The following is a 57,446-nucleotide window of genomic DNA, read 5'->3' as shown; positions in this document are numbered from 1 at the left end:
GCACGCGATTTTCTACATTTTAATGGTAATGGGCATTGTCTGTTGCTGTTTGGTCGCACTCAAAATTCCTGAAACTTTAGCTACTGAAAATCGAATGCCGTTGAGCTTTCGCAAAGTATTGCAGAATTTCATCGCCCTACTCTCCCACAAAGCCACACTCGGCTATGTATTAGTCGGCGGAATGTCGTTTGCTGGAATGTTCTGCTTCTTGACTTCAGGCTCATTAGTTTATATCGGGCTATACGGCGTTTCGTCTGAGCATTTCGGCTATTTCTTTATGTTGAACATTGTGGTGATGATTGTGATGACCGCAATCAACGGGCGTTTGGTGACGAAAATCGGTTCAGAAAAAATGTTGCGATTAGGAATGATCTTGCAACTTACCGCAGGAATTTGGCTGATTATTTCGGCAACTTTGCAATTAGGCTTATGGTCAATGGCAATCGGTGTGGCTGTATTTGTCGGAATGGTTTCAACCGTTGGCAGTAATGCTTCTGCAGCAATTTTGGATCGCTATCCGCAAATGGCTGGCACGGCTAATGCTGTGGCAGGTACAGCTCGTTTTGGGATCGGCTCACTCATTGGGGCAGGTTTATCGCACATTCCTTTAACTAGCGAACGCCCAATGCTTTACACAATGGCAGCCTGTACGATTGCAGGGTTTGTGGCGTATTATTTCCTTTCTTGTCGAAATACAGAGCATTAATTTGCTCTTCTCTCTATCAGTAGTGGGGCAAACGCCCCCTACTTTAATTCATTATCTGATATTTTCTTTCTCTTTGATAAAAATCCTTATAAATTCCAAGCATTAAGAATTAATACCATAAAAACAAACATCTCCAGGATAATATCCTAATAAATCATCGAATTTACTGTTTTTTAGACTTTATCACAGAATAAAAAAACAAAAATTTTCAAAAAATAGCATTTTACTTTTGTTTTAAGTAGCGATATATTCCGATACATTCATTTGGTAAGCGGTTGCATTGACGATATGTTTTGCAATTTCCGTTACCTAAGAACGAATATGGGGGGCTTGACCTACAAGTGTTCGAAACCTATACCCCTATGATTTTAATCTAATTTTCCGTTCGCTCTCCCTGCTTGCGGGGGGAGCTGCCGAAGGCTGAGGGGGAGATAAACCATATAAGTGCAAGATCGTGTTGCAACTTCGTTGCAATCCCCCCTTCCGCCTTCGGCACCTTCCCCCGTAAACGGGGGAAGGGAATGATTTAAAATCAATTAACTATATGTTTCGAACAGTTGTGGGTCTTGCACCACCACTTACGAATGCGATTTTTTTAATGATGGGTTAAGACCCACCCTACAAATTAAAGAGTTGGAAACGATGAAAAAGACTTTATACGAAAAATTATTTGATGCTCACGTTGTTCACGAAGCCGAAGGCGAAACGCCGTTACTTTATATCAACCGCCATTTAGTCCACGAAGTGACTTCACCACAGGCGTTTGACGGCTTGCGTGCAATGGGACGTGAAGTGCGTCAGCCAGCCAAAACGGTGGCGACAATGGATCATAATGTTCCAACAGATAGCCGTGATTTAGGTGGTTCTGGGGAAATGGGACGTATTCAAATGGTCGAGCTGGCAAAAAATACCGAGCAGTTCGGTGTAAAACTTTATGATATTAACCATATCAATCAGGGGATCGTTCACGTGATGGGGCCAGAGCAAGGTTTGACATTGCCTGGTATGACGATTGTTTGTGGCGACTCGCACACTGCAACACACGGGGCTTTTGGGGCTTTGGCTTTTGGTATCGGTACTTCTGAAGTAGAACACGTTCTTGCGACCCAAACGGTAAAACAAGCCCGTGCGAAGAAGATGAAAATCGAAGTGCGTGGCAAGGTGCGTGAGGGTATTACCGCAAAAGATATTGTGTTGGCGATTATCGGCAAAACCACAATGGCGGGCGGTACTGGTCACGTTGTGGAGTTCTGTGGCGAAGCAATTCGTGATTTATCAATGGAAGGTCGTATGACCGTCTGCAATATGGCGATTGAACTCGGTGCAAAATCAGGCTTAATTGCCCCTGATGAAACCACCTTTGCCTATTTGAAAGGTCGTCCGTCTGCCCCAACGGGTAAGGATTGGGACGATGCGGTGGCTTATTGGAAAACCCTACATACTGACGAAGGTGCTGAATTTGATACAGTTGTAACCTTAGAAGCGTCAGAGATTGAGCCACAAGTCACTTGGGGAACAAACCCTGGTCACGTTATCGGCATCAACGAATTAATCCCAAATCCAGCAGATATGGCAGATCCGATTGAACGTCAATCGGCAGAAAAAGCCTTAGCCTATATGGGCTTACCGCACAGCATCAAATTGACCGATGTCGCTATCGACAAAGTCTTTATCGGCTCTTGCACCAACTCTCGTATTGAAGATTTACGTGCCGCAGCAGCTGTGGCAAAAGGTCGCAAAGTGGCAAATGGCGTGCAGGCGTTGGTTGTGCCAGGTTCGGGTTTAGTGCGTGAACAGGCGGAAAAAGAGGGCTTGGATAAGATTTTTATCGAAGCTGGTTTTGAGTGGCGACAACCGGGTTGCTCAATGTGTTTGGCGATGAATAACGACCGTTTAGAACCTGGTGAGCGTTGTGCTTCAACCAGTAACCGTAACTTTGAAGGTCGTCAAGGTCGTGGCGGACGTACTCACCTTGTTAGCCCAGCAATGGCGGCTGCAGCAGCGGTTCACGGTAAATTTGTCGATATTCGTCACGTGGAATTACATTAAGGAAAAAGAAAATGGCAAAAGAATTTAAACAACACACCGGCTTAGCCGTTCCACTTGATGCTTCTCATGTGGACACTGATGCGATTATTCCAAAACAGTTCTTACAAAAAGTCACCCGTGTTGGCTTTGGCGCTCATTTGTTTCACGAATGGCGTTTTTTAGATGATGAAGGCAAACAGCCAAACCCTGATTTCGTACTAAATTTCCCCCGCTATCAAGGGGCAAGTATTTTGCTTGCTCGTGAAAATTTCGGCTGCGGATCTTCCCGTGAACACGCCCCTTGGGCATTAGACGATTACGGCATTCGTGCCATTATCGCCCCAAGTTTTGCCGACATTTTCTACGGTAACAGCTTAAACAACCAAATGTTGCCAGTACGTTTAAGCGAAGAAGAAGTGGACGAATTATTTAAATATGTGGAAGCGAATGAAGGGGCAATGATCACCGTCGATCTAGAAGCTCAAACCGTATCAGCCAACGGTAAAAGCTACCACTTTGAAATCGATAGCTTCCGCCGTCACTGCCTGTTAAACGGCTTAGATAATATCGGTTTAACTCTACAGCATGAAGCAAAAATCGCAGAATACGAAAGCAAGATTCCAGCGTTCTTACGCTAATTCCCAAAAACGCATACAATATGTATGCGTTTTTTATCTATCATTAGAGCTTCCATGCTAAAAAATCTCTTCAGACAGCACATAATTATTATCAGAAAATGATATAAAATGGACTTTACACGCCTAAGGATAAGAAATAAAAAAACCGCTAAAGAGCGGTTGATTTTATGAATGGTGCCAGTGGTCGGACTCGAACCGACACGCTTTATGGGCGGCAGATTTTGAATCTGCTGTGTAATCATCTTCTTTACACAAAAAACTCAAAGAATAAAGGAATAAATCCTGCCCTCAACAACAGTATAACGGGCAAGATTTATTCTACTTCTTTCTGTTTTCTTGTAAAGTCTAGAAATGGATTTTTGTGGAAAATTTACAGTAGATCACATTTTTATAAGGAATCTACACAATTTCGGATCATTTCACAGTTATACTCTATATAGCTTAATGTTACCTTTATGTCACTGTGTCCTAGTAACTGTTTAACATTGTATACATTGTCCACATTTTTCATTAGCTGGGTCGCTATTGTATGTCTGAAACGATGGCTAGAAATAGGGAAGCCAACATTCTTTGAAATGACTTTGGTTAAGTGGCTGATTTGATCCCTTGTTGTTTTTTTATCCCTACTTCTTGTGTGAGATGATACGAGATTCAGGTTAAATAATTGATCTGCCTGTATCGCATTTCTTTGGCGTAATTCGAAAATTAGCTTATGTAAATATGGCATTAGCTTTTTCGAAATAGGAATCTCATGGTAATTATGATTTTTATTGATGTGAGATGAAATCTTTATGATCTTATTTTCTAAATCAACGTCCCCAATAGTAAGCTGAATGAGTTGACTTCGTCTCATACCTGTATATCTTAAAGTTTGAATTAATGCCAAGCTGAACCAGTTAGGTCGCAATATGTCTGGAAGGTCTTTGTTGTTGGATAAAAAATCAACTACACGGTCGATTTGGGCATCCGTTAATGTTTTCTTTTTCACTTTGTCCTCAGTGATAAACACTTTGGAAAACGGGTTCTTTTCTATAGATAAAAATCCATTTTCGATACCGAAGTTATAAACACTTCTGAGATGTCGTGCATACCCATTCCAAGTTATTGGTTTAGCTGTTTGTAAAACCTTGTTTCTCCATTTAATGACGAAATCTATTGTGATGTCGTTTGGATTCATTCCAGGGTAGGTTTTTTCTAGTAGGCTGAATATCTTACGATATCCTACTTCAGTATACGGGCGTAATTTTTTGTACAAAAAATTTTTCTAACAATTGATGGAAAGTCATTGTAAATCTCCTTGTAACTTTAACCACTGGTTATTTAGCAATATTTTATCCCCAATAAACAATTTCATATCTTCAATCAGATACCCATTTAAGAGTGATTGTTTATTTGGACCGACAATAGAGCAAGTCCAAATGTTTCGGCTATCGTCATCTGTGTGTTGACGTTTATGTATGCCTAAATTTTGGAATTGCTTTTGTAGCAACTCCCAAGATTCTTTGTCTGTAGAGTTAGCTACCTCCTTTAAATATAGCTGAAATATGCTTGGTGTAACAAGAAAGAGATGCTTTTCTACAATATGTAATTTAGCATTTGGTCTATTGATGACAAGCTTTCCAGAAATAACTCCCGCTTTAACCCAACTTATAAATTTTCGAGCATCTATGAGACTGCTGTTATCCACTGCGAGATTATCTTTAGCTTGTTGAGAGATGTTTCCTAAGTGTTTTTGTTCTGATTCAGTAGGTTGTAGAACATTGCCCAGTGAAGTTTTTACTGGATCATTTAAATTTATTTCCTCAATCCCAGAATCTTGAGACACTGTTTCAGTCATTGGAGAAAACATATTGAGAACATAATCTATTTCCATGGACTCATTAGATTTCTGCGGTCCCTCATCCTTTAACATTCTCTCACTTTGGATAGTATTTTTTTCAGTTGTGAGCTGCTCTTGTTCACTCTTTTCTGCGAATCTCTTGAGTGTTTCCGTTTCTAACGTCTCGGCTGGCTTAGGTGGTAGATATGTAGTGGTTGTTATTCCACCATTATCATTAACAATATCAATTCGCCCATCAAATATTTCGGGTCTATCATCTAGGTTCTCCCAAATGATTTCTGGAGATATTTTCAATAAAGTAAAAGGTTTCGGTGGAGCCCATCCTACATTAGATATGACTTTTCCATTCCAAATAGCCGTATCACTACTTGTTTTTTGAATCAATCCATGTGCTTGTAACTCATCAAATATTTTTCCATTTTGTGCAGGAACAGGCACGCCTTGTAGCATTAAATATGAACGAATATTATCAGCGGTACTTTTGCTCATTAGCCATAAAGCATCCTCTGTTAGCCAGCCATCACATCCACCTTTAGGGGCATTAAGTTTGAATTTTTCCACCACATTTCTTAATGCAATGTGTAACTGTTTTGCAAAAGATAGTTTTGGTTTTTCAGATAATTTTGAAGGGTCACCGCCCAATGCCATGGTGACACTGATTTGATCTGCTCTTTGTATAATTTCTGACAAAATTCCAGATTTATCAGGATGGCCCGAAATGAAATACATTAAACTTGAAAAAGCTTGTGGAAAAGGAGCGATCCAGTCAAATGCTTCTTTAGGAATAAGATTATTTGCAAAAAAGCAACCTAAAACAGGGTGCAATGAATAATCTCTATTTTTAATGTATCGGAAATTATATGGTTGTTCAGGTTTACCTTGCCAAGGAAACCATCTTGTGCCATTTTGCAAAACAATCTCAATATCTACAGCAATTTTACCGATGTCGTGCAATAATGCAGCATAAATCACAACAGCTGTCCACACGTCTCTTTGTTTCGCTTGTTCTTCGGGAGCTGAATTCTGCGGTAAAACATAGCTTTGCCTTAATTTAGCTGCAATAGATATGACTTCAAGTCCGTGATCAAGCATTCCACCTACATGGGAGTGATGGTGAGACTCTGAAGCTGGAAGATGCTGAACTATCTCGGCGAATTTTTCTATAGGAGCCTTATACAACACATTGAACATTTGTGGTTCCATAGATACATTCTGCCAAATCGTTTTTAGATATTGTTGACGTAAAGGAGATGAGAGCAATTTATCAGCAGATAAAGGCTCATGCCATCCTACAGATAGCTGTTCTGTTGAAGTCTCTGTTACTACTGAGTTTGTTTTTTTTATAAGTGATCTTAGAATCTTTATCATATCTTAACTTCTTTGGAGATTTTAGGTTATTAGAGCAAGTTTCTAGAAGTGAAAAAAGTATAAATTGATGAAACTAATTTATCATTTCTTGTGATACATATATGTCTAACGATAAGGGAAAATACTATGATTAATTCTTCACAATTAGAGTCTAATTTTCTTAGTATTCTGAAATTCTTTAAGTGTCGATACGCTGAGAAGAAGGAGTTGGAAAAACTGCTTCAATCTCCGTCTTTCATGGTGAATATAAGAACGATAGGTTTAGGATATAGACGTTTTTTTTGGAAACATCTAAGTGAGCACTGTATCGAGTGGCGTTTCCGTAAAAGTGAAGGGATGAGCAGTTCGTCTAAAGGGGATGAACTTGCGCAATTATTTAGTAAATTAAGCTATACACACATATATCATAACCAAAAGATAGACTTACAGAGTATTACCAACATTTCGTCATCAAAGTCTGATTTATTAGCAATGAATAGCTTAGATAAACTTGTCATTGTAGACAGCCAGGATTTAATCCCCGAAATTACTGAAAAGCAACTCAACAAAAACTTATCTCATTTTGATAGTAAAATTTTCCATCGTAATAACGAAACAGTAACTTGTGATTTATGGACCGGTGAATTTACTTGGCATAATGAATGTGGTGGTAGTCATCATTTTTGTGCAGCTCGATATATTGCTAGACACCTAGAAAAGCAGGTTTCACTTACAGTCAACTTAGAAGTTAACGCCATAGATGAAGCTGTTTATAACGAATTATTCGACAAATATGATATTTTTATCATTTCTACATCTGATAGTGAAAAAAACAATTTATTGAATGAGACATTATTTAACTTAAGAGCAACATTTATATCTATTCCACTTAATTTTGATTATTTTTCAGTTGATAAAACATTAAGAAAATCAAAGTTAATCGCTTTTTATAGAGATGATGTTAGAGTTAGAGATATTGTTGATATCTTTAAACGATATAAAATGTTAAATTGCTCAGAATATTTTTCAACTTTATTGAAACAACAAAGATTGAATATAGAAAAGCCAATATATTGAATCTCACTAAAAATAATGGGGAGTTATCTCCCCTAAATTAGATATTTAAATGATTAGTTTGTTTTATTTAATCTATCAGAAATTTCCCTAATTTTTTCAATAATATATTCAAAGGTAAATTTGCTATTATCATAAATCATTCCTGCATTATTCATTTCTGTATAATCCTTTCGTAATTCAGATAGATCATTATTATCTGGAAGTAGCTTAAATTTATGGTTCAAGCAATCAGAATAATTAGCATAGCTAGCATTAAAGAAAATAGATTTATGGTTTACTACATCTTCTAGTAGCTGATGATTATCCATAGCCAATTGACCAATATCTTGTTCATATAATTTTACCAAATCATACCAATGTCTTGAGAGTCGCTCCGCATTTTGCCTTAACCCTCGATGGCACTCAACGTGAATAAGTGTTGCTTTTTCCCAAAAAGTTCGCTGTGGAGATAGCACAGTAATATTTGGCTCAGGCAATTTAAACTCAAGATTATCTTGTGCTACATATGGTCTAACGATATGCATTTCATTTGGATCAATAACATTTCTACCACCTAATTCTATTAGAACAGACTCCTTTATATACTGCTCAGAGTTAGATAATACAGAAGGATAACTCAGCCAAATTTTTTCACCTGAATCATCAACAGTTATATTACAAGATTGAGACAAATCTTTTAATGCTAATTCTAAAGCTGGAACTATAATTGCATCTCTATATTTTTTAACACTTTCTTTAAGTTGTTCACTAAATAATTTAGCTTTAGTTTTACTCATTTTCGGATCGAATGAATGAGATATATCAAAAAATCGATAATCTAATGTGATATCAACATCCTCTGAAAATCTGTTAATTGCATTAAAAACTTTAGATAATGAAGTTCCACCTTTAAATGCCATAGGATGTCTATTTGGTATATTAAAAATAACATCAAGAACCCAACATAGCCAAATATCCTTTTCAAGAATAGTATCTCTCATTGATAATTTATTACTATAATATTGAAGTATTTCTACTTGGGTCTCATTATCTATTTCAAAATACGATTCGTTATTCATATTTTATGCCTTTAACTCTATTTCATTGATTACATTGTACATCCAACCAGCTAAATTTGCATTTTTTAATGTAGCAAATTCCTCATCAGTAAGAGATGTTTTTAAAGCAATTATTACTGAAGGTGTGACAAGTTTACGACCAAGATACCATAAGGCAGATATCGCCAAACCGATCTTTGTTCCTGCGTACTGGAGCTTTCTCTGGTTAGATGTATGAATCATGTGTACTTCTTTATTACCAACTTTGATTTTACGGCTTGCCCCATTCGTATAAAACACAGCCTTTGTAGGTACTTGAGTGCTAAGTTTAAACTGTCTCGCCGCTTCTGCCCCATGTACTTGAATCGTTTCTCCATTTTGTTGCGAGATTATCTCTAACACACTTTCAACTTTTACTGGCACATTTCCTACAAATCTATTTTTTATAGGACGAAAGAAAAGTCCTCTAGCAGCTCTTTCAATTTCACCTTTTTGGACCATTCGAGACAAGGCTTTATCTACAGTTGCTCGGTTACCTAATTCTAAAAAGTCTCTAGATGAGAACACAACACCTTTCTCAATGTGTTGAATTTTATGCTTAATTCGTTGAGCAACAGGCATAGCCCCCCCTAAATGTCAAAAAAACTAAGATAATTTCTGACATGTTAGCATTTTAAAAAATGAAATTAAAGCCTTTTAGCCCTTTAGCCTTTTCATAAGCTAAATAGTACCTTTTGGGGTAAGCCCGCTCCACTTCAGTGGAGCGGATTGCCCTTGAAAAATTTACCCTTATTATCCCTTAGCCTTTTCCTTTTTGCCACTATTCTTCATATATATAAATTTCAAGCTCATAGTCAGTTTCATCATCTATGTTATTGTCATAAGAATCTTTATTATCTAACCGTGATCCAAAACGTAACTCAAGAGCCTCCTTTTTTTGCTCGTCTGATAAAAACTGCCAATAGTTACACTGTAGTTTTCCGTCATCTCCAAGTTCCCAAAGCCCCGCATAATTATAATTAGAGTACTCTGGTTCAGCATGACATATTTTTCCAATTCTTGGTTCAATATTTTGAGCATGAGAAAAATTTCCTAAACAGCACAGTACGGGAAATATGAGTAAATATTTCATAATAGAAAGATATGTTGTAATTTTGTTGTGACAGTCTAAAAGTTTGTCATTCTGTTTAAGAGAGAAAAGTAATCATGGATTTGGAATGATTCTTGGGGAAAACTATAAAATTTGTGTGAAGAGTTTATGCTGGTTCATCATGTTTAAAAATATCAAAATTAATACTGTCATTTGAGTATAGTTCAAAGCTACTAGCATAAATAACTTAAATACTACCACCATATAGCAATTAAATAGAGTTAAATGGTACAGGCATAATTTATAGATCTAAATGAAGGTACATAAATGTTAACCGCACGAATTTATATGAGAGTATCCACTGATCATCAAGATTTACAACGACAAGAAAAACTTATCAAAGATACACAAGAAAAAGGATTCTATGTTGCCGCAGTTTATAGAGAAAAGATATCTGGCGTAACAGAATGGGAGCAACGCCCTGAATTATTTCGTTTGATTAATGATTTACAGCAAAATGATATTGTAGTTGCAGAAAGTATTGATCGGTTAACACGGCTGGAGCCGAAGAAAGCACTTGAGCTTATTGAGGCGATTAGGTCTAAAGGAGCGAAAATTCAAGTGCCTGAAGTCTTTGACTTCGACACTATATCAAAGGAACTCGGCTCTCCAACGGAGAGTTTCGATCCTAGCTTTCTGATGTCTGATTTATTTACGGCAATGCAGAATATGTTTTTCAAACTAGCTGTCAGTGTAGCGTACGATGACTACCGAAAACGGAAAGAGCGGCAAAGACAAGGTATTGAATTAGCCAAAAAGCAGAGACGGTATCGGGGGCGACAACCAAACATAGAATTGCACAAGTCAATTGTTACAAGCCGTCAAAATGGCAACTCAATCACGAAGACTGCCAAGGTATTAAATACAAGTGAAAGTACGGTTCAACGTGTTTGGCGTAAGTTTCAACTTAATCATAACTCTTAACTTTTCAATGAGATAAAAAAAATGAAACGATCCATTTTAGACTTTATACAAAATAGAGGATTACAAATCCCTCTAATCTATTCCGACTACGAAGAAGACGTGACTGGTTATATTCGCTTCTATATTCCCAATACAAAATGGGAGTTTTATATTTATGAAATAGACGAACCTTGTGATTTTGCAAATGCTCTAGTTTATTCCCCACATACACACGGCATACCTGATCACGGTTTAATTCCATTACAGAATTTCGTAGCTGAATATGCAGAAGCATTCTCAGGTGAAGTTGATTTCTCTTTAGCTATAATTGATGAGACGTTCACACCAACTAAGCTATCCGAAATCCGAAGTAACAAGCCAGCATTAAATGGCTAAGGTGGTGGCATTATGAATATTGAGGCTGAATTCCTTCAGTATGCGTTTGATAAATACAAATATAATCCAATTCAGTTAAAGGCTTTTTGTAAAATTATGCTACGTCAAGCTGGGGGCTATGATAGATCCTTAACTGAAGAGCAAAAAATAAATTTGCTTAATCAAGTTAAGTTAGATTTGGATTTTTGTATGCAAGAAATTAATTGAATAATAAAGCCACTTTATTTCTAAAGTGGCTTTATATTATCAGTAAAATATAACCTCATTTTCACCAATATCGTCAGATACGATTAATAGTGGTAACTGACCTTGAGGAATTGGCTGCTCACTATTCTCTGAGTCAATGTTAACTGAATCAATCATATCCGCTGCCGACGGCATTTTCTGCTCCAGTTTATGAAACCAGTTTCCCATTAAATGAGCCAGTGTATACATCTGAATTTTGGTTTCATTCAGAAGCGTGTCACCAACTACAATACAAGCTGGGATATGAAGTAATGAGAGCTGAATGTAGCACATCATTGCAGCGATGAAATCAATATCCTGACAGTGTACCCATAGGCATTGCTGTGGATTGTATCCAGCATCAATAAGGTGATTAATACAACCAATAACCATTACGCCTGATCCGCAAGATGGTTCAGAAAGCGTGATAAATCCACGTCGCTGAATTACTTTCTGGCAATCAGATAGTGTCACTTTAGCCATAAAATCCGCAATATGTGACGGCGTAAAGTATTGTCCTTTGTAACCGTCACCGAGATCCAGACTCATAAATACACTACCAAGAAAGTCGTATCGCTGCTGGGTGAGTGCATCCACTGTAATTGCTAATAACTGTGCCAACGCAGTAAATTCTTCTTCAGAATAACGGGCTCTGGCGTGGTTAAAGCGTTCCAGTAAGGCGGGGGCAGTTTCACTACGGTAAGTCACCTGATACATATCTAACGCCGATAGCGTGATGAAGTCATAAAAGACCTCAGAGCGGCGGTAGTGTGGAGCTATACGCTGAAACAGTTGAATAAATTGCTGTTCAAAATTTTCCATTGGATTACTCCTAAACGTTTATGGAGTAATCCCCCTAGGGAATTACCCCTAGGGTGGAAATTACATTGTAAAAACCTACTTAATCATCGTCACAGATGAACTCTTCATCAAAGACATCCTCAGCAAATTGTCGAATTTCATCGTCATCTTTGTATACCTGATAGAAAGAACCATCCATATCAGCGACAAATTCCCCTGCGAACCACATTCCAGACTCAAAAAACGATAGTGTAAATTCAATCTCAGGAAAAGCTGCACAAAGTGCACCAAACCAGCGGTCAGGTGGCCCCCACGGTGTATCAAATAGGCAGTAGATGCTATCTTCTTCGAAAACAACTTGGCAGTTATCTGGATGAACATTCCATTTACAGCCCCAATTTGCAATAGACCAGTCATACCAATCTTTGTAGCCATATTGGTTTAGATTTGATAAATACTGCTCACCAAGTGTTAAATCTAGCCATAGCATTTTCTGTTCATCAGGGCGAGCTTTCAACCAGTGAATAAAATCCCCTACTTTCCAGCGGTGATGTTTGGCTTTAGCATAAATACGATCAACCTGTGATGTATTAATGTACTGTTGAAGTAACGCCCGATTTATTCGCTTCGTTTTCGGTAGGGTGAGAAAACGCATCGCTTTATCACCACTACTACCACTCTCTATATAAAGAGATTCTGACATAGGAACCATAAGATTAAAATCCAATAACCATTGCCCATTATCGTTCTGGGTAAAGAGCTTGGTTTTAACTTGTTCCATCTGCTCAGAATGACAAGTAACGTGTAGTTTATTTTGGCACCAATTTGGCATAGTGTACTCCTTAATTTTGTAGAAAAATGAAGGGATACACCATGCCCAAGGGGATAATGTATCCCCTAATGGGTAAATTTCAGTTAGTATGCTAACTTGTGAGGTTCATATGTTCGGATTATCACTTGCAGTGTTTTCTACCTAATGATACCCAGAAAGCTAGCCAGCCAGCAAGGTTATCATTATATGATACTCCGAATTTCTTCTCGTAGAGTGCTTGTAACGATTGCTCACATGTAATAATTTGTTCTCGGATATGTGGTATCCAATCACCATTTTGATCATATGCTTGCTCGTACAATATGCAATATTTTAGGTAAATGGTATCAATTTCTTGATCCAAATTTTCCATAGCTATTCTCCTATGCTTCATAGTTAAAACGTTCATATTGTTGAACAACTTGCAATGTCTCAAACATATATTGACAGGCTTCGCGAGCTTTTCCTGCTGCCTTAAAAATCGCTTTCTTATCTTCCTTCAGAAGTTTAATCCAGCTCGCAATATAACTTGCATTTTTTGGAACAGTATTAAACCCAAGATGGCTACATAAAAAGGCGGCGCCCATTTCTGCAACAAGCTCTTCAAATACGTAGACTTTGTTACCAAACTTGGACTTACCAGAAGCTATCCCTTCTCTATTTAATCGAGTTTTATGCCCCGTCGAATGTATCATTTCGTGTAATAACACTTCATAAAAGCCCTGTTCATTTGTGAACTGCTTCATTTCTGGCATTACAATGATATCTTCATTAGGATTATAGAAAGCTCTATTACTCGGTTTCATATTTACCTGTACTTCAATCCCTTCCATTATTTGACGAATTTCTGCAAATTCTTGGTAAGGCATAGAATTACTCTCGGGCTTAGAATCTGACACAGCTTCATAGAGAATTTTTGGTAATGACTCACATTGTTCTATGTTAAATACACAATGCTTTTTGAGATAAGCAAAATGCTCCATCTCAATATTTCCATCATCATCTACGATCTGATTACCATCTTCATCTAATTTCTCTCGCTCAACAGGACAATAATTGACAATCACAGTTGCTTTTTCACCTTTTCTGATACGTCCGCCTAATTTGTTAGCTGCTTCAGCTGTTATCCATTTTGACTGTTTATAGCCATTCTCTTCGTTCGCCATCCATAACAACAGAATATTAACTCCATTATAGTAGCGATCCGATACTGCATTACGTGGTAAGCTCAGATTACAATCAGGACTAGACCAAGGTTTTAACCAAGGAGCTGTACCAGCTTCTAAGGCTTTTACAATACGATCTGTCACATTTTGATAAATGTCGAATTTAGGTTGTTGAGTCTTTGTGTTCATAATATGTTCTCCTATAAAATAAAATGGAGAACATATCCTTTGGAGAATATATTCCCCAAAGGGTTAAAATTGTTTATATAGCAAGCGGTTTGATTTGAGAAAATTGTTGCGATAATTCAACTATTTTCTGACGAGCTTGCTGAATTGCTTCTTTAAGCAATGTTCGTTTATATCCAGAAAACGTTTTATCATTTTCTGAATATGTAAGTTCACCGATATAATCATCTCCTAATGAAATGCCTGTATTACGATCAATAACTTGAGCATATACATTGGCATATTTTGTGTCACCTTTGATTAAAGATTCACAAAACTGCTTAATATCTTCAGGATCATCATAGGGTGAGAAAGCAAAATCAGCAGGTTCTGCGATAAGCTCAATACGGTAATTCGATGTATTAAATTGATATGCTACCTGTTTATCACTGGGTGTAGCTTCAATGATACGATAACCTTCTCGTGCTAATCGCTTAGAGAGTTCTCTGATATATTCACTGAGATCTGCCACAAAATCATCCCATAAAGCTTTGTACTGGTGTACCTTACTTTGAGGGAAATACCATTTTTTATATGTATCTACATTGTGGAAAAAATAGAGATCTTCTGCACAAGGAGCCTCCAAATCCATTGTGTTTGAATGAGAATAATGATAACCAAACTTATTTCTAATAATGGTTAAATAATCATAATAATTTTCCCATTCTAAAATGGATTTAACGAGTCTTTCAAACATACGGTGTTTACGTTTTTGATTTGGGTAGACTTTTTTAAATAAATCAACCCAGTCTCTAGACCAAATTTCACCGTAAAATGCGACTCCGTCACCCTGGCAATAATTGAGCGAATATTCAATTTGTAAATTGTCAGGGAGTCCCGCTTCAAATAGCTTCTGATTAAAATAAGATGTCAAAATATTCATAGTGTGTTTCTCCAAAATATAAGGGGAAACACTTCCCTAAGGAAATGATTTCCCCAAGGAATTGAATAGACTCCTTTATCCAAGGAGTCCGATTTGTTAATTACCTATTCATCGTCTATTCTTTCGAAATGATCAATGAGCCATCATCCTTTTCTTTTACCGTAAAAAATCTAAATAATGCGCCATACTTAGTTGGCAATTTATATAAAAATCTTACTGTTTTTTCAGATGGTTGACGGTTTATCCAAGCATCATATGCTTGTTTTTTTAAGTCATCTGTAAAATTCGCCTGCTCTTTCCAATTTTTGGAAAGCTGATATCCTACTGCAGATAATAGAATGTGAATTTTAGGTTTGGATTCCAGCATATTTATCTCCTAGAATGTAGGGGAAAATACTGTTTCCAAAGGGGAAGCGATTTTCCCCTATGGGTGGATAACTACTTAATCATATAGAAGAATGTACTTACTGCACCTCCAATAAATGAAAGTACAATAAGTAAACTAGAAACAAAGAACCAACGCTTTTTGAGTTGGCGAGTTTCTTGTTCAAACTCTTCTGCTTGTTCTTCAAGGTGAGCAAAAATTTCAGCCTGAATTCGTTCATCTTCAGCTTCAATACGCTCATTGATACCTTTGGTCACTTCAATGTATTTTTTGGTCGCTGCTTTTTTAGCAGAAACAAAAACACTACCTAATTTGTTACCAAATTTATTGAAGATCGAAGTAGATTTAGGCGTAAAAGAATCGAACGCACCGATGTCGTGTGAATTGTTCATAGAGATTTCTCCAAGGTAATGTCCAAGGAGAACCTTATCCCTAGGAATAAAGTTTTCCTGGGACAGGTTAATGAAAAGTATAAGATGCATTCCTAACAACACTAGATATCGAAGAACAGTATGTTAGAGTCCTTTTCAGAATGCTGAGAACATTTGGGATATGAACCATTTTACCGCAGTAAAACGTGGCCTTATAGGTTCTAGCCACCTAACTTAGTTATCAACGATAACAAAGATAGCTTTATTATGATAACTGCTACACATCTTTCAATTTAAAACTATATTTTTCTTTTTTATAGTTTAAAAACTATCACAAATCTAAACATACTTTTTCATTTCATTTATATCGCTAACTTCTTAATGTTACGTTGATTAAATCTTTGTGAGGATAATTATGCGTAGAATTTTACTCAGCACAGTACTGTTATTTCTATCTTATTATGGCTACACCAAAGAAAATTCTAGTGTAATGGTAACAGTATATACCACCCAAAACTACCCTATAAAAAATGCTAATTTGGCCGATTACATATATCAGCTTGATGCTGTGGAGATTATTGAAGAGCAAATTAGTCAATCCTTAGGGCAAGATCCACTAATTGCAGAAAAACAAGCCAAACGTTTGATGCAAGATAAATCATGGATGAATTTTCAAAATCAACTGATACAAGCATACCATGGGGTAACAAAAGGTTGGAAAAATGGGATCATGAAAGTTCCTGCGATTGTTTTCAATGAAGATTCACCTAATCCGTCTGTTATATATGGTGAGCAAGATGTAGCCAAAGCAATCAGTCTTTATAAGTCACATCAGTAAGGTACCTATATGAAAGCTAAAATCTTACAAACATATTTAAAACCGCTTTTAATATCTTGTTCCATAGCGACTTACTATACTCCTGCTGTACAAGCAATAGAAGCTAACACGCTGAATACCGCATCAATAATGGCATCAGGAGCATCAACGGGTTGTGCTGATTATAAAATAGTAGGGATATGCTACTGGCTACATTGTACCTACTGGAAATGTAGCGTTCGAACATCAATGAAGGTTCACCACTTTATTCCTGAAATGGTTGTATCTGTGTATAACCATAACAATCAAAGTCCTTGGAAAGAGGTTAATTTCATGAATACGGGTGTGATGGGTGGACAACATCAAACGCCAAGTAAAATGTATACTCAGTTTACTTTCAAAAATGGAGAGGCTATCGGTCATCCAGGTGGGATTGGATTGCAGATGATCAGTAGTATGGGATATTCCTGCCAAAGTCAAACAAATGCATTTCAACCATATTTTTTAAGTAGTTTAGATTTTTTTGCATGGCGTTTTGGTATGCCAGAAATGTTTTACCCTGAAGCTATCACTCCTGGAATGAGAGAGGTTAGTCAAAATGGTGATTTATGGGGAAATATTTATCCACGTGGAGGAAGCATTACACAAACCCATGATTATAAAGCCTCAGCAGTTATTGCTCAGAGAATTGGGGATATTGTTAGCCGTACTGGACAACTACATGTTTACATTCCTGCGGCTAAGCGTGGTGGAGAGGGAAAATGGTATCCAAAAGAAGTCAAAGAGGGTGATAAAAAAACACATCGTTGGCAAATGTTAAGCCCTAAAACTGAGCGTAGCTGCTCAGTGTTCCCAAATGGGAGTTCTGTTGCTGCACATGGAGATAAAGTATCAAATACAGAAAACTACAGTTGGGCGTTATGGAGACCTTATGCTTGTTGCAAAAAGAGAGGTCAAAAATTTTTAGGTAACAGTGATTGGATAAATACACATACACAATAGGTGATGATATGAAAACAAAGCAAAAACTTAGCGTTTTAGCACTCGCTATTTCGATTGGTATTGTATCGGAAAGTAGCCAAGCTAACACAGAATATGTGCAAGGTACTGTTTTATCCGATAAAGTTTTTTATCAAATTGGAGGCGGCTCCGCTGTTATGCCACCACCATCAAGAAAAAGACCAAATGAACTAAGCATTGGAATCGGTTGGAAATCCAATTTAACTTGCGGTAACTTTGATATTAAAACCACAATCAAAAATCAGCTAAATGGTATCACTGAAGGCTTTAAAGATTTGTATGGCAATGTTATTGAATCTGCAACAGGAGCTGTTGCAAGCTTACCCGCAATGATTATTCAACGAGCCAATCCTCAACTTTATGACATACTTAGTAATGGTATGTATCAAGCTAAATTAGATTTTGACTCCTTAAAAACAAGTTGTGAAGAAATGTCCAATCATTTGGCTGATTACGTTATGGATAGTAAATGGGCTAAAATGGCAGGATTGGAAAATTACAAAGAGATTGCCTCTACAGAAACAGATGCCAAAAAAGCCAAGAAAAAATCTGAACAAGAGCAAGGTAGTAAAGGTATAACTTGGATTGGTGGTGTGAAAAAAGGTGGTATGGGGCAACAAGCCATAGATGTTATTAAAGATGTTGTTGGGGCAGGGTTTAATATGTCTCTTGGTCGAGCTCCAACGGCTAAAGGAGCTATTCCAAAGACTCAGTGTGATGGTATGTTATGTACGGAATGGCAATCTCCCGAGGATATGGCTGAATATGCGAAACGTATTTTAGGTGAGAAAACGATGACCACATGTGATAATTGTGGAAATAAAAAAACAAAAGCAGGTACGGGCTTAGCTCCTGAGATAGAAAATCAGACAAAAATAAAAGCAACTCAACTGGAAGAGTTACTTAATGCTGAAGCTATTTCGGCAGAAAAGTTGAATCAACTTAGCACATCAACTGTAGCGGTAACTAGGGGACTAATCGAATCTTTAAAAGAAGATCCTGATGCATCTATTCTTGGCTTTAGATTAGCTCAAGAATTAGCAATATCCAAGGAATTGGAAAAGGCTTTAGTTCTACGCCGAGTTATTCTAACTGGAATGAAAGAGCCTAATGTTTCTAATAATGAAGGAGCTCAAGAAGAACTAGAAAAATCATTAAAAATGCTTGATAGAGAAATCGAGCAGGTTAAACTGGAAATGGAGTTGCAAAGATCAATTAGTAATAATACAGCAATTGCTATACTAAATAATAGAATGGTGGAGCAACAGAGAGCTCTTGATAGTAATACCCCTGATGACAATAAGAAATTACATAATTTATCTAAAGATTCTGGAGCAAATATACTAGATACGAGCAATAGTAATTTATTTACTTCTCTTGATAGATATATTCCAATTCCAAGTAGTGATTCTAGTGGTCTAGGAAACATCTATGCAAGCTATACTTCAAGTATCAATGGTAATGCACCATATTCACCTATAGGGGTTATTGCTGGTAGCGCCAAAGATCAAGCAATGGGGTTATTGAGACAATTTGAAGGTTTTATCTCAACGGCTAAATATGATGTTAATGCTCCTAGGGTTGGATATGGTTCTGATACTATTACTAGGGCAGATGGAACAGTTGTAAAAGTAACCTCAAATACAACTACAACAAGAGAAGATGCAGAAAGAGATTTAGCTAGAAGAACCCATGAATATTCTACTCAAATACAAAGAGAAATTGGAAGTTCTACATGGAATAATCTAACTCCGAGTGCTCAAGCAGCTTTAATTTCTTACACATATAACTACGGAACTCTAAATAAAACTAAAAGTGTTATAGCAGCTGCGCAGGCCGCAGCTGAGTCTGGAGATATGGCAAAACTAGCTATTGCAATTAGAAATAGATCTGTAGACAATAATGGTGTAAATTCAAGACGTCGTAATCAAGAAGCAGATTATATTTCTAACAATTAATGATTACTAAGGAGTATTCATATGCGTAAAATTACAATCTCATTGATTTCAATGATACTTTTTTCTGGTAATGCACTAGCTAGTGATTCTAGTACTAATATTATCTACTCTTGTACAACCACTGAAAATAAACAACTTACAATTAAAAAATCTCAGTCAGATTATATTTTTTCCTATGACAGCCTAATATTCAGTAACTCTATCAACGATGTAATGAAACATGAAGGAACATCTATTGATATCGGGTCGGGCTTTACATCAATTGGTATTGAATTGCATAATCAAGGTAGTTCGTATATTATTGGACATGCGTACCCTAATAATAAACCTAAGGAATTAATAGAGCCTGGATTATTAATTCAAAACGCAAAAGATAAGGCTGTAAAAGGAATTTTTGAGTGTAATCCTAAAAAACAGATCAAACATAATTTCGATACTAAAATTATGAGAAAAACTGGAGTTTCTCCATAAGTTTATAGTTCTATGGGAGATAAATAATGAAAAATTACTTATTAAAGTCTAGAATGGGTAAATTACTATACTATGGCGTTAGAATTTTATTTGTCGGTAGTATATTTGGAGTTGTTATGTTGTTTAGTTATTTATATATACTAGTATTTAGTATGTTAAATCGTGAACTAGGGTATCCATCTGATAATTTCTCTAAGAAAAATTAAAAAGTAGGCATCATATAGATGCCTACTTTTATCAAATTATTTTGGTACTGGAAATTTATTGGAAGATGAGTTTGTTCCTCTCGTTACTGAATTAGCAATAACAGTTCCAAAACTAAACCCTGCCCAACTTAACATTCCAAACCATAATGTCGGTAATACAATAAACATTGTCCCTAATACAAATTGTAAAATCAAATCATCTTGGGTATTTTGTATTCCTGCTAGGTTCCATCTTGAGTGTGTATCACTATCATACATTGCTGATAGTATCCAACTATCAAGCCATCTAGCTAACTCCCACCAAAATGACAAAAAGAACAATCCTACTAACATCGTAGATATTGTCATTATAGTTTTAATACTATACCCACTGAATATAGTAATAATAGGTATAGATACAATTAGAGCTAATATTATTAAGCCTTGAACCATAGGCAAAGATTGTCTAATAGAGTCAAATGCTGGAAACATTGCTACACTAGCGATAGAATTTGCTGCCGTTCCTGCAGTTCTCGCAATAGCATTAGACCAACTAGGATCGGTATTACCACCATATCCTCCATAAGCATAGCCTGATGAAACAGTAATATTCTGCGGACTAACTAATCGTCTAATTATGGAATCCTCATATTCACTAGGATTTCCCCATATTTTTTGCATCCGATTCAATAAGCTTGGCTCAAATTGAGTTAATAATCTTGCTCTTAATCCTATTCTACTATCCGCCCACCATTCTTTACATGTAGGAAATCCCCCGTTTCCTGTATTAGGTAAACCAGAATCTCTAGGTAAAGAGTAACTCCATTGAGAACGAGGCAACTTAGAACGATAATTATCGTAAAATCCAGATATATTTATAAATAAACTAGAGCCAATCCAATCTATATCACGAGCCTGTGCCTCATTTAAGAATGTTTGCTCTCGCTTTATTTTAGTTCTAGATGGAATAAAACATTGTTCTACAAAATCTTGGACTTCTTGTCTGAGTACGGGATTTGCAATCTGAGTATTTTGTACCTCGAATCTAATTTGTCTCAAATCAGCCTTACATGGAATAATAGACACGGCTCCATGAGTTAAGCCTTTCCCTACTGAATAGGTAAATGCCCACCACAATGGCAATGTCGCACTTTTACCATTCAACTCACTTGATAAACTGGATAATCCTGTATCACTCGGTTTGTATATTGAGTGACCACAAGACTTCATTCTTTCAGTATTAAACTGTAGCGTTGTGTAGGACACATTAAACAAGGGAAGACAAGTTAAAACCATAATGGTTATTGCAATATATATCTTCGTTTCAATCCAGCTTGCGAGTAAACGCCCTTTTTCTCCTTCATCATCTCCTTGCTCTCTCACTTTCAAAAAGAGCCCTATCACATGGAATAAGATTGGTGCAGCAAATAAACCTGATTGAACAAGCAGATCCCAAATTCCATTATTAATAATCCAGCCAAGTAATGTTAGGAAATATTCAAAATAACTATCTACTGTTAATGATATGTTCATTGGCTTACCCCTGTAATAATTGAATTAAGCTGGTTAATTCGATAATTGCAACAGCAACTCCTAAAGGTCTAAATAATGATTTATATTGCTCAGATATTTTTACCAGTTTATTGATGAAGATAATAATGATGCCATAAATAACTATCCGAAAAGCTAACCATATATACCAAGTTTTTTGTATAAAATTCGTAATTTTGTCAAACTCTACACCATAGTTTACGGCCAAATGCGCAATAGCAAGAAGCGTCAAAATGATGAATACAAACACAAAGATAAATTTCAGTAATGACCAAAACTTACTATGTGGCACGGTGTCATTATTGATGTTTTTATCTTCAGTTTGAGCCTTCATAAAAATACCCTTGTAAAATCAAATTGTTAACTTTCCGCATCTGATATTGTTATATGATTATCCACAGTTTGTGTGGATAACTCATGTTTAAGTAACTCAACTAACCAAAAAGCATCTGTTGTATCAGTCACATTGATATTTAAACGATAGGTGTTTGGCTGTTCGAGCGTAGGTAATTCCGTATAGCCTGCGAGCACCATCATTAAATCAAAAGATTCTTCCTGATTATTTTTAATTCCTATTAATCGTAGACGAATATAATTCATATTCGTTACACGGTATGGATGCGTTTTAATATATTTAAGTGTCCCTACTCTTTGTTTAATATAAGTAATCAATGCTTCGACCTGTTTTTGTTGTTGTTCGGATAGCATTTTTTTCAATTCCACAATACTGGGTTCATGTGGTGAGATAGAAAATAGTGTTTTTCTTTTCATTTTGTGATTCCTCTTGCTTTGTCAATGTTTTCTGCGACTTTAATTGCTGCATCAAGTTCACAAATACCATATTTTTGCATCAACGTAGCACGTTCGGCTTTTTCTTCTGGTTCAGTCATCGCCAGCGCAAGGTATAAACTTGGTGGCACGACTCGGAATAAGGCTTCCATCTTACTTGATAACACGACACCTTCTGTATATTTTCGGTTTTCTTTTTTAACTGATGTAACTAAGAAAATTTGTTCTGGAGTTAGTTGCTTAAATCGCCCAACTTGTTCTACTTCATCTTTCTCAAGACACAATAATTCCCACCACTCTAGCATTGAGAGTAGTTTAGACGCATCGCCAGGGAAGTCTTTCAGGTTTTGTGTGGCAAGCCATAGCCAAATACCTAGCTTACGCCACATTTTACCTGCTTTCGTCAAAAAGCGAGCTAACATTGCATTTACTGTAATGATGTGAGCTTCGTCCGTAATATTGACAATAGGGCGACCTGAAAATTGATATTTTTCTCCTAATGAATTGATATGATTAATCAAAGAGATATAAGCAATAGCTAATTGAGCTTCATAGCCTTCTCTTGCCAACGTAGCTAAATCAACAAGCGTAATATCTGCATCGGGCCAGATTTCACCTTCTCTGTTGAAAAGTTCTGCTTCAAAACTACCAGGTAAACAAAACATCCCAATAGCTTCGCCCATTTCATAAGCACGTGTTCGACGTGCTTCAGGGAGAGATTCATCTTGGCTTAATTCATAAAAAGCGTCTCTAATATCCTGAGTTAATGTTGTTCGCCCATGTGAATATGTTTTTTGAGCAGCCAATAGAATTGCTTTGCGAATCATCGCTTTATCAGGTCGGGTTAGTTTTTCATCTTCCTTAACCTCTCCACCAGTAATCATTAGACGAGCGGCAATTTCCATCTCTCCTAATATATCTCGCTGATCATCTCCCTCTTCTTCATCAGCAGTTTCAATAGAGGACGAATCCTCCACATGATTTCCTTGGATTTCTTTCAATAATTCGCTTTGGGTTTTCGATAATTCAGGATCTGCCACAAGTCGATGACAGTCGGCAAATAATGGTAGTGAAACACCCCCACCAGGCTTCAAAGTTACACGATTGACAGTTAATCCATAGCGTTCTGCATATTCAGACATTAATCCAAATGAATTTCCCGCTTCAATGACAAATAATCGAGGACGATGAATTGCCATCAACTGTGCAATCTTTCCGTTTAAGGTAGCTGATTTACCTGCTCCAGTCGGACCAAGAATAAGTGCATGTCCACTTTTTGCTCGGTCATCTTTATTTAAGGGATCAAAATCTAAGGGGGCACCACCACGGTTAAAGTAGGTAATGCCAGGGTGACGAGTACCAATACCTCGTCCAAATACAGGTAATAAGTTAGCAATATGCTGTACAAAATTGAATTTAGTATAGAGTGCATGACGATCGTCTGCGGGATTGAAACACATAGGTAACCATCGAATATAGCTACTTAGTGGTGCAATTTCCATACCTTCTTTAACTGCAACTAATCCTGTTGACTGTAAGGTTGTTCGTAGACGGCGTGAGCGTTTTCGTAATTCATCAGTGGTATTAGCTCGCAGATAAAATGCCAGTGAAGATCGATACATTTTGTGTTTGTCTTTCAAAATATCTTTAACTCGATCACAATCTTTTTTGGCATAAATAGATTCTGTATTTTCTCCTAGAGCACTATCTTTAATACTCTGTATATGGTTTTCTAGTAGGTCTTGTGGATAAACGACAACAGTTAAAACCATAATGGTATTTTCTGGTAATAGGTCAAATAAACTATTAACATTATCTCCACGTTTGACTTCCCCTGTAAGATGACCAACTTCTGGAGCTCTTCGTAAGGAATCAACCACAACTACTTCATGTGGACAATTATCAAAATACCAATAACTTCCTTCTGTTCTTGGTGTATTGACGAGTAACGTTTCTGCAAAATCATTCACTAAATACAGATCATCAGGATTATTGTTCTGTTTAATAGTGTAATGACAGGCCTTATAGAATTCTTCAGGATTATCATAGTCTTCAGGTACAGGGTTGAACCAACGTAAAAGCCACTGATGAATTGCGTTTCCGTTCAGACGCTGAGCTCGAATGCCAGCCCCCAAAAGTGCATTCGTTACACTATCACAGGTTGCATTTAAGTCTTCTAGTGCTTGATCTAGTGTAATGTGTTTTTCAACGTAGCGATAAATGACCATTCGAGTACGACGTTGTTGCCCTCGCCATTGTGTACCTGTGACCGCTTTGTCTTCGAATAGACCACCTGGTTTGGATACATCACGTAAATGTTTTCCCATAATGTTAAGCCATTGCTCTGTAAATTGAGTTCCCTGAGCATTAGGTTTTACATAGTTACGTAAAATATCTTCATATTCCATGGACATCTCATCATCTTGGCAATAAAACTGCACAACCCAAGGCGACATATCTAATTCAGGAAAACTATCTTGAATTGCATGGCAGACTTGGGTTCTTGCATTAGCCAAAAATTCCGCAGAACGACCTTCAGTACCAATCACAGTAAGCTCAAAAATAGCACCGACAGAACGACCATCTTCAAGAAGTAATGTTTTATCTTCATCTAAGAACTCGACCCAAGGAAGCCTATCCACAAAGGATAGCGATGGCTTGTATTGTTCTAAATGTTCTTTTTGAGTGTAATTACCTTGTCGTCGAATGAATTCAACATGTTGAGAGACTGGTGCTTCAGGTGCATTTTCTGTACTTTCTGAAACTTGTTGTTTACGACCAAATAATCTATTTAACATGGTTTTTATCCTTTACGACTAGTATTCACGTGTTCGCTCACCTGGTTGGGCATATTGAACTCGTCCGTAAAATGGAAATACAGTTGTATAGCCTGGGATGGGAACTGGTTCTGCAGTTTGAGATAAATGCGGGAATACATACATTACAAGATCAGGATTAGGCAATCTCGGAAATAAATTTGTTGCTTCATTTGCAGCTGTGCGAGTGTAATGGGTGTATTCAGCAGCATTTGAAAAGCTACTATTAATGGGTCTTACAAACTGAAGTGCATTTCTGGCTTCTTGTAGACCACTTTGTGTTCCCCCACCATTTTGTTGCCAAATGTCTTGCATTGTTTCACTACCTGTTGGTAATAATTCATCTTGTGATGTAGAACATCCAGCTAAAATAAATGAGCTAACTAACAGTAAAACTGGGAATTTCATCTGTATCTCCTTAATCTATTTGGCTAGTTCCAGAATTTTTTTGGTATTTCACTTTACGAGCTGCAGAATCGTAATCAATATTAATTGATTGAGAAATATGAACCGCAACAGCTTGTCCTGGTGGGACATAAATAGCATCAAACATTTGCCCATAGCGTTGTCTAAACCAATTTTCCATTTCTTTTAAACCGCCTCCGAGCGCTTGCCCTAATATATATTTACCTTGACTACCTGTGACGGCACCAACAACGGAATTACCATCAACCACTGTTGTAGTTTGGCTTTGAGCCATGCTTTGAGCAGTTGCTCCTGCTGCGGATAATAAAAATTGAGATGATAAATATTCTGGTGCATTTGTTTTTCTTTCACCTGGTATACATGGTAATCCATTTGGATTAGATAACCATCCTAGAGATTTTCCATTGTTACTCCCTTGGTTCTCCTGCGTGGCAATACGTCCATCACTAAATACGAATGTAATACTATCGACATTTCCTTTTACGCAAGACAATGTCCAATCTCCACTTGCAGTTCCTGAAACAATGGCACCTTCAACATCAGGAAGCTGAATACCATTTGCCATAAGGTTTTCCCGACCGATTACAACTTTAAAAGGGTAAGGATCTGTAACATTTCCATCAATAGGCACTCGTCCCAATAATGCAGTCATTGCGACAGAACCCATCAGCGTAGAATTTGCGGGTAAAGTATAAAAAGGTTTTTTTGTCTGTTTTTCACGAGAATTGGGTTGTCCGTGGAGCTCTACAGCCGCCTGACCGAGAGTTGAGTCATCTAATGCTTTAAATGGATTTGGGAAGTTTGCAACAGTTTCTCCAGTAAAGTTTGAGGATACAGGTTTACCATTACGATCCGTCAATGTTACATCTGATGGCTGAATCCATTTTACTGCAGATTGGCTTCCTTCATCTTGATAAGCATTACCCGTATTAGAATGAGAACTATTAAATTGAGATTCCCCTTCCATTCCTAAACCAATAGGAATATCGTTTGAGCTTGGGTTGTCATTAGAGAGATTTGAGAATCTATCTGTTACTTCACGAAATCTACGTTCAAAATCAGCCATTAATTCTTGTTGTTTTGTTTGAATAGCATCATCAATTTGACGAGATACATCGTAAGACTGAATTTTCAATGCCTGATTTTCTTTTTTAAGACGCTCATTCTCTTCGTTTGTTCGTTGTACTTCTGCTTTGGTTTCTTTAACTGCACCCAATAATGTTTTCAGGGTATCATGTGGCGTATCTCCCGCAGTAAGACCAAGCTCTTTCTGCTCAGTTTCAGTGAGATCGTAAACGACATCAGAGACTTCATTTTGAGATACCTGATTATTTTGGTTGTTTTTATAGGTAACAAATAAGATAAAAGCGAAAGCAAAAACAACAATAGGGACGATAATTTTCAGTAACCCATTTGATTTAACTGTACTCATATCTATCTCCTATTTAGTTTTGGTAGATGTTGAGGATGCTTTTTTCACAATAACATTAGGTACAAAGGCTTGATTTGGAGCACCTTCAGTGACTAAATAAACTACAGTAGTATCTTCTGGCGTACCTTTTTTCCCTAACCAATTATGCTGAAAAGTGGCTGAGTAGAAATATCCCTGTAAATACCGTGGGTCTAGATTAACTTGGTAAGGAGCTAAATTCTTTAGTCTTACTGCGGTGACAACGTATCCATCAAGCCCCCAACTATCTAATGGTGTAGCTAAAATACTTAAATTTGGCATCAATGTAGGCAGGCTTTTTGGTAGTTTTGCCGCTATTCTACGTACACCAGGGAGAGGTTCTACCGTTCTTAATGGGGCATACAAGGATTGAGCTGCATATCTAGTGAGTGCTGCTGGGGGAGGTAATTGACTTTTTACTGGATTTTCCATGCTTACATCTGGGTCAGATATATCTGTTTGAGCAATACCAGTCTTATTATTAGAAACAGATTCATCGAAAATAATTCTGACGGATTCTAATTTACCTGTATTTGCTTTACTACGCACATCAAGTAGGACAATTTGCCCTGTTTCCATATCTCTTAATTGGATACGGTTTAAATCGAAAGTTTCGTTAGCTTTCAGATAGACTGCACCACCTGTACTTTGTACTCGTAATTTACCATCTAATTCTGACGGTAAACCTACTTGAACATTTTTATCGACAAAAACGATGCGTTCTTGATTGACATTCAGATCGATAGGGAGTGGAACTCGATTCCATTGCATAAGAATTTCACTTTGTGCAGGAAGTGACAGTAACGTAGTTAGTAGTAATGTTGATTTATTGATTGTCATAAAATTACTCCCATTATTTTTTCTCTTCTTCAACCTTGATTTCAATACGTTTAGGTGTTGAGCGATAGCAATTAAGAGCAAGCCCCCAAGGGTTGGCTTCAGGATTCAGATCGTAACGAACAATATGTAATGGATAGCGAACAAGTACTCGTTTAACAGGGTTATCTAAATAATATTCATCGGTACTTAAGTCTAATGTAACATCCCAATCATCTTGGCTATTAATCGTTACTCTTGATTGACTGAATCCCCGTCCTGGAATCTCATATACACCACGAACACGATTTCGTAGTTCACCTAATAAGTTACGATTTTCATAATCTCTCAATAAAAATTGGTAGCAGTGTGGTGTCAAATAGGCTTGAAGTGCCTCAATATTTTTCTTATAGTCCACTTCGCCATCTTGGGGCCAACGGTTTAACTGCTGGAAAATATAGAATGAAAATGCGTACACCGTGGATGGTGGTACCTCCCACCATGCTCTTACAGAGCCAGAGCGTAAATCAGGTGGATTATGAATGGTTAAATATTTAGGAGATGAATACCACCCATAAGCAAAAATACCTGAAATAATTGTAAGAATGAGAATAACTAACCGTAAACTTTGAATATGAAATCTTTCGCTTGTAAGTGCATGTTTATATTTACTCATTTTTTACCCCGTTGTTTAGGTGTACGTTTGATAGACCAGTATGTATTCGTTGTAATAAATCGTGACGGACTCTTTTTGAGTTCTACATAGCGTTCCAACCAAGTATCAGGTTTTCCACGTTTAAGGCGAGAAATATAAGCACCGCCGAATCGCATTGATAAGTAGCCAATTGCTAACATCCCCATGGGAATTGCATACCAATCAACTGGGAAAATAAGGATCACCAACAGTCCCAATAAAGCACCAATTACTGCACCAATAAACATCACTAAAATTAATTCAATAAATGTCATCCCCCTAAATACTGCAGGGCGACGATTTAGGCGCTCTGGAATGAATGTAACTGTGTCTGTTGATGATCCTTCTTTCATACAGGTGTCCCTTATAGAATTTTACTTGCTTCTGTAATTAGCCAAATGATAACCACGAGTAAAATGGCACCAACAAGCGCAAGCATCCCTAAGTCTCCCCATTTCTTACGGCCAGCCTGGACTTCACCAAACTCAGAGATTAGAGAGCCTGCTACTTTCATAAATGCAAAAGCACCAAGCAAGAGCCCGCCGAGAATCAACGCATCATAAGCATGATTTTTGATCGTTTGCATGATGCCTGTACCTTCACCTCGAGAAGGTGCTTGCATTTTTGGTAAGTCCGCAAGTGCTTCATTAACACTTAGGATAGCTAAAGCTACAGAGGCAGTGGCTTGATTTCTAAATGATTTAAGAGATTTAGATGCTCTTTTGATAAATTTTTTCATAATGGATCCTTAATGAAAAATTGACCTAACTAACGCAGTAAGAAATAGGTGAGAATTACAATGACTATGGCAAATCTCACAATTAATTTTAGGAACTTGGGAATGGTTGTTTTACCTTTCACAAGTGCGTCATAATTCTTCAAGATGATGTAAGCAAAAATGAGAAATAGGGCCGAAAAAATCAAACCTAAGAGAAGATAGTTGAGTTCACCTACAGGGCTATTTGCTCCAATCTTAAAAGCTTCTACAGCAGTATTACTCATTTTTGATTCACTCTAACTTTGTCATACTCTCCCGATAATGTTCGGATTTGTCTTGGGTCACGTGGTTGAGCTCGATTACTATTTATGTAACGATCAATACCATCACGAACAATAGCAATATCTTGTTTAGCCTTTGTATAGTCAAAATACACTCTATCTTTAACTCGGATGTTACTAGCATGTTTTTGTGCTCGATACAAAGCTTGTTGAGCTGACTCTAATTGACGAATAGCCTGCTCAAGCTCGGCTTTTTCATTGGCATAAACAGGGAAAGAGAAAAATGTAGATATCAGAAGAAAAATGGTTAATTGCTTTTGCATTATGAACTCCCATCTGTTAGTTACTGCGAGAAGATAATGCAAAAAATAGGTGAATAATGTAATGTGAAACTGTACAAGGAAATCAAACAATTTCTATAAAAAAACCATCTCGGTTATGGTTTTAACGGAGATGGTTTTATGATGATAAGTCTAGTGTCAATTAGAGATATTTTTTGAAATTTGATGCAGTTAAAGCAATCATAATACCGAATAGAATAGCTGCGGGTATGAGAATTAAATTTGGATGAATAGATATAGGTATAGCAAGATAAATGATCCATGCCATAAACATAACGGGGGCTACTGATTTTTTTGCATGGTGATACTTGAATGCCGATTCTCTACCAACCCCGAAGCGGCGTAAATCTCGTTGAACAAGTCCATCAGTTAAGCCGACAATTGCGACTAATATAAATAATGGGCTAGTAAGAATAATAATTAAGAGTCGAATAATAAAAATAATAATGACATATAAAGTTGACTCAATGTATGATCTTGCATAGAACCAAATATAGGCACTAACGCCAGCGTCTTGCGGGGTATTATGTAACCAAGTCTGTAAACCTGTTTTAATAAATAACCATTCATGAATAAATACGATGGTTTGTTCAGCAAGTATGACTGGATAGCTATAAAGTAAACTTTGTTGAAATTGGGCAGAAAACCAGCCAAATTCTTCTTTCATAACATTTTTACTGTGCATAGCACCTTGTTCTGGCCACACAAAAGTAATACATAGCCATTCTATGATAATACTTAAGATGAGTGAGGCTATTAATGTTTTGGTGATCGTACAGAGAAAATTAGGTTGTTTCTGAACCACCTGTTGAGGGGTTGATTGTTGATTTTCTGTCATTAGTGCACCTTACTTTGAGACAAAATTTCACATTGAACTAAAATCTCACCTGGATATTTCTTATTAAATCGAAGCCAAAAACAGAATTCGTTATTAGAATTGGTTGCTTTACCTACATCAGGAGCTGTCCACATTTCAATATCAAATGAATTCAAATAATCAGATAGTCGATGCAAAGAGCATTGATTGTCATGCCAATATGGAAAAATGGTTTTGGCAAAAAAATCTAAACGCTCTTGATCAAACTTCCCTGCACTAGAACAAAGAAAATTAGGGCTCTCTAAATCAATAAAGCGATCAGGAATATCAGTTATCAATACTTCTAAATGTGTTTTCATTGTTTTTCTCTTCTGGGAATAAAGTTTTACTAAGGTTTTCAAACGCTGCGACAGCATCAGAATTAGGTTGGTAGCTATTCACACCTTCCCACCATGTTTCAGTGGTTTGGTAATTGTCTTGCATATATTTTGCTAATTGCTGAAGATCTTTAGGCATTAGATCATCTTTATCTTCTACGGGTAACGGCATACGTATTTTCCATAGTTGGCTACCTTCAATTAAAGCAAAAGCTTGTCCTTTAGGTAGATTCGTAATATCTGCTGCAGATAACATTGGCTTCTGTTTCTGTGTAACACGATCGCCTGTATTCGAACCAAAATGTTTATCTGAGCCAGGATCTGAACTATCCGTAGTACTAGATAATGCCATGACTTCTAATACAGTAACTTCATGTAAATTCTTGGTGAGTACTTCTGCTGTTGCTTGTTCTTTAACTCTTAACATCACAAGTGAGTTGAAGTTTCCAACTATTTGTCCTGCTTTAGATGCATCTCCTGTTCTTGCTTTAATATCAGAAATAGTTTGAGTATATGCAGTTACTTGAACGCCCGCACCACCGCCTTTATTGATTAATGGAATAAATTCATCACCAATCAACTCATTAAATTCATCGCAATGTACATTGATAGCAATCTTACTATTTTTATGAGTGAGAGATTGTGGAAGCCCTTCATTAATACCAAATTTATAGATATGACCAGCCATTGAAACAAGATCTGCAAACATAGAATTTCCAACTGCAGATGCAACCGTCAAATCAGATAATGCATCTAATCCTATGTAGACAATACCACGTTTACGAATAATCTCTTCCCAGTCAAATATAGGGCGTGTATCCGAGATATTAGAATAGTCTGGGGAGAGTAATTCGGCTACTTTACCTGATGTTAGTTTTTCAAGTAACGGAAGTAATGAAGCGACAATTTTATCAAAGTACGTTTTATCGTACCGCACAGCACTGCATAATCCATCTAAAACAGGATCGAATATCTTGTTATCCCGAATGTATTGGTCAACAGCGACTACCATTTCACTACGACCACGCATTGCCAGAGATAAATTTTTTTGATCTATATTTGCAGCTACTTCAGCAATTGCTAACCAGATATTTTTATCCCGTTGATCAAAATAAAATTTTGCGTAATCCAAGAATAACGAATCAATACTACGTACAAATTTTGCAATTTGTTCATAATCAGGACGTCTACCAAGCTCAACGAGAGCTCTAGCAATGATATTTACGAAACGCCATGCAAATTCTTTGAATGCAGCAGAATTCCCAGCCCCACTTAGTTGACCAGAAATACGAGAGGCAACTTCCGTAATTTTGTTGAAACGACCAACCGCATTATAACGTGCTGAAATATCGGGCCAACCCAAGTGAAATACATAGAATTCATTCTCTCGACCAGCTCGTTTAGCTTCAGCATACATACGTTTTAAAATGTCAGCGTCACCTTTAGGATCAAAGAAAATGACAACTTCACGTTCATTAAAGGTTTTTCCACGATGAATGTCTTGAGTAACCAATAATTCAGCTAATCGAGTTTTTCCTACACGAGTGGTTCCTAACACTAACATATGTCCTACACGACTAGCGAGAGGGATAGTTACATTTACCTCATTTAACTCAATACCATGAATAGCAGGAATCCCCTCTACTGGTGGCAAGGGTCTAAATGGGTTAAAGGGACTATCTTTGGAAGTTAACTTGGTGATGAAGCTTTCTTCATGTTTTTTCTCAAACTCTTTCACAAAGGTATAACATTTTGATGGGGCTAAATATTTTTCTCCATTTGCTTGAAAGCAGTCATGCAATCGTTGAGTATGTTTTTGTGTCCATCGAAATCCTAGCCCTAAAAATAAATGTTTTTTCATAACAGGGATTTCCTTACTAGACATAGCATATCTCGGTAAACGCTTAAGATTTCTATGGTATTTGACAACTTTCCAGCCTTCAAGAGCTCGTTTTATACCTAGTACAGTAAAGCCTGCAGAAAGCCCATACCCAATACTTGGAGTTAAAGCCACTGTCCAAGGAGCAATCGCACAGAGAGCCGCCGAAGCTCCACAAACAGCAGATGTATAAAACTCAACAGGCGGTCGAAGCAATGATTCTACTAGAAATTTATTACTCATTGCGATGCTCCTTCTGATGTAATTAAAAGTGGGTAATGTGATATACCTAGTCTTTCTGCGAGAGTGTCTGCGGGTGAAGGTATCAGAGTTAATGTTGGCACAATTTCTCTTAATTCCTGCATTTGGCTGACAGTTTGTACATTTATGACTAATCCCGTGGCATTTAACTCAATCAATTTTTGTCTATTTTTTTCTAGCCAACTTTTGGATGATACATCATAGCCAATTAAGAATATTGGTAGAGCGCCAGGCAGATTAAATTTTCTCGTTTGTACCGTACCTATAGACCATTTATGAGAAATCACTGGTAGTAACTGTTCTTCTGAAAGTTGAGCTGGAACCGCATTTGGATGTATTGGTGCATCCTCTGTATGTACAGGCTGTATCGGTTCATAAAATCGAACAGCGCTTTCTCCACCGAAATCAGCTATGATATTTAATTCTGCAGATACGAGAGAAGGAATAAAGAAAAACAGCGAATAAAAAGAGAGCTTATATTTCATCATAATGGGTTTATCCAAATAATTTTATTAGCGGTTGTTGGTTCAATCCATCTTATTGAAGGTAAATCATTCTTTGATTTAGATATACGACTTTTTGTATTCTGTGTAATAGGTAGATTATTTATTGGAATGTTATTCGCAATGAGTGCATGCTGATAGTAACGACTTTTTTGATAAATAATAAAATCTCGTACACTCATTTTTCTCGTCATACCATTTAGTTTCATATTACGAATATCGTCTTTTGTTGACTTACCAAGTAAAGCTCGGTGATATCCGTCCAAGCCTATATTATGAGCCATATATAAATTAGCATCTGTTACTTTTATACCACGTTGATTAAATTGTTCTGTATGCCAACGAGCGAGAAGCCCTGTCGCAAGTGTATTGATATACTTATTATGGCGAGGATCTTTATGTGTCCCTCTATTTTTACTTGTAATAACACTCATACCAATTGCCTTTCCTTCAGGCATTGAAGCAAGCCAATTCCATGTTCCAACAGTAAACTGACCGACTCCAAGAGCACCTGTTGGAGATCTTTTGCCATACCATCCATCTTCAATTTTAACCAAGCCACGTAACATTTTTTCATTGACTTGATAGCGTTGAGACGATTCCTTAATGTACATATCAATCTCTTTACCAAAACCATAGAATGGTTTAGCTATTGCTGTAGCTATCATTAATAACGGTAAACACATTAGTAAGTGAGAAGCTGCCATTCTCCATCTCCTTTAATTTGGAAAGCGGCTGGCATTTTTCCCTTTGCGTATTTTAGCCAATATCCACTATCGTGATTTAGGGTAATTTGTCTAGATCTGACTTTGGCGATATCAATGTTATTTTTTAGTGCCCAGTTTCGGATAGTGTCATCATTTTGCATACTGTCCACAACATAAATATCAATTGGATAACGTTGGGCATAATCTTGTAAGCGTTTTAAGTCATCTACACAAGATGTGCAGTCTGTACGAGTAAAATAGATAACACGATTGACAGCAACATTAGTTTGACCAAACTCGTCCATTCGGAAAGGGAGTTGATTAGGATATAATTTTTCAAAGGCTTTGTTGTAAGCTATTTGAAACGCAAATTCTTTTTCAACTCTCTGATATTCTTTTTTAGCCAATAGCTCCGCATAATGTTGTCTTTCTTTGTCATTACGAGCCTCTACGCCTAGCATGGTAAGGGGATCTAGGTTTGGAGACCAAATACCACGAGAACCTTTTTTAAGCTCTTCATATCTGAGCCATTCTGTTTGCGTCAATCCCCATTCAGTCCATTTATTTTCTGAGCTTTGTGAATGCTGAATATTGAGACTTTTCTCCACACTTTGTTGTGTCGACTGGGCTTGAGAGATGGTATTTGTTACAGAGGTTTGATTTGCGAATGAGAAGGATGTGCTTAGAACTGTACCAAATAGTACAAATAAAGTGGTAATATGAAATTTCATAGTCACTCCAATATTGATAGTAAGTTGAAGTGACTATGCCAAAAAAGAAAAGTGAGTATAAGAAAAAATTCTATTGAAGTTTAAAACAGTTAATTAGTAGTCCTCAGGAACGATAGCTTCAATTTGTACTTTCGGCTCTATTGGTTTAGGTATGGAAGCTCGTCTTTCGTAACATATTTGTCGTAAAGTATCATGAACTGTTAATTCATATGCTTCACCTGCTAACATCTGTAACGCATCTCGTAATTTCATTGGACCAAATTGATAATGTACTTTAGGAAGTTGATGATTAAATAGGCTTCTTACTTCAGGGCTAGAAATAGAACAGAGAGTATATCCTGTATCTTTTAGCGTATTCCAAATTCCTTGTTCAACGGTCAAATTATAATAGACTTTTTTCTTTTTACCGATCATATCAATATTAACTACTTGCTCAAGAAGATATTTTTGTCCACCGACAGGTGAGCTACTGACAAGGGTATATCGTCCATAACGTACTACTTCAGGGTATTGCTCAAAGTTAGAAGTATAAATATCCTCAGATACAGTTCTTGCTACTTCAATAGGTGCAGGGTTAGGATTTAAAGACGTTGAGGATGATGAATTCACATCTACAGCCAATTGGTTTTCAGGAATCGGAATGCCTGGCGCAATTACATCATTTGGGGAAGAATTATTTTGATTAGATGAGTTTGTCTGTTTTGCACACCCTGTGACAATAAAGGCACTGAGAATTGACAATAATAATGTAGATGTTTTCATAGCGTGCTCCTTTAGTAATAAGTGACTAAAGAATACTATGCAAAAAATCGTTGCTTTTATTAAGAAAAAAACCGAATTAAAATTTCAACAATTTTAATTCGGTTTTGAATTAGGATATCTATACCTACATGAATAGGTATAGATATTATAGTTAAGGCAAATCGCCAGATTCAACAAAAGAGTAAAAATCTTGTCTAGATACGATAATGTGATCGAGTAAACGGATGTCCATCAAACAACAGGCTTCTGATATCTTGCGCGTGATCATATGATCAGCATTGCTTGGTTTTATCATACCTGATGGATGATTATGAGAAATAATAATCGCAGCAGCATTACATAATAAAGCCATTTTGATAATTTCTCTCACATAGACACTAGATTCATTAATCGTACCAAAAAACAACTTTTCAGTCTTAATTTCACGATTCTGATTATCTAAAAAGATCGTTGCAAAGACTTCTCGCTCTTCAAAACCAATCAGAGCTTTTAACATTAACGCTGGGATGCAAGGGTCTGACATGGTCGCAGATTTATCATTGGGATAAATCGCAGCCGTTTCCTGTAAAACACTTTCATATAGCATTTTGGCTTGCTCTAATTTTTGTTGCTGTTCATAAGATAATAATGCGTTCATCATGTATTCTCCTAAATAAAAGGGGAATACATCCCACTAGGAAATGTATTCCCTAGTGGGTAAAGAATGTTAATTTAACCCCAAAGAATTTGGGCTAGTTTCACTTTTTGCTCTAATTCATTGACTGATTTTTTAGCGTAAGTAAGTGAATAGGCGTGAGAGCGTTTTTCTGGGTTGTCTTTCAATTCTTTATGCGTCTCTTTGGCTTGCGCCAATTTGGTCGTAAAGTATTCAAGACTTTCTGGCATTGATAAATCAATTTTCTCAGCCATGGATTCCCAATAAGCAATTTTGCCGTCATAACTTTCGGCTTTTTTCATCTCTTCAACGGCCTTATCCATTCTACGAGCATTGCGATCAATTAAAGCTCTGTGTCGTTTCTCACTATGATGTCCAATTTTAATTGGCTCACCTAAACGAAGAAATTCACGTCCCTCATTAGCTGCTTCACAATATTTCTCGCTACGCACCATTGCACTATCCGCATATCCTTGATAGCGTTCGGCTTTCGTCGCTGCATGAGATTGGCTATTTAAGCCATCACAGCGAACAAATGAATAGAAGTAAAACCCATCTTGTTGTTTGACAAGATTATGTATTTCAACCTCTGTTTCATTGCCGTATTTACTGGTAAGTACAATGCATTCGCCTTTAGCATGAGCTTCTGGGCATTTAGCAACAAAAACATTAGGTGCAAATTTAGCATAAGTGTTAGTAGTCATCGTATATTCCTCAAAAAATGAAGGAAAATACGATTCCCAAAGGGAGTGTATTTCCCTTCAGGGGTTGTTAGTGTAAAATTTAGTGAATTCGATTTTGTTTGACACAGTCCCAATAATCATCGACGGTACAAATATCCCAATCATTGATCAAAAGGTGAGTATCCAATCGAATTATACTAATCGTCATCATAGTCATCATCGTCATGGCCATATAAAGCATTATAAGCCTCTCTTATTGCTTCATCCGATTCTAATTTGGCATTAGCTATAGATGAGACAGAAAGATCAAATCCTTGCTTTAATGCTACTGAGATAAAACATTGCCTTTCTTCATCATTTAAACGATAAGCATAATCGCTTAATCGTAATAAAACGTTATAAAGCCATTGTTCAGGAACCATTGATTGATACACACTATTGACAATACGTTGTACTAAAACATCCGCACGAATACGGTCATATATCTCTACGAGCGGAAAAGGTTTAGAATAAAAGTTGGTAATAAACATAGTAAACTCCTAGTAGAACAAAGCCCAACAGTCGTTGGGCTTTATAGGTTAAGCATTTGATTCATCTGTATCTCGTTTAGGCTCTTGGTATTTCAATTCGCCATCAATTTTAAGCATCTTAATGCGAATCAAGCGACCTTTTAAGGTCGTACCAGTATCGCCTTTTTTATGGTATTTACTATCACTTGTGTAAGTGAACGTATCGACCCAGAGATCTGCCATTACGAACGAAATAAGCACTTTCTTTTTCGCCTCTACAGCTTCTTGGCAACGTCTGATAAGTTTTTCAGTTTCAGCGCCAACGACATTCATATCGAAATAACGATATTCAGGTTCGTCAGATGAGCCAACTAATGCAGCGATACGGCAAGCTACAAATTCATTTCCTTTTTTTGGTTTTACGATACGAATATCGTTAATATAACCAATACCAGAAGTGTGTAAGTTAAAGTAGCTAGCTTTTTGAGTAGAAGTTTGAGTAGTCATAGTTTGTTTCTCCAAATGTAAAAAAAGCGGAGAAACATCCTTGCCCAACACGGGAAAAATGTTCCCCGCTAGGGTTAATTGTTTGGGACCACAAGAGATTTTTCTTATGGAAGAATATGGTTAAAGAGACATTCCTGCATAATGGAACAAAGTTCATCAAAAGCAGAATCGCTTTTCAGAATGCTGAGCGATATTTGGGAGTTTTAGTTCATCTATACACGATAGAGCGTCGCTTTTCAGGAACTATGCGACTTACTAAGTGCTATCAACGATAGCTGCTTAATGCTGATAAACATAAACCTAAGTATGTTTTTATTAAACAATAAATTGAATATTGAATTTAGATATTTAATCCGATACACAAGAGAGAAAATAAAAACCCTAGAATTTTACTTCTAGGGCTTTGACTAGGATAAGATTAAAAATCAATGATTACATACAAAGACTAAAATCCAGATAAATTTGACCATATAATACAGACTAATAAATAGCATCTGTTCTCGTCAAGACATTACTATTTGCATCTACACTATCCGATAACGATGTGGTCTTTTATCGGCATAACACGCACCAAATGGCACAAAGGGCACCCATTTTTTCACCAGTGGGCACTGGTTAAGATAAATGTGCATTGCTGCAAAGACAGAAATAGATTTTGTCAAAATCCATTTTTGTCTTTGCAACAAATAACGTAGAGATAGCGAAAGCCTAAGTAAAATAAACACTCATAAGCGAACTTATAACTCTCTTTCAGAGTGCCGAGAGTATTTTGGATTGTCATTTGATACCGACAAATGACCAAAACGGATATATCGTTTGAATTTTAGCACGCTAAAGAGCAAAGATCTATTTGGGTTTAGCTTAAGACTTTTCCCCGAAACTGATCGTCCTTTTTCGTTGTAAATTTGCGCTTTTTCTTTACTGTCCCAATATTTTCAATGCCATCACAAGATGGGTATTTTGTACAACCCCAAAAAAGTCCATTCTTACCGTTACGTTTAGTCATTGGGGAACCGCATTTAGGGCATTTTTTGATTTCAACATTACCCATATTCATACCTTGAGATAAACAGACCTTCATTAAATGACGAATAAAATCTTCCTGCTTTTTCATGAACTCAGTGAGGGTCAAAGAACCTTCTGCTATTTGGTTAAGAGCTTGTTCCCATAGTGCGGTTAAACCAGGGTTTTTCAATAAATCAGGTAAGCTATCAATAAGAGCCACAGCTTCGGCAGAAGCGAGAAGAGATTTTTTCTTTTTAAGTAAAAAACCTTTGTCGATCAAACCTTGAATTAGTCCTGCTCTTGTAGCTTCTGTCCCAAGCCCTTCTGTTTCCCGCAATCGTTGTTTTAGCCGTGGATCGGTAACAAAGCGAGCGGCATTTTTCATTGCTTCAAGCAATGTACCTTCAGTATAGTGAGCGGGAGGTTTAGTTTGCAGAGTTCGAATATCAGTTTGAGTCACTTGGCACTGCTGATGAGTATTTAATACAGGAAGTCCCTGTTTGTCGTCTCCTCCATCTTCTTCATCAGCATGTTGACCAAATAAGATACGCCATCCTGGAGTAACAATGACATTCCCTCTCGCAATCAATGTGTGCCCAGCAGACTGGAGTGTGACGATAGTTTTATCTGTTTCTAAATGAGGTAAGAACTGAGCCAAATAACGACGGCGAATTAGATCATAGACTTTCATTTCATCATCATTTAGTTTGCTAAGATCAGCTTTTTTGATAGTTGGGATAATGCCGTGGTGAGCAGTGATTTTTTTATCATCCCAAGCTCTACTTTTTTGTTGTATATTTAGACGTGGCAATAAATTTTGCAAATGGGCATCTGAGCTGACTAATGCACGAATCACCATAGGGGCATCTGTAAATTGTGATTCTGGGAGATAGCCACAATCAGAGCGAGGATATGTTGTAATTTTATGTATTTCATATAAGGATTGTGCAATATCTAAGACCTGTTGTGCACCAAAACCAAACAAGCGGTTACATTCTCCCTGTAAATCACTCAACGCATACAGTAACGGTGGAGCTTTTTTCTCTCGCTTGGTTTCAACAGAAATGACCTTAGCTGTACCTGCTTGCTTAATTTGGGGCTCAGCTTGTTGTATGACACGACTATCAAGACAAAGTCCTGATTCATCTAAATATTGCTCAGGTACTGAAAGTCCAGCGATAAATTTTTCACCAGTAGAAGTTGCCAACTGAACGGATAACGCATAATGTGATTTAGGTACAAAATTTGCAATTTCTCTGTCACGATTTACTACAAGAGCGAGCGTAGGGCTTTGCACTCGCCCAACACTCAGTGGTTTTCCTGAATATCCCTTTGACTGAGCCATCAAAGTAAACAAACGAGAAAAATTCATACCAATTAACCAATCTGAACGACTACGTCCCATGCCTGCATAATAGAGAGATTCTGTCTCTTTGCCTAGTTTGAGAGATTGTAATGCCTTGCGAATACTAGCATCATCAAGAGCAGATAGCCAGCAACGCTGAATTTGCCCACGGTATCCTGCTAAATCAAGTAATTCACGAGCAATCATTTCACCTTCTCGATCCGCATCGGTGGCAATGACTACTGAAGATGCTTTCTTGATAAGTCCAATCACTACATTGAATTGTTTCTTAGATTCTTTTTTAGCTGACATTTTCCATTGAACAGGAATAATCGGGAGAGTTTCAAATGACCAGCGTTTCCATGCTTCATCGTAATTTTCTGGTTGATATAGTTCAACTAAATGACCGAATCCCCAAGTCACGACAATAGATTTATCTTGTGTTGTTAAAAGTCCATCACCATTCACCGTGGCGCCTAATACATTAGCTAGATCTCTTCCCTGAGAAGGTTTTTCACAAAGATAGAGCTTCATACGATATCTCCTACAATATTTGAAGAATTTAATAATAGATATGCAAAAAATAGAGAACAATTATTAATTGTTTGGGAAAGGGAAATAAAAAACGGCATCCTTTCGGATGCCAAGTATGCCAACCTAGTTAGATCGTTGTGGTCTTTCTAGGGTCTATCTGTGTTGTTATAAACTCTATTCTTACAGAAAATAGTTAATAGCAATAGAATTATATGTAAATTCAATTTTTTTATTTAATAGCTTTTAGAATATCAGCTTTAATTTCAGCAGCAAAACTTTTACTCCCACGAACCTTCCAAAATATTTGGGTGCCTTTGCCATCTTTTTCTAGTGTCACATCTACATAATATTGACCTTTATTACCGAATGTTTCAGCCATACGATAGTAGACACCAGGCGTTCTTTCATGAACATATCCACCTTCAGTGATAGCAGCTTCTTTCCATTTACAGCTAATATCAACATTTGGATTACATTTCATGGCTTCTTCTTTGGTAGCGAAACCGATTTCTCGCTTAATACGCACATAGAGTGTATCTATATCTCTTTTTGAAGTAATAGAGTCTTCAGTTACCTGTCTATTTGAATTGATAGATTGATTAATGTTACCAGCCCAATCTCCAACCTTACTATTAATTTCCGAAAGTTCAGCACAGCTTGAAATTAGTAGCATAGAAATAATACATAAACTGTGTTTGATGTAACGCATGTAATTCCCCTTAAAAATGAGTACCTGAATAGATTAAATGAACATCTATGGTGGCCACTTGTTTTACTACGCTGGCCCAACGTAAGGTTGTGTTAGTTAAATTACATAAATAGAATGTTTGCTAAAACCGTGGTGAATTGGAGAAAATGGAATATCATCATCGAAATTATCCATCGGTGGTTCAGGTTGTGGAGAGTGTTTTTGTTGAGATTTTGTCTGCGATTCACCTAAAGGTGGTGGAAAATTGCTTGGTTTACTGTCTAACATCTGTAACTCAGAAGCCCAAATTTCTGTGGTATAGCGATCGACACCATTTTGATCTTGCCATTTGCGTGTTTTCAATTTTCCTTCAATGTATACTTTCGAACCTTTATGTAAGTATTGCCCTGCCACTTCAGCTTGACGGCGAAATAATACAATACGATGCCATTCAGTGACTTCTTTCCGTTCCCCCGTATTCTTATCATTCCACACATCACTTGTAGCAACACTGAGTGTTGTTACAGCATCACCATTAGGCATAGTACGAACATCAGGATCTGTACCAAGATTACCAATAATTGTGACCTTATTCACGCCAGACATAGTCATTCTCCTTGTAAGTATAAGTAGTTGCTTTATTAGACGACATTTATCACTTAAAGAGATCAATTAATTGAACTTGTTTTGCCATGAATTTCTATCTTACTCAATTTAGTGATCGATTGATAATTCATTATCCACTTCAATACTAAATCTGGTTTTTACAATCGACATTATTACTCCGTAAGACAAAGGCTTTTTCTCGTCAAGGGTAAGGGGGCTTGCACCCTTACCCTTAAAGGCCTTTTATTACAGGCTATGCATACATGATATTTCTAGGCTATGCATACATGATATTTCTAGGCTTTGCATACATTATTTAACATACTGTTCAATTTGGTTCAGCTTATCTTTACACTCTGTTAGCTGTCGAATAATGTGAGCAATAATTGCCATTTGCATATTTAATGTAATACGCTCTTTTTCAGCCTGTACCAAAGATGCCTTTAGTGATTCAGGCTGGTTAGGATCTAAAATAATACTTCTCCAAGCAAATTCTCCATTTTTAGAATTACTGATATTTCGCCATCGTAAATAGCTTGCACCTGAGCGACTAGCATTATCCTTAATAAACAGAAGGGGCAATGTAGAGATCAGGTTCTCTGATATTCCCTTTATCATAGCGGGCTGAAGTTCAATAAAGCCCTGACGCACTTTATGAGCTTCATCAAGTAAGAGCTCATAAGTTTCTATATTTTCAATCTTACCGAATAGACTACGAATAAACCCATTCAGATTGGTTTTCTGCGTCAACGTTTTATACATATCTTCAGGGATGAGACTGTAAACATTCATGAATTTACTCCATTACTTCTGAATCGCTTGTTACATCATCAAGTTCTGAGCCAGATTGCTGATTTTTAATGTTTGGAGCAAACATAGCTCGTTTTTCACCACTAAGAATATCTGTTGGTAATTCAAATCTGAGTCGTTTTATCGCCTCTTGGTAGCGGACATTATTATCTCGAGCATCCTGTCGAGTTATCCCTGAATTTTTATAATTATCAACGACACCAAAACATTTTCGAATAAGTCCTGCACCAGTTTCTAGCCACTCACGAGCCTGATCTTTGGTCATGATAGCAATATGCGATGCTGTCATTACAGAGCGAGCAAGCATATCGAATTCTGATAATAGATAAATTAGTTTATAACCTAATTGAGAGTTTACATAGATAGGATAAGTGACAGGTGAAATATTGGCACAGCGAGAAATATCAATACCTTCAGGAATATTATCGGCATAAATATCAACAAGATCACTGATAAGTTTTTTCATTTCAGCAGTGTATTGTAAAACTTTATCTTCAAAGTTTATCAAATACCAGTCTGCGTAAGGGTCGTCGTTACTAGCATCTTTTTGAATTTGAGAAAGAATCGAGAGACATGCAGGCATGCTAAGGATTTGTGGTTTAATGATCTTATCGCCCTCTCGAACAATTGGGCGTCCTAACCACATTTTAGTGGCATATTGAGAATGAAGTGTGAGCGTAATATTACTACGTAATGCACCTAATTCATGGTTATATTCCTGAGTCATAATTTACCCCTTTTATTTTGATTAAAAATTGCACCAACTGTCGCCAGTGGCGACACTTTGTATATTTTTTGTACCAACTGCCACCTAGGGTGGCACTTTGTATATTTTTTGCACCAACTGTCGCCAGTGGCGACACTTTGTATATTTTTTGTACCAACTGTCGCCCAGGGCGACACTTTGTATATTTTTTGTACCAACTGCCACCTAGGGTGGCACTTTGTATATTTTTTGTACCAACTGTCGCCAGTGGCGACACTTTGTATGTTTTTTGTACCAGTTGTTACCCACAGCTGTATCGTTAGCTAGATTTCATCGACTGAGATAGATGACGAATTATCTCAAGTGATTGATTTCGTTCAGTCTCTGATGGAGTGTAAACAATATTTGGTAGATATTTCGTAGCCCTAGAAGTGTATTTGTCACAATGTTGCTTGTTTTCCGCTTGCTGAGCTTTGTTAATCAAATATGGTTTAAATTCTCCCGCAATCGCTCGCTGAACAATTTTGAAAAGATATGCCGCTGGTTTTTTGATATCACCTGTCGATATGCGTTCTTTAGCTTCAAACAAGATTGCCTTGCGAGTATCGTCATCAAGCGGCTGTAATGCCGACAAAATCGAATTTTTCTCCAATGCACTAAGTTGGAATCCATCTAAGTCATTCAAATGAGAATCGTCTCTAGTACTAGTACTGTACTTTATATTAGTACTTTTAGTACTAGTACTATGGACTTCCACAGGGTTCCGATATGGAACTAAGCCTAAAATCAATGGGTTAGCTTCATTTTGGTGACTGAGTTCCATATTGGAACTCAGTGGGTTTACTGATTTTTCACCGAGTTCCCTATTATATTTGCTGAGTTCCATATCGGAACTCAGTAGTTTTTCCTGAGTTTCTTGGACGGCAATAGCTATATTTTCAGGTAATTCAGTAGCCGTTTTTTCGATGACAACACTATCCTTATGATGCTTATAACGTTCTTTTATTACACCAATATGAGATATAAAGTGCCATAATTGGTCTTTATGTTCTAAAATTTGAGTAATTATTGCTGAGGCAATATCTCTAACTAATGGATCTTTATGTAAAGCTGCTTTTTCAACAATACGCAGATAGTCACTGTTGAGTTGAATAGCATCTGTGAGACTTAGTGGCTCATCATTCATGATGTACACATTACCCAATACTTGCCCATGAGCATTTCGAACAGTCTCACACAATGTAAGCCAACGAGTTAATCTAAGGATCAACAATGTTTGGCTCACCACCTTTCTTGAAACAGTCTTTCCTTGAAAAGCTCTATCTGATAACCATAAGCTTAATTCTTCATACGAAGGAAATACTGAACCTTGAAACTGATATGCATTCAATTTAATAAGTTGCCAAGCTGTTTTTGCTCTAGGTGTTAAATATTGATCTGTTAATAATCTAAGTGGTACCGTTTCATGGCGATTACCAACATATAACAAACCTTGAAAGAGATTTTTTTCAAGCTCATTTTTTTGTTCTGCTTTTTCAATCAATTTTTTTCTTGCAACTTCAGTTTGAATATTTATAATTTGCTTATTCATGTGCAGCTCCATGCGTATGGATAATGAAAAGTATCAAACCGAGATAGCCCCCTATCTCGGTTTTCTTATCTAGAGATTCCCTTTTTCCCATAAAGAAACTAAACGGGAGACTTCAGTCAAACTTACTTTGGATTCTTCAGCAATAAACATCAGTAAGTCTAAACCTTCTTCGGATTGTTCAACATTTTGAGTTAAAGAGTCCTTATGAGAATTCCACAGTTGCCAAACAAGATGCTCTTCCTCTTCTGTTGCATTACGTTTTCTGCCCATTGCTTCTTTGATACCAAGTAATTTTCTTCTTGCCGAAACTTCAGCAGAACTCCAACCAAAACGATGATTCAGCATCTCTGAGGATGCACCCAATTCCAACGCTCTATCAATAATATTACGTTGGCGAGTATTCTCTCGAACTGCTTCAATGAGATTCCAAAATGTGCCATGATTTACTTGAATAGATGCAAAAGAAATATGACTTTCACTTAGATCCTGAATCTCCTGTGTTGTTAGATTATCAATTGCTGATAATTCAGATTCATCAAAACCTAATTGGTGGCAATAATGGATTTCACCTCTTCTAATATGAGATAAAATCTCACAAATAATGGCTTGATTGAGTGTTGTATTAAGCATCTTATACTCCCATACGGACTTGTTCTTTTATATAACGGACAATACGGATAAGGCGGAAAATACGAACGAGCACTAGGTCAGAGATTTCTGGTGCATCTCGTAATGTACCAACCAATGCTGTAGCAGATAATGTTAATGGTCGCTCTACATCTCTTTTATCTATGTTATCGGTCATCAATATAGACAGTAGAGAGTGTATAAAGACCGTTGTTTGATTTGGCTCAGTAATATCTAGTGGTAATACGGTAAAGCTGTAGTCTACGGGTTCATAGACCACGTGCTGAATAAGATGAGCAATACCATATTCTTCTGCAATATCTAGAGCGAGAGAAAAGGCATCCATCTTATGTGAGCGATTTGGATGAATTTTCCAAATATTAGTGACGGGTTGCTTACCTTGATTTGCGAATTCCAATCCATTTTCTATCGCTTCTTCAGCTCTCTGAGTTTCTGGATTGACACCTGGGGTTAATCCATATCCAGAAAAGTGTTGTGCGATAGCTTCAGAGAGTTCATTCTCGGTATCAATACTTGGCATTGATATAGATGCTAAGTTACTAGAATCTCCGTTTGGAGTATTGAATTGGTGATCGACTTCATCCACAGATTCTGGCTCATTCGATATTGTAGATACCGACATAGAATAGGGAGTAGCATCTTTAGCTTCTTTTTGTGATGTAACTGGGGTTTCAGCTGTTTCTTTATGATTCTCCTTATCTTGAATTTCATGTATACGATGCTCGCTATCCGTTGCACGTTGAATGATTTCGGGCTGCTTTTCTAGCAAACGTTGTAATTTTCGCTCTTCCAAATTGATTTCTAATTTAAGGGCTTCATAAGTAACTTGATATGCAAAGGCTTCAGAAATGTTGCCAATCAGTACATCCTCAAATTCAGAGATGGCAAAATTTTCAGGTGACTCATCAAAAGGAGAAAGTGTATTCATCCATAATTCAGAAAAATCACTATTTACAGTAAATTCTTCTCTATACTTGTCCCAAGAGTTCTGGGCGTTTCTATAGATGGTTAATAGTTTTTCTATTTGTGCTTTACCAAATCCAGATAACAATATATTAGGAATATGGGGGTATAAATAAGTTAAACATTGCTCCATTCTGGCAATAATTTGGTTTGAGATCGGATATCCATTTTCACCAAGCTTTTCTGATAATTTACGATGAGAAAAATATTCTTTATATTTTTCTTCATATAATGCCTTAACCTCTCTAATTCCCAAGGCTTTTTCAATAAATGATAGCTCCCCACGAATATCATTTTCCGCTAAATGTCCAATAAGCATATTGAGCTTAGAATTGATGTCATTAGCTTCACCCTCCCAAGGCTTAAAGACACATTCAATAGACCAAAAACGAGGATCTTGGGTTTCTGTAAACAACTCTTTCAAAGCTTGTAAGCGAGTATTACCGCCGTCAGCAATAGTATAAAAACTATCGCCTGGACGCTGTGTAACATTAGGTGCGTGATCGAGTCCTCTTGATTTAATAGATGCCTTAATTTCTTCATAGGCTGGATTTTTGGTTTTACGAGGATTGCCTTCATAGGGGCGTAATTTATCCAACGTAACTACAATTAAACGTTTTTTATGTTCACCTGAAACAGTATGAGCTGTAGGTGTATTATAGTCTGGTGATGTATTGTGGATTGCAGGCTGAGTTAATTGCTGCAACATACTTAGTCGTCTTTCTTCTTTTGATTTTCCATTAGCAAATGGATTTTTTCCACTACTCATAATCTGCTCCAAATTTATATTCTTCATCAGGTATATTCTCAAAGAGAGAGTATTGACCATAAAACTTCGTCATTACCGTACCGATCGGACCGTTACGTTGTTTGCCAATGATGATTTCAGCAATTCCTTTTAACTCCGAATCTGGGTAATAGACATCATCTCGATATACAAATAATAAGAGATCTGCATCTTGTTCTAAGGAGCCAGAGTCTCTTAAATCTGAAGGCATTGGGCGTTTATCTGCTCGTTGTTCCAAATTTCTATTGAGTTGAGAAAGAGCTACCACAGGGCAATTGATTTCTTTCGCTAACTCTTTCAGTGACTTAGAAATATTCCCAATTTCAAGATTTCTATTTCGCCCATCTTTTATGGTCGGATCAGACATTAGCTGAAGATAATCAATAATAATCATCGATGGCTGACCATATTTCCGTACATTTCGACGAACCTTTGTTTTCAGCATTTGTGGAGTTAAATAGCTACTGTCATCAATAAGCAACCTATTTACCCAATTATTATTGATGTATTCAAAAGTCGTTGAAAATCTAGCCCAATCTTCGTCGTTCATGAGCATTGCTTGGCGCAACTTTTGCGATTCCACCCGAGATTTCATAGAAATAAAACGCTGCAGAATTTGATCTGCTGGCATTTCTAGACTGTAATACTGCACAGATTTATCTTTCTGAGACTCTAGGGCACCATCAGCAAATACAATAGATAAGGCTGTTTTTCCCATTGATGGTCTAGCCGCAAGAATAATTAGGTCACTATTTTGTGCTCCAGCGGTATTTGAATCCAATCGTTCAATACCAAACGATGTTCCTGTAACCACAGAATTAGTTTTACAACTAGTATCCATTTTTTGTAAAACTTGTTTAAGGACACCTGTTAGGTCAACAGTGGTTTCTTCATGAACATTTAGGGTAAGATCCGTCAGTTTTTTTTCTGTCTTTTCTAATAAAGTCTCTAGCGATTCTTGTGAATTGACCTTGATAGACTCAGTTTTGAGCTCATTACCGAGAACAAATAGCTCACGAGCTTGACTGTCACGTTTAACAATAGAAGCATAAACTGCGGTATTAGCAGAGCTAGGAGTATTTTTACTAAGCTCAATGAGATAAGAAAAATCTAATTGATCTAATAAATTTAGTTCTTTCAGTCTCCGTTCCAAAGTAATTACATCTACAGGTAAATTAGCCTCAAAAAGTTGAGACATAACCCTAAAAATGATTTTATGTGCCCCAATGTAAAAATTATGTTCATTCAACAAGAGAGAAACATCATCCCATAATTCATTATTGATGAGTAAGCCGCCTAATACTCCCTGTTCAGCATTCATTGAGTAAACTAATGTTGGCTGATATGTAGTAGATGATTTAGTCATACTTTCCCCCTTATTACTCATATTTTGTAGTGAATTTATCCACCCATTGAGGGAAAAGTAATGAACACAAAATCCTGATATTTTCAGCTTCTTTAGGACTATGTTTGTGTACAGGTAGAGCTCTAGTAGCAGCTTCTCGATATGCGACCCGAGAAGGGATTACAAAATCAAGTAATTCAATATTTGAGTTCTCTGTATTTGCAAATAAATCTTTGAGATTAGCGATAACCTCTCTTGAATCATTAGTATGATCAACGCAGTTAATTACTGCTTTGAGTGGTGGAAGATGTATACCGTAGTCTGTAAAAATGTGTAGATTTTTATATATACCTAAGGTACCACGCATAAATTCACGAGCAGATACCAACTCTGGTCTTAGTGGAGAAAGGATAAGATCGCTAGCAAGGACTGTCATATCAACAGTTATGCCTCGTGTACCTCTAGTGTCAATGATGATTAAATCATAGCCATCAATTTTTTTAACAAGCTGATTGAATTTTAGGATACCACCTGGTGTACTTGTAAGCTCGGTAGAGAGCTTATCTAGTGGGTCATTAGATTGGATTAAATCCAAGTTAGAAAATTCGGTCCGAGAGATAATCTCATTTAATGGAAGATCAGGGCGAGTGAAAAATTCATACAATCCAAAAGGTGCAGAATCTTCAATATGATAATAAGACGATAGGGTAGGTTGAACATCAGTGTCGATCATTAAAGTTTTAATACCGTGATCAGCACAAAAGGCACCTATATTTGCGACATTAGTTGATTTTGTTACTCCACCTTTAGTGGACATTACAGTAACAATAAACGGTTTGATAGACTGTGGCATACAAATCTCTCCATTTTAATTAGTAAAGAAATTTGTTTTTTGTGCAGTCTAAGATGATGGTGCCTGAGGTCGGACTCGAACCGACACGCTTTAGGGGCGACGGATTTTGAATCCGTTGTGTCTACCGATTTCACCACTCAGGCATTGAGATGGTATTTGGGATTTTTTGCCAGATTTACCGTCCATCTACACAGCAGATTTTGAATCCGCTGCGTCTACCGATTTCGCCACACTGGCTTGTGTATGCGATTAAGCATTTGATAGGCATAATTATAAGTAGCTTATAAATGAGTTGCAAGTAAAAAACGAATATATTCAATCAGTTGATTCTATTTTCATCATTTTATTAAATATAAATACCCATAAGTACTGCAATAAAAATACCTAATCCAACGTAGTTGTTGTTTAGAAAAGCTTTGAAGCACGACTCTCTTTCACGTTTCTTTGTTAGCCAGCATTGATAAATAAACAAGGTTGCGGTTAATGCGAGAGTAACAAAATATCCTACTCCGTATTGATTTATATAACCAAAGTAGATAAGTAGAAAGAGCGCTGTAAATTGAAGTAACGCGATAATTTTATTGTCATATTGTGCAAATAAAATCGCTGTCGATTTGACGCCAATACGTAAATCATCATCTCTATCAACCATGGCATATTGAGTGTCATAAGCTACTGTCCAAGCTAAGTTAGCAAAAAAGAGTAGCCAACAAGAAAGGGGTAAACTTTCTCCGATTGCTCCAAATGCCATAGGAATTGACCAACCGAACGCCATACCCAACACAAATTGCGGTAAATGTGTATAACGTTTCATGAAAGGATAAACTGTTGCCAAGCCCACAGCAATCACAGAAAGTCCTATCGTATAAAGATTTAGTTGCAATACCAATATAAAAGCAATCGCAATTAATACAGCAAAAAGTATTTTAGCTTCTTTTGGGGTTGCTCGACCTGTTGCTAATGGACGTTGTGATGTACGCTTAACATTTCCATCAAAATCACGATCCGCATAATCATTGATAACACAACCTGCAGAGCGCATGACAAATACGCCTAAGATGAAGATGATTAAAATAGGGACAGGTGGCATCCCTTTTGCTGCGACAAAAAGAGCCCATAATGTTGGCCAAAGAAGTAAAAGAGTACCAATTGGCTTGTCTAAACGCATTAATTGCATATAAGCAAGCCATTTATCTTGAGTGAAATGAGAAGCTAAACGAGAAATCATCAATTACGAGTACAAATTTGGACGTTAACGTCGCTATGATTTAAATGTTGCTGTAATTCTAACGGTAATTGGCTATCTGTAAATAGATAATTTACTTCTCGAATATTACCTAATCGGACAATAGCATTTCGAGTGAATTTTGAATGATCGGTCACAAGAACCACATTTCGTGCATTTCGCATTAATGCTCGTTTGACTTGTACTTCATGATAATCGTAATCCATCATAGACCCATCTAGTTCAACCGCACTAATTCCCAAAATGCAGTAATCTAAACGGAATTGATTAATAAAATTAACCGTTGCTTCACCAATAATACCGCCATCAGGACGTAATCCACCACCAGCAATCGTAATTTGGAAATCTTCTTTCTCCTTTAAAATATGTGCTGCATTTAAATTATTTGTGACGATTCTTAAATTTTTATGGGAAAGAAGCGCAAATGCAACAGCTTCAGGCGTAGTGCCGATATCAATAAAAAGGGACGCACCATTTGGAATCATTTTTGCAACAGCTGAACCAATACACTCTTTTTGTTGAGAGAAGAAATGTTTTCGCTCGGTATAATCGCTATTTTCACTCGAAGATGGGGCGCCTGCACCACCATGATGGCGACGAATTAAGTTATTTTCAGCAAGCTCATTCAGATCTCGCCTGATCGTTTGTGAACTGACATTCAACTGTGCGACAAGCTCTTCAGTACTTACATAACCGAGCTGATTAACCAGCTCAATAATTTTATTATGGCGAAGGGTTTGTTTCATCTTTCTTCTCCCTATTTAATTTGCAAAATTTTTCCTAAAAGTGACCGCTTGCAAGCGGTCACTTTTCAGCAAAACTTTACAGTTTTTCCACCAACTCCACTGCATAGCCAATGTAGCTTGCTGGGGTCATCTGTTTTAAGCGATCTTTTTCCGCTTGCGGTAACGCCAATCCGTCAATAAATTGGCGCATTGCTTCGCCGTCCACACGCTTGCCTCGAGTGAGTTCTTTTAATTTCTCGTATGGTTTTTCGATACCATAACGACGCATTACCGTTTGGATCGGCTCTGCCAACACTTCCCAGTTTTGATCGAGTTCATCACGCAAATGTTGTTCGTTCACTTCCAATTTGCTGATGCCTTTTAAGGTTGAAGCATAAGCAATCAACGCATAGCCCAAGCCAACGCCCAAGTTACGCAAGACCGTTGAGTCGGTCAAATCACGTTGCCAACGAGAAATCGGCAGTTTTTGTCCTAAATGGTTCATTACCGCATTTGCCAAACCTAAATTGCCTTCTGAATTTTCAAAGTCAATCGGGTTTACTTTGTGTGGCATTGTGGAAGAACCAATTTCACCTGCAATAGTGCGTTGTTTGAAGTGATTTAACGCAATGTAGCCCCACATATCACGGTCAAAGTCGATCACAATCGTATTGAAACGAGCAACACAATCGAAGAACTCAGCGATATAATCGTGCGGTTCAATTTGCGTGGTGTACGGGTTCCAAGTTACGCCTAAAGATTCGATAAACTCTTGGCTGAATGTATGCCAGTCAACATCAGGATAAGCGGATAGATGAGCGTTATAATTTCCCACCGCCCCATTAATTTTCGCCAAAATCTCAATGTTCTCAAGCTGTTTGTATTGACGCTGTAAACGGTAAGCGACATTCGCCATCTCTTTACCAATCGTTGTTGGGCTAGCTGGCTGACCGTGAGTGCGAGATAGCAACGGAATATCTTTATAACGATTTGCCAACTCAACAACGGCATCAATCACTTTTTTCCATTCAGGTAACAGTACTTCTTCACGAGCGGTCTTGAGCATCAAGGCGTGAGACGTATTGTTAATATCTTCTGATGTGCAAGCAAAATGGATAAATTCATTGATTTTGTGCAGTTCAGGCAGGGCTTCACATTTCTCTTTTAAGAAATACTCCACTGCTTTCACATCGTGGTTGGTAGTGCGTTCAATAGTTTTAATCCGTTGTGCATCTTCAAGCGAGAAATTTTCTACAATTTGATTTAAGTAATCGTTTGCGTCTTTAGACAAAGCGGAAACTTCGCTAATTTGTGTATGAGAAGCTAATTTTTGTAACCAACGAACTTCAACAGTAACACGAAATTTAAGTAAGCCAAATTCACTAAAAATCGGGCGAAGTGCGGTCGCTTTATCTTGGTAGCGACCATCAATCGGGGACAATGCAGTTAAAGCATCAAGTTGCATAGGATTTTCTCCGTTAGAGTTGTGAATATAAAGATTGTGTTGCATTCAGAATTTTTTTGCGTGAGAAGAAAAACTGCCAACGGCTTCCCCCCACTTGTTGCCACAAAATGCCCGCTCGAATACCTGCAAGAAGTGCAGCGCGAACTCGGTTTTGAATTTCAGGTCGAGACAGATAATCGTGCATACCTAAAACATGAATACGAGAGCCAAGCGGGCTAATAATATCGCTGTAGATACTCGCAATATTAGAAATCATTTGTTCATGTAGAATATCGTTGTCGTATAAGGCAAGTTGACGTTCAAGTTGTTGCAAACGTTGAGCAAGGTTGGCTTTTGCTTGTGGATTTTTATCTAGTTTTTGGCTTAAAGCTAATACGCCGATCCAATAGCGACCAATTTCGGTATCAAGTTTACCCTTTGCTCCACCAAACTGCGCTAAAGCTGTTTCAAGTCCTTGTTTTAAATGAGCAAGATTTCCCCCAAACACGTCAAGGGTAGAATCTGGTTGGGTAATCAATAGACTTGACAGAGAGTGTCTAAATGCATCTCGGTCTGCAAAGCCTTTATGCGCAAATTGTTGTACTAAACTTGCACTTTGGCAGACCCCTGCAAGTGCGGTGGAAATATCTTGATAGTTCGCCATGTTCTTTAAAATTGTTTACAAAATTGCAGTGAAATATAGCATTTTTTGTGGCGGTTTTGAATGGGGTATTTGAATGAAACAAAGTAGAGACACGACGCTTCGTGTCCCAAATGTTGATATCCGTAAAGTATAAACATAGGACGCCAAGCGTGGCGTCCCTACAATTTTTCATTAGTTGCATTCTTTATCCCACATTTCCCTTGTATTTCCCAAATCAGCCCCCATAATGTAGAAATTCTATTTTTAGGAGAGCAAACCATGGCAAGAAAAAAGAAAACGATTGATTTACCATTATTACCACTACGAGATGTAGTGGTATTTCCGTATATGGTAATGCCGTTGTTTGTCGGACGTGAAAAATCGGTGCAGGCGTTGCGAGCGGCGATGGATTCCAACAAACAGCTATTTTTAGTGACTCAAAAAGACCCGAATAAAGAAGATCCGACCACAGATGATATTTATGATGTGGGGGTAATGGCAAACATTATTCAAATGTTGAATTTGCCAGATGGTACGGTGAAAGTGCTGGTTGAAGGGCAGGTGCGTGGCAAAATTGAGCGTGTTCAAGATGATGAAAATGGCTTCTGGGCAAGTGTGTTGCCGATGCCGTCAGATTATCAAGATGATAATGAAGAACTCAAAGCGATTGCGAAAACGGCATTAAATGAATTTGAAAATTACGTCAAAAGTAATAAAAAAGTACCTGCAGAAATTCTGCCAAAATTGCAAAAAATTACCTTTGAAGACCGCTTGGCAGACACGATGTCGGCGAATTTGATTGCTCCTGTGAAGCAGAAACAGGCGTTGTTAGAAGAGCCGAATTTGATTGCTCGTTTTGAAGCCTTGTTGTTAGCAATGGCAACGGAAATGGACACAATGGAAACGGAAAGCCGTATCCGCAACCGTGTCAAACAGCAAATGGAAAAAAATCAGCGTGATTATTATCTGAATGAACAGATCAAGGCGATCCGCAAAGAGCTAGGCGGCGAAGAAGAGCAAGAGCAAAGTGAATTAGATAAGCTCAAAGAGAAAATTGCGGAAGCAAAATTGCCAAAAGAAGTGCAAGAGAAAGTTGATAGCGAATTTAATAAGCTCAAAGCAATGCCACAAAGTTCGTCAGAAGCAACAGTTGTGCGTGGTTATATCGACTGGATTTTACAAATGCCGTGGCACAAGCGGTCAGTTGTGAAGAAAGATTTGCAAAAAGCCCAAGAAGTGTTGGATAAAGATCACTACGGCTTAGAGCGTGTGAAAGAGCGAATTTTGGAATATCTTGCGGTGCAAAGTCGTTTGAATAAGCTCAAAGGTCCAATCCTTTGCTTAGTTGGTCCACCGGGTGTGGGGAAAACATCTCTTGGTCAATCTATTGCGAACGCCACAGGCAGAAAATATGTGCGTATGGCGTTGGGCGGCGTGCGTGATGAAGCGGAAATTCGTGGACACCGCCGTACCTATATCGGTTCAATGCCGGGTCAATTGATGATGAAAATGGCAAAAGTCGGCGTGAAAAATCCGCTGTTCTTGCTCGATGAGATCGACAAAATGGCACAGGATATGCGTGGCGACCCTGCGTCTGCGTTATTGGAAGTGCTTGATCCTGAACAGAATAAAGCCTTTAACGACCACTATTTAGAAGTCGATTACGATCTGTCTGATGTGATGTTTGTGGCAACATCTAACTCAATGCACATTCCTCCTGCTTTGTTAGACCGTATGGAAGTGATTCGTCTTTCTGGCTATACAGAAGATGAAAAAATGCACATTGCCAAAGAGCATTTGATTGCGAAACAGCAAGAAAACAACGGCTTAAAAGCAGGGGAATTGACCATTGATGATAGTGCAATTTTAGGCATTATTCGTTACTACACCCGTGAAGCAGGCGTGCGTAACCTTGAGCGTGAAATTGCCAAAATCTGTCGCAAAGCAGTGAAAGCGTTGGTGATGGATAAGAAACTCAAATCAATCACCGTCAGCCAAGAGAACTTAAAAGAGTATCTCGGTGTACAACGTTTTGACTACGGCAAAATGGATAGCCAAAACCGTATCGGTGAAGTAACGGGCTTGGCGTGGACGGAAGTCGGTGGCGATCTCTTAACCATTGAAACCGCATCAGTGGCAGGTAAAGGCAAATTCTCTTACACAGGTTCATTGGGCGATGTGATGAAAGAGTCTATTCAAGCAGCGATGATGGTGGTTCGTGCTAGAGCGGAAAAACTCGGCATTGCAAGCGATTTCCACGAAAAACGGGATATTCACGTTCACGTGCCTGAAGGGGCTACGCCAAAAGATGGTCCAAGTGCAGGGATTGCAATGTGTACTGCGTTGGTCTCAAGCCTGACGGGCAATCCTGTGCGTGCTGATGTAGCGATGACTGGCGAAATTACCTTGCGTGGTAAAGTATTGCCAATCGGCGGTTTAAAAGAGAAATTGCTTGCGGCACATCGTGGCGGGATCAAAACGGTGATCATTCCAAAAGAAAATGAAAAAGATTTGGAAGAGATCCCTGAAAATGCGAAGCAAGCCCTAGCCATTCACGCCGTTGAAACCATTGACGAAGTATTGGCAATTGCCTTGCAAAATCCACCTGAAGGGATTGAGATTGTGCCACAATCTACTCAGCCTATTAAGGTAAAAAAATCTAAAGTTGTGAGTGCGATTCAATAATAGTATTCAAAAAATAAGGTCTAGTAAGTTACGGCATAGTAGACAAAATTGTTGCTGAACCGTCAAAAACTATGCCATGTGGACAAAATTGTTGCTAATGTTTATTTTT

Annotated in this window: 61 protein-coding genes and 1 tRNA gene (1 of these 62 running past the window's edge); 12 read left to right on the top strand and 50 right to left on the bottom strand. The window is 37.4% G+C overall.

The annotated features are described in order from the left end of the window. The 3 genes from C5N92_RS10300 to leuD form a co-directional block, all read left to right on the top strand. Positions 1-706, top strand: the 3' portion of a protein-coding gene (locus tag C5N92_RS10300; RefSeq protein ID WP_111750762.1) for a Bcr/CflA family multidrug efflux MFS transporter. Its footprint begins 488 nt before the window's first position; the window shows 706 of its 1,194 coding nt (coding positions 489-1,194); its start codon lies off the left edge, out of view; the stop codon is at positions 704-706. A 642-nt stretch (positions 707-1,348) separates the two neighbouring features. Continuing rightward, positions 1,349-2,755, top strand: a complete 1,407-nt coding sequence (leuC, locus tag C5N92_RS10295) for a 3-isopropylmalate dehydratase large subunit (RefSeq protein WP_111750761.1) — start codon at positions 1,349-1,351, stop codon at positions 2,753-2,755. An 11-nt stretch (positions 2,756-2,766) separates the two neighbouring features. Beyond that, positions 2,767-3,372: a 3-isopropylmalate dehydratase small subunit gene (gene leuD / locus C5N92_RS10290; RefSeq protein WP_111750760.1), complete on the top strand. Its 606-nt coding sequence runs from the start codon at positions 2,767-2,769 to the stop codon at positions 3,370-3,372. 388 nt (positions 3,373-3,760) lie between these two features. Here leuD and C5N92_RS10280 read toward each other — a convergent pair whose 3' ends face one another. Next, positions 3,761-4,627, bottom strand: coding sequence for a tyrosine-type recombinase/integrase (locus C5N92_RS10280; RefSeq protein WP_238138447.1), 867 nt, complete (start codon positions 4,625-4,627; stop codon positions 3,761-3,763). A 27-nt stretch (positions 4,628-4,654) separates the two neighbouring features. Further along, complete coding sequence (gene mobH / locus C5N92_RS10275) at positions 4,655-6,580, bottom strand: MobH family relaxase (RefSeq protein ID WP_111750758.1); 1,926 nt, start codon at positions 6,578-6,580, stop codon at positions 4,655-4,657. A gap of 126 nt (positions 6,581-6,706) precedes the next feature. On the opposite strand from mobH, the gene C5N92_RS10270 reads away from it, so the two are divergent. Beyond that, positions 6,707-7,636, top strand: coding sequence for a DUF6685 family protein (locus C5N92_RS10270; protein WP_111750757.1), 930 nt, complete (start codon positions 6,707-6,709; stop codon positions 7,634-7,636). Between the two features lie 53 nt (positions 7,637-7,689). On the opposite strand, the gene C5N92_RS10265 is transcribed toward C5N92_RS10270, so the two are convergent. The 3 genes from C5N92_RS10265 to C5N92_RS10255 form a co-directional block, all read right to left on the bottom strand. Beyond that, positions 7,690-8,694, bottom strand: coding sequence for a nucleotidyl transferase AbiEii/AbiGii toxin family protein (locus tag C5N92_RS10265; protein WP_111750756.1), 1,005 nt, complete (start codon positions 8,692-8,694; stop codon positions 7,690-7,692). 3 nt (positions 8,695-8,697) lie between these two features. Further along, entirely contained in the window at positions 8,698-9,294 is a 597-nt protein-coding gene (locus tag C5N92_RS10260; RefSeq protein ID WP_111750755.1) for a DUF6088 family protein, read from the bottom strand. Positions 9,295-9,493: 199 nt separating this feature from the next. Next, entirely contained in the window at positions 9,494-9,805 is a 312-nt protein-coding gene (locus C5N92_RS10255; RefSeq protein ID WP_111750754.1) for a hypothetical protein, read from the bottom strand. A gap of 306 nt (positions 9,806-10,111) precedes the next feature. Here C5N92_RS10255 and C5N92_RS10250 point away from each other — a divergent pair, with 306 nt between their 5' ends. The 3 genes from C5N92_RS10250 to C5N92_RS10240 are packed head-to-tail and all read left to right on the top strand — an operon-like array spanning position 10,112 to position 11,329. Continuing rightward, positions 10,112-10,747 carry a recombinase family protein gene (locus C5N92_RS10250; protein ID WP_238138448.1) on the top strand — a complete coding sequence of 212 codons (636 nt, stop codon included), beginning with the start codon at positions 10,112-10,114 and terminating at the stop codon, positions 10,745-10,747. 21 nt (positions 10,748-10,768) lie between these two features. Beyond that, positions 10,769-11,122: a hypothetical protein gene (locus C5N92_RS10245; RefSeq protein WP_111750752.1), complete on the top strand. Its 354-nt coding sequence runs from the start codon at positions 10,769-10,771 to the stop codon at positions 11,120-11,122. 12 nt (positions 11,123-11,134) lie between these two features. Continuing rightward, positions 11,135-11,329: a hypothetical protein gene (locus tag C5N92_RS10240; protein ID WP_111750751.1), complete on the top strand. Its 195-nt coding sequence runs from the start codon at positions 11,135-11,137 to the stop codon at positions 11,327-11,329. A gap of 39 nt (positions 11,330-11,368) precedes the next feature. On the opposite strand, the gene C5N92_RS10235 is transcribed toward C5N92_RS10240, so the two are convergent. The 7 genes from C5N92_RS10235 to C5N92_RS10205 form a co-directional block, all read right to left on the bottom strand. Then, complete coding sequence (locus C5N92_RS10235) at positions 11,369-12,169, bottom strand: N-6 DNA methylase (protein WP_111750750.1); 801 nt, start codon at positions 12,167-12,169, stop codon at positions 11,369-11,371. 79 nt (positions 12,170-12,248) lie between these two features. Next, entirely contained in the window at positions 12,249-12,980 is a 732-nt protein-coding gene (locus tag C5N92_RS10230) for a DUF1281 family ferredoxin-like fold protein (RefSeq protein ID WP_111750749.1), read from the bottom strand. Between the two features lie 121 nt (positions 12,981-13,101). Next, entirely contained in the window at positions 13,102-13,332 is a 231-nt protein-coding gene (locus tag C5N92_RS10225; protein WP_111750748.1) for a hypothetical protein, read from the bottom strand. A 10-nt stretch (positions 13,333-13,342) separates the two neighbouring features. Continuing rightward, positions 13,343-14,314: an ArdC family protein gene (locus tag C5N92_RS10220; protein WP_111750747.1), complete on the bottom strand. Its 972-nt coding sequence runs from the start codon at positions 14,312-14,314 to the stop codon at positions 13,343-13,345. Positions 14,315-14,387: 73 nt separating this feature from the next. After that, entirely contained in the window at positions 14,388-15,233 is an 846-nt protein-coding gene (locus C5N92_RS10215; RefSeq protein ID WP_111750746.1) for a hypothetical protein, read from the bottom strand. A gap of 115 nt (positions 15,234-15,348) precedes the next feature. Continuing rightward, positions 15,349-15,600, bottom strand: a complete 252-nt coding sequence (locus C5N92_RS10210) for a hypothetical protein (RefSeq protein WP_111750745.1) — start codon at positions 15,598-15,600, stop codon at positions 15,349-15,351. 71 nt (positions 15,601-15,671) lie between these two features. Next, positions 15,672-16,010 (bottom strand): hypothetical protein, encoded by a 339-nt coding sequence (locus tag C5N92_RS10205; protein ID WP_111750744.1) that lies wholly within the window; start codon positions 16,008-16,010, stop codon positions 15,672-15,674. 394 nt (positions 16,011-16,404) lie between these two features. Between C5N92_RS10205 and C5N92_RS10200 the strand changes: the two genes are divergently transcribed. The 4 genes from C5N92_RS10200 to C5N92_RS10185 are packed head-to-tail and all read left to right on the top strand — an operon-like array spanning position 16,405 to position 20,255. Then, entirely contained in the window at positions 16,405-16,827 is a 423-nt protein-coding gene (locus tag C5N92_RS10200) for a TIGR03757 family integrating conjugative element protein (protein ID WP_111750743.1), read from the top strand. A 9-nt stretch (positions 16,828-16,836) separates the two neighbouring features. After that, positions 16,837-17,808 (top strand): TIGR03756 family integrating conjugative element protein, encoded by a 972-nt coding sequence (locus C5N92_RS10195; protein ID WP_111750742.1) that lies wholly within the window; start codon positions 16,837-16,839, stop codon positions 17,806-17,808. 8 nt (positions 17,809-17,816) lie between these two features. Next, positions 17,817-19,784 (top strand): integrating conjugative element protein, encoded by a 1,968-nt coding sequence (locus C5N92_RS10190; RefSeq protein WP_111750741.1) that lies wholly within the window; start codon positions 17,817-17,819, stop codon positions 19,782-19,784. Positions 19,785-19,805: 21 nt separating this feature from the next. Further along, positions 19,806-20,255 (top strand): hypothetical protein, encoded by a 450-nt coding sequence (locus C5N92_RS10185; protein WP_111750740.1) that lies wholly within the window; start codon positions 19,806-19,808, stop codon positions 20,253-20,255. 242 nt (positions 20,256-20,497) lie between these two features. Here the strand turns inward: C5N92_RS10185 and C5N92_RS10180 are convergent, their stop codons facing one another. From C5N92_RS10180 to hflD, 38 genes are all read right to left on the bottom strand, one after another. Then, the gene (locus C5N92_RS10180) at positions 20,498-21,973 is read right to left on the bottom strand and encodes a conjugal transfer protein TraG N-terminal domain-containing protein (protein WP_111750739.1); all 1,476 of its coding nucleotides are present in this window, start codon (positions 21,971-21,973) and stop codon (positions 20,498-20,500) included. A gap of 4 nt (positions 21,974-21,977) precedes the next feature. Next, complete coding sequence (locus tag C5N92_RS10175) at positions 21,978-22,325, bottom strand: hypothetical protein (protein ID WP_111750738.1); 348 nt, start codon at positions 22,323-22,325, stop codon at positions 21,978-21,980. A gap of 26 nt (positions 22,326-22,351) precedes the next feature. Then, positions 22,352-22,762 (bottom strand): hypothetical protein, encoded by a 411-nt coding sequence (locus tag C5N92_RS10170; RefSeq protein WP_111750737.1) that lies wholly within the window; start codon positions 22,760-22,762, stop codon positions 22,352-22,354. Continuing rightward, on the bottom strand, positions 22,759-25,578 hold the full coding sequence (locus C5N92_RS10165; RefSeq protein ID WP_111750736.1) for a conjugative transfer ATPase: 2,820 nt from the start codon (positions 25,576-25,578) through the stop codon (positions 22,759-22,761). The genes C5N92_RS10170 and C5N92_RS10165 overlap by 4 nt, the downstream gene beginning before the upstream one ends. Before the next feature lie 18 nt (positions 25,579-25,596). After that, positions 25,597-26,004, bottom strand: a complete 408-nt coding sequence (locus C5N92_RS10160; RefSeq protein ID WP_021112563.1) for a TIGR03751 family conjugal transfer lipoprotein — start codon at positions 26,002-26,004, stop codon at positions 25,597-25,599. Positions 26,005-26,014: 10 nt separating this feature from the next. After that, on the bottom strand, positions 26,015-27,454 hold the full coding sequence (locus C5N92_RS10155; protein ID WP_111750735.1) for a TIGR03752 family integrating conjugative element protein: 1,440 nt from the start codon (positions 27,452-27,454) through the stop codon (positions 26,015-26,017). A 9-nt stretch (positions 27,455-27,463) separates the two neighbouring features. After that, the gene (locus C5N92_RS10150) at positions 27,464-28,306 is read right to left on the bottom strand and encodes a TIGR03749 family integrating conjugative element protein (protein ID WP_369828950.1); all 843 of its coding nucleotides are present in this window, start codon (positions 28,304-28,306) and stop codon (positions 27,464-27,466) included. Positions 28,307-28,325: 19 nt separating this feature from the next. Continuing rightward, positions 28,326-28,964 carry a PFL_4703 family integrating conjugative element protein gene (locus tag C5N92_RS10145; protein WP_021112553.1) on the bottom strand — a complete coding sequence of 213 codons (639 nt, stop codon included), beginning with the start codon at positions 28,962-28,964 and terminating at the stop codon, positions 28,326-28,328. Next, a complete protein-coding gene (locus C5N92_RS10140; protein WP_111750733.1) occupies positions 28,961-29,335 on the bottom strand; it encodes a TIGR03750 family conjugal transfer protein in 375 nt (124 codons plus the stop codon). The genes C5N92_RS10145 and C5N92_RS10140 overlap by 4 nt, the downstream gene beginning before the upstream one ends. 11 nt (positions 29,336-29,346) lie before the next feature. Beyond that, the gene (locus C5N92_RS10135) at positions 29,347-29,721 is read right to left on the bottom strand and encodes a TIGR03745 family integrating conjugative element membrane protein (RefSeq protein WP_111750732.1); all 375 of its coding nucleotides are present in this window, start codon (positions 29,719-29,721) and stop codon (positions 29,347-29,349) included. A 29-nt stretch (positions 29,722-29,750) separates the two neighbouring features. Further along, positions 29,751-29,984 carry a DUF3262 family protein gene (locus C5N92_RS11475; RefSeq protein ID WP_042905578.1) on the bottom strand — a complete coding sequence of 78 codons (234 nt, stop codon included), beginning with the start codon at positions 29,982-29,984 and terminating at the stop codon, positions 29,751-29,753. After that, entirely contained in the window at positions 29,981-30,304 is a 324-nt protein-coding gene (locus C5N92_RS10125) for an integrative conjugative element protein, RAQPRD family (protein WP_111750731.1), read from the bottom strand. The genes C5N92_RS11475 and C5N92_RS10125 overlap by 4 nt, the downstream gene beginning before the upstream one ends. Positions 30,305-30,464: 160 nt before the next feature. Then, positions 30,465-31,160 (bottom strand): TIGR03747 family integrating conjugative element membrane protein, encoded by a 696-nt coding sequence (locus C5N92_RS10120; RefSeq protein WP_111750730.1) that lies wholly within the window; start codon positions 31,158-31,160, stop codon positions 30,465-30,467. After that, positions 31,160-31,498 (bottom strand): hypothetical protein, encoded by a 339-nt coding sequence (locus C5N92_RS10115; RefSeq protein ID WP_021112530.1) that lies wholly within the window; start codon positions 31,496-31,498, stop codon positions 31,160-31,162. Before C5N92_RS10115 ends, C5N92_RS10120 begins: the two co-directional genes overlap by 1 nt. Beyond that, positions 31,467-33,638: a type IV conjugative transfer system coupling protein TraD gene (traD, locus tag C5N92_RS10110; protein WP_021112508.1), complete on the bottom strand. Its 2,172-nt coding sequence runs from the start codon at positions 33,636-33,638 to the stop codon at positions 31,467-31,469. The genes C5N92_RS10115 and traD overlap by 32 nt, the downstream gene beginning before the upstream one ends. Then, positions 33,635-34,144, bottom strand: coding sequence for an integrating conjugative element protein (locus C5N92_RS10105; protein ID WP_342767565.1), 510 nt, complete (start codon positions 34,142-34,144; stop codon positions 33,635-33,637). Before C5N92_RS10105 ends, traD begins: the two co-directional genes overlap by 4 nt. After that, a complete protein-coding gene (locus C5N92_RS10100) occupies positions 34,141-34,866 on the bottom strand; it encodes a hypothetical protein (RefSeq protein WP_111750729.1) in 726 nt (241 codons plus the stop codon). The genes C5N92_RS10105 and C5N92_RS10100 overlap by 4 nt, the downstream gene beginning before the upstream one ends. Beyond that, positions 34,845-35,597, bottom strand: a complete 753-nt coding sequence (locus tag C5N92_RS10095) for a TIGR03759 family integrating conjugative element protein (RefSeq protein WP_111750728.1) — start codon at positions 35,595-35,597, stop codon at positions 34,845-34,847. Before C5N92_RS10095 ends, C5N92_RS10100 begins: the two co-directional genes overlap by 22 nt. Positions 35,598-35,690: 93 nt before the next feature. Continuing rightward, positions 35,691-36,359 carry a PFGI-1 class ICE element type IV pilus protein PilL2 gene (gene pilL2, locus C5N92_RS10090; RefSeq protein ID WP_111750727.1) on the bottom strand — a complete coding sequence of 223 codons (669 nt, stop codon included), beginning with the start codon at positions 36,357-36,359 and terminating at the stop codon, positions 35,691-35,693. 151 nt (positions 36,360-36,510) lie between these two features. Beyond that, a complete protein-coding gene (radC, locus tag C5N92_RS10085) occupies positions 36,511-36,999 on the bottom strand; it encodes a RadC family protein (RefSeq protein ID WP_111750726.1) in 489 nt (162 codons plus the stop codon). 71 nt (positions 37,000-37,070) lie between these two features. After that, complete coding sequence (locus C5N92_RS10080; protein WP_111750725.1) at positions 37,071-37,718, bottom strand: DUF3560 domain-containing protein; 648 nt, start codon at positions 37,716-37,718, stop codon at positions 37,071-37,073. A gap of 176 nt (positions 37,719-37,894) precedes the next feature. Then, positions 37,895-38,227, bottom strand: coding sequence for a hypothetical protein (locus C5N92_RS10075; protein WP_111750724.1), 333 nt, complete (start codon positions 38,225-38,227; stop codon positions 37,895-37,897). 48 nt (positions 38,228-38,275) lie between these two features. After that, complete coding sequence (locus tag C5N92_RS10070; RefSeq protein ID WP_021112535.1) at positions 38,276-38,713, bottom strand: STY4534 family ICE replication protein; 438 nt, start codon at positions 38,711-38,713, stop codon at positions 38,276-38,278. 856 nt (positions 38,714-39,569) lie between these two features. Further along, on the bottom strand, positions 39,570-41,597 hold the full coding sequence (locus C5N92_RS10065) for a DNA topoisomerase III (RefSeq protein WP_111750723.1): 2,028 nt from the start codon (positions 41,595-41,597) through the stop codon (positions 39,570-39,572). Positions 41,598-41,826: 229 nt separating this feature from the next. Continuing rightward, positions 41,827-42,306, bottom strand: coding sequence for a hypothetical protein (locus C5N92_RS10060; protein ID WP_021112590.1), 480 nt, complete (start codon positions 42,304-42,306; stop codon positions 41,827-41,829). Between the two features lie 96 nt (positions 42,307-42,402). After that, positions 42,403-42,891, bottom strand: a complete 489-nt coding sequence (gene ssb / locus C5N92_RS10055) for a single-stranded DNA-binding protein (RefSeq protein ID WP_021112584.1) — start codon at positions 42,889-42,891, stop codon at positions 42,403-42,405. Between the two features lie 312 nt (positions 42,892-43,203). Continuing rightward, complete coding sequence (locus tag C5N92_RS10050) at positions 43,204-43,683, bottom strand: DUF3158 family protein (protein ID WP_111750722.1); 480 nt, start codon at positions 43,681-43,683, stop codon at positions 43,204-43,206. A 4-nt stretch (positions 43,684-43,687) separates the two neighbouring features. Then, positions 43,688-44,428, bottom strand: coding sequence for a PFL_4669 family integrating conjugative element protein (locus C5N92_RS10045; protein ID WP_111750721.1), 741 nt, complete (start codon positions 44,426-44,428; stop codon positions 43,688-43,690). 298 nt (positions 44,429-44,726) lie between these two features. Then, a complete protein-coding gene (locus C5N92_RS11290; protein WP_181015883.1) occupies positions 44,727-45,998 on the bottom strand; it encodes an STY4528 family pathogenicity island replication protein in 1,272 nt (423 codons plus the stop codon). Positions 45,999-46,067: 69 nt separating this feature from the next. Then, positions 46,068-46,628, bottom strand: coding sequence for a DUF2857 domain-containing protein (locus tag C5N92_RS10030; RefSeq protein WP_111750719.1), 561 nt, complete (start codon positions 46,626-46,628; stop codon positions 46,068-46,070). A gap of 1 nt (position 46,629) precedes the next feature. Then, a complete protein-coding gene (locus C5N92_RS10025) occupies positions 46,630-48,378 on the bottom strand; it encodes a ParB family protein (RefSeq protein ID WP_161494256.1) in 1,749 nt (582 codons plus the stop codon). Then, positions 48,371-49,762, bottom strand: coding sequence for a replicative DNA helicase (gene dnaB, locus C5N92_RS10020; protein WP_111750717.1), 1,392 nt, complete (start codon positions 49,760-49,762; stop codon positions 48,371-48,373). The genes C5N92_RS10025 and dnaB overlap by 8 nt, the downstream gene beginning before the upstream one ends. A gap of 13 nt (positions 49,763-49,775) precedes the next feature. Continuing rightward, positions 49,776-50,594, bottom strand: a complete 819-nt coding sequence (locus tag C5N92_RS10015; RefSeq protein WP_111750716.1) for a ParA family protein — start codon at positions 50,592-50,594, stop codon at positions 49,776-49,778. Positions 50,595-50,651: 57 nt separating this feature from the next. Continuing rightward, positions 50,652-50,737 (bottom strand) — tRNA-Leu (locus C5N92_RS10010). A 203-nt stretch (positions 50,738-50,940) separates the two neighbouring features. After that, positions 50,941-51,822, bottom strand: a complete 882-nt coding sequence (ubiA, locus tag C5N92_RS10005; RefSeq protein WP_111750715.1) for a 4-hydroxybenzoate octaprenyltransferase — start codon at positions 51,820-51,822, stop codon at positions 50,941-50,943. Beyond that, positions 51,822-52,586, bottom strand: coding sequence for a DeoR/GlpR family transcriptional regulator (locus C5N92_RS10000; protein ID WP_111750714.1), 765 nt, complete (start codon positions 52,584-52,586; stop codon positions 51,822-51,824). The genes ubiA and C5N92_RS10000 overlap by 1 nt, the downstream gene beginning before the upstream one ends. Before the next feature lie 76 nt (positions 52,587-52,662). Then, positions 52,663-54,030: an adenylosuccinate lyase gene (gene purB / locus C5N92_RS09995; RefSeq protein ID WP_111750713.1), complete on the bottom strand. Its 1,368-nt coding sequence runs from the start codon at positions 54,028-54,030 to the stop codon at positions 52,663-52,665. Positions 54,031-54,043: 13 nt separating this feature from the next. Continuing rightward, positions 54,044-54,673, bottom strand: coding sequence for a high frequency lysogenization protein HflD (gene hflD, locus C5N92_RS09990; protein ID WP_111750712.1), 630 nt, complete (start codon positions 54,671-54,673; stop codon positions 54,044-54,046). A 258-nt stretch (positions 54,674-54,931) separates the two neighbouring features. Between hflD and lon the strand changes: the two genes are divergently transcribed. Next, complete coding sequence (lon, locus tag C5N92_RS09985; RefSeq protein ID WP_111750711.1) at positions 54,932-57,337, top strand: endopeptidase La; 2,406 nt, start codon at positions 54,932-54,934, stop codon at positions 57,335-57,337. Positions 57,338-57,446: the final 109 nt, after the last annotated feature.

It is taken from the genome of Glaesserella australis (assembly GCF_003260095.1).
In the GTDB taxonomy this organism is placed as follows: domain Bacteria; phylum Pseudomonadota; class Gammaproteobacteria; order Enterobacterales; family Pasteurellaceae; genus Glaesserella; species Glaesserella australis.
Note: the sequence above shows the minus strand (reverse complement) of the source record. Positions and strands in the feature narration are given on the sequence as shown.

What these genes read in the sequence shown, in the direction of transcription:
- C5N92_RS10170 (WP_111750737.1), bottom strand. Translation starts at nt 22,762, where the DNA reads ATGAAAAGAAAAACACTATTTTCTATCTCACCACATGAACCCAGTATT.
- C5N92_RS10175 (WP_111750738.1), bottom strand. Translation starts at nt 22,325, where the DNA reads ATGAAGGCTCAAACTGAAGATAAAAACATCAATAATGACACCGTGCCA.
- C5N92_RS10240 (WP_111750751.1), top strand. Translation starts at nt 11,135, where the DNA reads ATGAATATTGAGGCTGAATTCCTTCAGTATGCGTTTGATAAATACAAA.
- C5N92_RS10225 (WP_111750748.1), bottom strand. Translation starts at nt 13,332, where the DNA reads ATGGAAAATTTGGATCAAGAAATTGATACCATTTACCTAAAATATTGC.
- C5N92_RS10215 (WP_111750746.1), bottom strand. Translation starts at nt 15,233, where the DNA reads ATGAATATTTTGACATCTTATTTTAATCAGAAGCTATTTGAAGCGGGA.
- C5N92_RS10210 (WP_111750745.1), bottom strand. Translation starts at nt 15,600, where the DNA reads ATGCTGGAATCCAAACCTAAAATTCACATTCTATTATCTGCAGTAGGA.
- C5N92_RS10165 (WP_111750736.1), bottom strand. Translation starts at nt 25,578, where the DNA reads ATGTTAAATAGATTATTTGGTCGTAAACAACAAGTTTCAGAAAGTACA.
- pilL2 (WP_111750727.1), bottom strand. Translation starts at nt 36,359, where the DNA reads ATGAAAACATCTACATTATTATTGTCAATTCTCAGTGCCTTTATTGTC.
- leuC (WP_111750761.1), top strand. Translation starts at nt 1,349, where the DNA reads ATGAAAAAGACTTTATACGAAAAATTATTTGATGCTCACGTTGTTCAC.
- hflD (WP_111750712.1), bottom strand. Translation starts at nt 54,673, where the DNA reads ATGGCGAACTATCAAGATATTTCCACCGCACTTGCAGGGGTCTGCCAA.
- C5N92_RS10250 (WP_238138448.1), top strand. Translation starts at nt 10,112, where the DNA reads ATGAGAGTATCCACTGATCATCAAGATTTACAACGACAAGAAAAACTT.
- C5N92_RS10000 (WP_111750714.1), bottom strand. Translation starts at nt 52,586, where the DNA reads ATGAAACAAACCCTTCGCCATAATAAAATTATTGAGCTGGTTAATCAG.
- C5N92_RS10070 (WP_021112535.1), bottom strand. Translation starts at nt 38,713, where the DNA reads ATGACTACTCAAACTTCTACTCAAAAAGCTAGCTACTTTAACTTACAC.
- C5N92_RS10100 (WP_111750729.1), bottom strand. Translation starts at nt 34,866, where the DNA reads ATGGCAGCTTCTCACTTACTAATGTGTTTACCGTTATTAATGATAGCT.
- leuD (WP_111750760.1), top strand. Translation starts at nt 2,767, where the DNA reads ATGGCAAAAGAATTTAAACAACACACCGGCTTAGCCGTTCCACTTGAT.
- C5N92_RS11290 (WP_181015883.1), bottom strand. Translation starts at nt 45,998, where the DNA reads ATGAATAAGCAAATTATAAATATTCAAACTGAAGTTGCAAGAAAAAAA.
- radC (WP_111750726.1), bottom strand. Translation starts at nt 36,999, where the DNA reads ATGATGAACGCATTATTATCTTATGAACAGCAACAAAAATTAGAGCAA.
- C5N92_RS10260 (WP_111750755.1), bottom strand. Translation starts at nt 9,294, where the DNA reads ATGCCTGTTGCTCAACGAATTAAGCATAAAATTCAACACATTGAGAAA.
- C5N92_RS10265 (WP_111750756.1), bottom strand. Translation starts at nt 8,694, where the DNA reads ATGAATAACGAATCGTATTTTGAAATAGATAATGAGACCCAAGTAGAA.
- lon (WP_111750711.1), top strand. Translation starts at nt 54,932, where the DNA reads ATGGCAAGAAAAAAGAAAACGATTGATTTACCATTATTACCACTACGA.
- C5N92_RS10235 (WP_111750750.1), bottom strand. Translation starts at nt 12,169, where the DNA reads ATGGAAAATTTTGAACAGCAATTTATTCAACTGTTTCAGCGTATAGCT.
- C5N92_RS10075 (WP_111750724.1), bottom strand. Translation starts at nt 38,227, where the DNA reads ATGTTTATTACCAACTTTTATTCTAAACCTTTTCCGCTCGTAGAGATA.
- C5N92_RS10195 (WP_111750742.1), top strand. Translation starts at nt 16,837, where the DNA reads ATGAAAGCTAAAATCTTACAAACATATTTAAAACCGCTTTTAATATCT.
- C5N92_RS10105 (WP_342767565.1), bottom strand. Translation starts at nt 34,144, where the DNA reads ATGATGAAATATAAGCTCTCTTTTTATTCGCTGTTTTTCTTTATTCCT.
- purB (WP_111750713.1), bottom strand. Translation starts at nt 54,030, where the DNA reads ATGCAACTTGATGCTTTAACTGCATTGTCCCCGATTGATGGTCGCTAC.
- C5N92_RS10220 (WP_111750747.1), bottom strand. Translation starts at nt 14,314, where the DNA reads ATGAACACAAAGACTCAACAACCTAAATTCGACATTTATCAAAATGTG.
- C5N92_RS10045 (WP_111750721.1), bottom strand. Translation starts at nt 44,428, where the DNA reads ATGACTCAGGAATATAACCATGAATTAGGTGCATTACGTAGTAATATT.
- C5N92_RS10125 (WP_111750731.1), bottom strand. Translation starts at nt 30,304, where the DNA reads ATGCAAAAGCAATTAACCATTTTTCTTCTGATATCTACATTTTTCTCT.
- C5N92_RS10180 (WP_111750739.1), bottom strand. Translation starts at nt 21,973, where the DNA reads ATGAACATATCATTAACAGTAGATAGTTATTTTGAATATTTCCTAACA.
- C5N92_RS10080 (WP_111750725.1), bottom strand. Translation starts at nt 37,718, where the DNA reads ATGACTACTAACACTTATGCTAAATTTGCACCTAATGTTTTTGTTGCT.
- mobH (WP_111750758.1), bottom strand. Translation starts at nt 6,580, where the DNA reads ATGATAAAGATTCTAAGATCACTTATAAAAAAAACAAACTCAGTAGTA.
- ssb (WP_021112584.1), bottom strand. Translation starts at nt 42,891, where the DNA reads ATGTCTGGCGTGAATAAGGTCACAATTATTGGTAATCTTGGTACAGAT.
- C5N92_RS10030 (WP_111750719.1), bottom strand. Translation starts at nt 46,628, where the DNA reads ATGCTTAATACAACACTCAATCAAGCCATTATTTGTGAGATTTTATCT.
- C5N92_RS10060 (WP_021112590.1), bottom strand. Translation starts at nt 42,306, where the DNA reads ATGCGTTACATCAAACACAGTTTATGTATTATTTCTATGCTACTAATT.
- C5N92_RS10135 (WP_111750732.1), bottom strand. Translation starts at nt 29,721, where the DNA reads ATGAAAAAATTTATCAAAAGAGCATCTAAATCTCTTAAATCATTTAGA.
- C5N92_RS10025 (WP_161494256.1), bottom strand. Translation starts at nt 48,378, where the DNA reads ATGAGTAGTGGAAAAAATCCATTTGCTAATGGAAAATCAAAAGAAGAA.
- C5N92_RS10205 (WP_111750744.1), bottom strand. Translation starts at nt 16,010, where the DNA reads ATGAACAATTCACACGACATCGGTGCGTTCGATTCTTTTACGCCTAAA.
- C5N92_RS10065 (WP_111750723.1), bottom strand. Translation starts at nt 41,597, where the DNA reads ATGAAGCTCTATCTTTGTGAAAAACCTTCTCAGGGAAGAGATCTAGCT.
- C5N92_RS11475 (WP_042905578.1), bottom strand. Translation starts at nt 29,984, where the DNA reads ATGAGTAATACTGCTGTAGAAGCTTTTAAGATTGGAGCAAATAGCCCT.
- C5N92_RS10255 (WP_111750754.1), bottom strand. Translation starts at nt 9,805, where the DNA reads ATGAAATATTTACTCATATTTCCCGTACTGTGCTGTTTAGGAAATTTT.
- C5N92_RS10245 (WP_111750752.1), top strand. Translation starts at nt 10,769, where the DNA reads ATGAAACGATCCATTTTAGACTTTATACAAAATAGAGGATTACAAATC.
- C5N92_RS10120 (WP_111750730.1), bottom strand. Translation starts at nt 31,160, where the DNA reads ATGACAGAAAATCAACAATCAACCCCTCAACAGGTGGTTCAGAAACAA.
- C5N92_RS10145 (WP_021112553.1), bottom strand. Translation starts at nt 28,964, where the DNA reads ATGAGTAAATATAAACATGCACTTACAAGCGAAAGATTTCATATTCAA.
- C5N92_RS10230 (WP_111750749.1), bottom strand. Translation starts at nt 12,980, where the DNA reads ATGCCAAATTGGTGCCAAAATAAACTACACGTTACTTGTCATTCTGAG.
- C5N92_RS10160 (WP_021112563.1), bottom strand. Translation starts at nt 26,004, where the DNA reads ATGAAATTCCCAGTTTTACTGTTAGTTAGCTCATTTATTTTAGCTGGA.
- C5N92_RS10140 (WP_111750733.1), bottom strand. Translation starts at nt 29,335, where the DNA reads ATGAAAGAAGGATCATCAACAGACACAGTTACATTCATTCCAGAGCGC.
- C5N92_RS10185 (WP_111750740.1), top strand. Translation starts at nt 19,806, where the DNA reads ATGCGTAAAATTACAATCTCATTGATTTCAATGATACTTTTTTCTGGT.
- traD (WP_021112508.1), bottom strand. Translation starts at nt 33,638, where the DNA reads ATGAGTAATAAATTTCTAGTAGAATCATTGCTTCGACCGCCTGTTGAG.
- C5N92_RS10190 (WP_111750741.1), top strand. Translation starts at nt 17,817, where the DNA reads ATGAAAACAAAGCAAAAACTTAGCGTTTTAGCACTCGCTATTTCGATT.
- C5N92_RS10200 (WP_111750743.1), top strand. Translation starts at nt 16,405, where the DNA reads ATGCGTAGAATTTTACTCAGCACAGTACTGTTATTTCTATCTTATTAT.
- C5N92_RS10095 (WP_111750728.1), bottom strand. Translation starts at nt 35,597, where the DNA reads ATGAAATTTCATATTACCACTTTATTTGTACTATTTGGTACAGTTCTA.
- C5N92_RS10270 (WP_111750757.1), top strand. Translation starts at nt 6,707, where the DNA reads ATGATTAATTCTTCACAATTAGAGTCTAATTTTCTTAGTATTCTGAAA.
- C5N92_RS10050 (WP_111750722.1), bottom strand. Translation starts at nt 43,683, where the DNA reads ATGAATGTTTACAGTCTCATCCCTGAAGATATGTATAAAACGTTGACG.
- C5N92_RS10115 (WP_021112530.1), bottom strand. Translation starts at nt 31,498, where the DNA reads ATGAAAACACATTTAGAAGTATTGATAACTGATATTCCTGATCGCTTT.
- C5N92_RS10155 (WP_111750735.1), bottom strand. Translation starts at nt 27,454, where the DNA reads ATGAGTACAGTTAAATCAAATGGGTTACTGAAAATTATCGTCCCTATT.
- dnaB (WP_111750717.1), bottom strand. Translation starts at nt 49,762, where the DNA reads ATGACTAAATCATCTACTACATATCAGCCAACATTAGTTTACTCAATG.
- C5N92_RS10015 (WP_111750716.1), bottom strand. Translation starts at nt 50,594, where the DNA reads ATGCCACAGTCTATCAAACCGTTTATTGTTACTGTAATGTCCACTAAA.
- ubiA (WP_111750715.1), bottom strand. Translation starts at nt 51,822, where the DNA reads ATGATTTCTCGTTTAGCTTCTCATTTCACTCAAGATAAATGGCTTGCT.